This window comes from Curvibacter delicatus NBRC 14919 (assembly GCF_001592265.1).
Lineage (GTDB): Bacteria > Pseudomonadota > Gammaproteobacteria > Burkholderiales > Burkholderiaceae_C > Hylemonella > Hylemonella delicata.
Genome location: NZ_BCWP01000019.1, coordinates 1 through 56,277 on the forward strand (window position 1 = coordinate 1; position 56,277 = coordinate 56,277).

52 protein-coding genes, 2 tRNA genes and 3 rRNA genes are annotated in these 56,277 nt (G+C 61.3%); 43 read left to right on the forward strand and 14 right to left on the reverse strand.

The window, feature by feature from the left end:
- The first annotated feature begins 13 nt into the window (after positions 1–13).
- From rfbF to CDE01S_RS10405, 5 genes are read left to right on the forward strand one after another with little or no spacing between them, the layout of a single operon-like run.
- Positions 14–784 (forward strand): glucose-1-phosphate cytidylyltransferase, encoded by a 771-nt coding sequence (rfbF, locus tag CDE01S_RS10385; RefSeq protein WP_066706748.1) that lies wholly within the window; start codon positions 14–16, stop codon positions 782–784.
- A 5-nt stretch (positions 785–789) separates the two neighbouring features.
- Positions 790–1,866, forward strand: a complete 1,077-nt coding sequence (gene rfbG, locus CDE01S_RS10390; RefSeq protein ID WP_245636153.1) for a CDP-glucose 4,6-dehydratase — start codon at positions 790–792, stop codon at positions 1,864–1,866.
- Positions 1,863–2,423 carry a dTDP-4-dehydrorhamnose 3,5-epimerase family protein gene (locus tag CDE01S_RS10395; protein ID WP_066706756.1) on the forward strand — a complete coding sequence of 187 codons (561 nt, stop codon included), beginning with the start codon at positions 1,863–1,865 and terminating at the stop codon, positions 2,421–2,423. Before rfbG ends, CDE01S_RS10395 begins: the two co-directional genes overlap by 4 nt.
- A complete protein-coding gene (locus CDE01S_RS10400; protein WP_084382833.1) occupies positions 2,420–3,643 on the forward strand; it encodes a class I SAM-dependent methyltransferase in 1,224 nt (407 codons plus the stop codon). Before CDE01S_RS10395 ends, CDE01S_RS10400 begins: the two co-directional genes overlap by 4 nt.
- Positions 3,640–4,755: a DegT/DnrJ/EryC1/StrS family aminotransferase gene (locus tag CDE01S_RS10405; RefSeq protein WP_066706760.1), complete on the forward strand. Its 1,116-nt coding sequence runs from the start codon at positions 3,640–3,642 to the stop codon at positions 4,753–4,755. Before CDE01S_RS10400 ends, CDE01S_RS10405 begins: the two co-directional genes overlap by 4 nt.
- A 38-nt stretch (positions 4,756–4,793) precedes the next feature.
- Here the strand turns inward: CDE01S_RS10405 and CDE01S_RS10410 are convergent, their stop codons facing one another.
- The 6 genes from CDE01S_RS10410 to CDE01S_RS10435 all read right to left on the reverse strand — a co-directional run bounded on the left by CDE01S_RS10410 (position 4,794) and on the right by CDE01S_RS10435 (position 10,132).
- A complete protein-coding gene (locus CDE01S_RS10410; protein ID WP_066706763.1) occupies positions 4,794–5,528 on the reverse strand; it encodes a cephalosporin hydroxylase family protein in 735 nt (244 codons plus the stop codon).
- Positions 5,521–6,240, reverse strand: coding sequence for a WbqC family protein (locus tag CDE01S_RS10415; protein WP_066706766.1), 720 nt, complete (start codon positions 6,238–6,240; stop codon positions 5,521–5,523). Before CDE01S_RS10415 ends, CDE01S_RS10410 begins: the two co-directional genes overlap by 8 nt.
- Positions 6,237–6,752, reverse strand: coding sequence for a GNAT family N-acetyltransferase (locus tag CDE01S_RS10420; RefSeq protein WP_066706768.1), 516 nt, complete (start codon positions 6,750–6,752; stop codon positions 6,237–6,239). Before CDE01S_RS10420 ends, CDE01S_RS10415 begins: the two co-directional genes overlap by 4 nt.
- Positions 6,753–6,761: 9 nt before the next feature.
- On the reverse strand, positions 6,762–7,916 hold the full coding sequence (locus CDE01S_RS10425) for a class I SAM-dependent methyltransferase (protein WP_169802250.1): 1,155 nt from the start codon (positions 7,914–7,916) through the stop codon (positions 6,762–6,764).
- Positions 7,917–7,928: 12 nt separating this feature from the next.
- Positions 7,929–8,777, reverse strand: coding sequence for a phytanoyl-CoA dioxygenase family protein (locus CDE01S_RS10430; RefSeq protein ID WP_066706774.1), 849 nt, complete (start codon positions 8,775–8,777; stop codon positions 7,929–7,931).
- Between the two features lie 155 nt (positions 8,778–8,932).
- A complete protein-coding gene (locus CDE01S_RS10435) occupies positions 8,933–10,132 on the reverse strand; it encodes a flagellin N-terminal helical domain-containing protein (protein WP_066706777.1) in 1,200 nt (399 codons plus the stop codon).
- Positions 10,133–10,434: 302 nt separating this feature from the next.
- Here CDE01S_RS10435 and CDE01S_RS10440 point away from each other — a divergent pair, with 302 nt between their 5' ends.
- From CDE01S_RS10440 to CDE01S_RS10455, 4 genes are all read left to right on the forward strand, one after another.
- Positions 10,435–11,625, forward strand: a complete 1,191-nt coding sequence (locus tag CDE01S_RS10440; RefSeq protein ID WP_066706780.1) for a flagellin N-terminal helical domain-containing protein — start codon at positions 10,435–10,437, stop codon at positions 11,623–11,625.
- 162 nt (positions 11,626–11,787) lie between these two features.
- Complete coding sequence (gene fliD / locus CDE01S_RS10445) at positions 11,788–13,218, forward strand: flagellar filament capping protein FliD (protein ID WP_066706783.1); 1,431 nt, start codon at positions 11,788–11,790, stop codon at positions 13,216–13,218.
- Positions 13,219–13,321: 103 nt separating this feature from the next.
- Entirely contained in the window at positions 13,322–13,711 is a 390-nt protein-coding gene (gene fliS, locus CDE01S_RS10450; protein WP_066706786.1) for a flagellar export chaperone FliS, read from the forward strand.
- Positions 13,712–13,754: 43 nt separating this feature from the next.
- Positions 13,755–14,051: a flagellar protein FliT gene (locus CDE01S_RS10455; RefSeq protein ID WP_066706789.1), complete on the forward strand. Its 297-nt coding sequence runs from the start codon at positions 13,755–13,757 to the stop codon at positions 14,049–14,051.
- 55 nt (positions 14,052–14,106) lie between these two features.
- Here CDE01S_RS10455 and fliE read toward each other — a convergent pair whose 3' ends face one another.
- Positions 14,107–14,424: a flagellar hook-basal body complex protein FliE gene (gene fliE / locus CDE01S_RS10460; RefSeq protein ID WP_066706792.1), complete on the reverse strand. Its 318-nt coding sequence runs from the start codon at positions 14,422–14,424 to the stop codon at positions 14,107–14,109.
- Positions 14,425–14,599: 175 nt separating this feature from the next.
- Here fliE and fliF point away from each other — a divergent pair, with 175 nt between their 5' ends.
- The 13 genes from fliF (at position 14,600) to fliR (ending at position 25,501) form a co-directional block, all read left to right on the forward strand.
- The gene (gene fliF, locus CDE01S_RS10465) at positions 14,600–16,279 is read left to right on the forward strand and encodes a flagellar basal-body MS-ring/collar protein FliF (protein ID WP_066706930.1); all 1,680 of its coding nucleotides are present in this window, start codon (positions 14,600–14,602) and stop codon (positions 16,277–16,279) included.
- A gap of 23 nt (positions 16,280–16,302) precedes the next feature.
- Complete coding sequence (fliG, locus tag CDE01S_RS10470; protein ID WP_066706795.1) at positions 16,303–17,301, forward strand: flagellar motor switch protein FliG; 999 nt, start codon at positions 16,303–16,305, stop codon at positions 17,299–17,301.
- A gap of 5 nt (positions 17,302–17,306) precedes the next feature.
- Positions 17,307–17,996 (forward strand): FliH/SctL family protein, encoded by a 690-nt coding sequence (locus tag CDE01S_RS10475; protein WP_066706798.1) that lies wholly within the window; start codon positions 17,307–17,309, stop codon positions 17,994–17,996.
- A complete protein-coding gene (gene fliI, locus CDE01S_RS10480; RefSeq protein WP_066706801.1) occupies positions 17,986–19,407 on the forward strand; it encodes a flagellar protein export ATPase FliI in 1,422 nt (473 codons plus the stop codon). The genes CDE01S_RS10475 and fliI overlap by 11 nt, the downstream gene beginning before the upstream one ends.
- A gap of 25 nt (positions 19,408–19,432) precedes the next feature.
- Positions 19,433–19,900: a flagellar export protein FliJ gene (fliJ, locus tag CDE01S_RS10485; protein WP_066706808.1), complete on the forward strand. Its 468-nt coding sequence runs from the start codon at positions 19,433–19,435 to the stop codon at positions 19,898–19,900.
- Complete coding sequence (locus CDE01S_RS19030; RefSeq protein ID WP_066706811.1) at positions 19,897–21,153, forward strand: flagellar hook-length control protein FliK; 1,257 nt, start codon at positions 19,897–19,899, stop codon at positions 21,151–21,153. Before fliJ ends, CDE01S_RS19030 begins: the two co-directional genes overlap by 4 nt.
- Before the next feature lie 167 nt (positions 21,154–21,320).
- A complete protein-coding gene (locus CDE01S_RS10495) occupies positions 21,321–21,881 on the forward strand; it encodes a flagellar basal body-associated FliL family protein (protein WP_245636154.1) in 561 nt (186 codons plus the stop codon).
- Positions 21,882–21,902: 21 nt separating this feature from the next.
- Positions 21,903–22,907, forward strand: a complete 1,005-nt coding sequence (gene fliM, locus CDE01S_RS10500) for a flagellar motor switch protein FliM (protein ID WP_066706817.1) — start codon at positions 21,903–21,905, stop codon at positions 22,905–22,907.
- Entirely contained in the window at positions 22,897–23,334 is a 438-nt protein-coding gene (fliN, locus tag CDE01S_RS10505; protein WP_066706819.1) for a flagellar motor switch protein FliN, read from the forward strand. Before fliM ends, fliN begins: the two co-directional genes overlap by 11 nt.
- A gap of 9 nt (positions 23,335–23,343) precedes the next feature.
- On the forward strand, positions 23,344–23,652 hold the full coding sequence (locus CDE01S_RS10510; RefSeq protein ID WP_066706822.1) for a FliO/MopB family protein: 309 nt from the start codon (positions 23,344–23,346) through the stop codon (positions 23,650–23,652).
- Positions 23,653–23,735: 83 nt separating this feature from the next.
- A complete protein-coding gene (gene fliP, locus CDE01S_RS10515) occupies positions 23,736–24,440 on the forward strand; it encodes a flagellar type III secretion system pore protein FliP (protein WP_174525460.1) in 705 nt (234 codons plus the stop codon).
- Between the two features lie 10 nt (positions 24,441–24,450).
- Positions 24,451–24,720: a flagellar biosynthesis protein FliQ gene (gene fliQ / locus CDE01S_RS10520; RefSeq protein WP_066706825.1), complete on the forward strand. Its 270-nt coding sequence runs from the start codon at positions 24,451–24,453 to the stop codon at positions 24,718–24,720.
- A gap of 13 nt (positions 24,721–24,733) precedes the next feature.
- Positions 24,734–25,501, forward strand: a complete 768-nt coding sequence (fliR, locus tag CDE01S_RS10525; protein WP_066706828.1) for a flagellar biosynthetic protein FliR — start codon at positions 24,734–24,736, stop codon at positions 25,499–25,501.
- 7 nt (positions 25,502–25,508) lie between these two features.
- On the opposite strand, the gene CDE01S_RS10530 is transcribed toward fliR, so the two are convergent.
- Both CDE01S_RS10530 and CDE01S_RS10535 read right to left on the reverse strand, forming a co-directional pair.
- Positions 25,509–26,138, reverse strand: coding sequence for a response regulator (locus tag CDE01S_RS10530; RefSeq protein ID WP_066706831.1), 630 nt, complete (start codon positions 26,136–26,138; stop codon positions 25,509–25,511).
- The gene (locus tag CDE01S_RS10535) at positions 26,135–27,244 is read right to left on the reverse strand and encodes a hybrid sensor histidine kinase/response regulator (protein ID WP_066706833.1); all 1,110 of its coding nucleotides are present in this window, start codon (positions 27,242–27,244) and stop codon (positions 26,135–26,137) included. The genes CDE01S_RS10530 and CDE01S_RS10535 overlap by 4 nt, the downstream gene beginning before the upstream one ends.
- Before the next feature lie 199 nt (positions 27,245–27,443).
- On the opposite strand from CDE01S_RS10535, the gene CDE01S_RS10540 reads away from it, so the two are divergent.
- From CDE01S_RS10540 to CDE01S_RS10570, 7 genes are read left to right on the forward strand one after another with little or no spacing between them, the layout of a single operon-like run.
- The gene (locus tag CDE01S_RS10540) at positions 27,444–27,887 is read left to right on the forward strand and encodes a hypothetical protein (protein WP_066706835.1); all 444 of its coding nucleotides are present in this window, start codon (positions 27,444–27,446) and stop codon (positions 27,885–27,887) included.
- 43 nt (positions 27,888–27,930) lie between these two features.
- Positions 27,931–28,293, forward strand: coding sequence for a response regulator (locus tag CDE01S_RS10545; protein ID WP_066706838.1), 363 nt, complete (start codon positions 27,931–27,933; stop codon positions 28,291–28,293).
- A gap of 57 nt (positions 28,294–28,350) precedes the next feature.
- Positions 28,351–30,465: a chemotaxis protein CheW gene (locus CDE01S_RS10550; protein ID WP_066706841.1), complete on the forward strand. Its 2,115-nt coding sequence runs from the start codon at positions 28,351–28,353 to the stop codon at positions 30,463–30,465.
- A 21-nt stretch (positions 30,466–30,486) separates the two neighbouring features.
- On the forward strand, positions 30,487–30,975 hold the full coding sequence (locus CDE01S_RS10555) for a chemotaxis protein CheW (protein WP_066706848.1): 489 nt from the start codon (positions 30,487–30,489) through the stop codon (positions 30,973–30,975).
- 58 nt (positions 30,976–31,033) lie between these two features.
- On the forward strand, positions 31,034–31,897 hold the full coding sequence (locus tag CDE01S_RS10560; protein ID WP_245636158.1) for a CheR family methyltransferase: 864 nt from the start codon (positions 31,034–31,036) through the stop codon (positions 31,895–31,897).
- Positions 31,884–32,561 carry a chemoreceptor glutamine deamidase CheD gene (gene cheD / locus CDE01S_RS10565; protein ID WP_066706850.1) on the forward strand — a complete coding sequence of 226 codons (678 nt, stop codon included), beginning with the start codon at positions 31,884–31,886 and terminating at the stop codon, positions 32,559–32,561. Before CDE01S_RS10560 ends, cheD begins: the two co-directional genes overlap by 14 nt.
- A gap of 10 nt (positions 32,562–32,571) precedes the next feature.
- Positions 32,572–33,654 carry a protein-glutamate methylesterase/protein-glutamine glutaminase gene (locus tag CDE01S_RS10570; RefSeq protein ID WP_066706852.1) on the forward strand — a complete coding sequence of 361 codons (1,083 nt, stop codon included), beginning with the start codon at positions 32,572–32,574 and terminating at the stop codon, positions 33,652–33,654.
- A gap of 29 nt (positions 33,655–33,683) precedes the next feature.
- Here the strand turns inward: CDE01S_RS10570 and CDE01S_RS10575 are convergent, their stop codons facing one another.
- On the reverse strand, positions 33,684–35,573 hold the full coding sequence (locus tag CDE01S_RS10575) for an ATP-binding cassette domain-containing protein (RefSeq protein ID WP_066706854.1): 1,890 nt from the start codon (positions 35,571–35,573) through the stop codon (positions 33,684–33,686).
- Between the two features lie 615 nt (positions 35,574–36,188).
- On the opposite strand from CDE01S_RS10575, the gene CDE01S_RS10580 reads away from it, so the two are divergent.
- The 5 genes from CDE01S_RS10580 (at position 36,189) to rrf (ending at position 41,450) form a co-directional block, all read left to right on the forward strand.
- Positions 36,189–37,723, forward strand: a 16S ribosomal RNA gene (locus CDE01S_RS10580).
- Between the two features lie 97 nt (positions 37,724–37,820).
- Positions 37,821–37,897: transfer RNA gene (locus tag CDE01S_RS10585), tRNA-Ile, on the forward strand.
- 16 nt (positions 37,898–37,913) lie between these two features.
- A tRNA-Ala gene (locus tag CDE01S_RS10590) sits at positions 37,914–37,989 on the forward strand.
- Between the two features lie 357 nt (positions 37,990–38,346).
- A 23S ribosomal RNA gene (locus CDE01S_RS10595) occupies positions 38,347–41,221 on the forward strand.
- Between the two features lie 116 nt (positions 41,222–41,337).
- A 5S ribosomal RNA gene (rrf, locus tag CDE01S_RS10600) occupies positions 41,338–41,450 on the forward strand.
- The 16S, 23S and 5S rRNA genes sit together here with 2 tRNA genes alongside, the layout of an rRNA operon.
- A gap of 66 nt (positions 41,451–41,516) precedes the next feature.
- Here rrf and CDE01S_RS10605 read toward each other — a convergent pair.
- Both CDE01S_RS10605 and CDE01S_RS10610 read right to left on the reverse strand, forming a co-directional pair.
- Complete coding sequence (locus tag CDE01S_RS10605) at positions 41,517–42,440, reverse strand: MBL fold metallo-hydrolase (protein WP_066706857.1); 924 nt, start codon at positions 42,438–42,440, stop codon at positions 41,517–41,519.
- 54 nt (positions 42,441–42,494) lie between these two features.
- Positions 42,495–44,180, reverse strand: coding sequence for an AMP-binding protein (locus CDE01S_RS10610; protein ID WP_066706937.1), 1,686 nt, complete (start codon positions 44,178–44,180; stop codon positions 42,495–42,497).
- Between the two features lie 206 nt (positions 44,181–44,386).
- Here CDE01S_RS10610 and CDE01S_RS10615 point away from each other — a divergent pair, with 206 nt between their 5' ends.
- From CDE01S_RS10615 to CDE01S_RS10655, 9 genes are all read left to right on the forward strand, one after another.
- Positions 44,387–45,055: a GNAT family N-acetyltransferase gene (locus tag CDE01S_RS10615; RefSeq protein WP_245636155.1), complete on the forward strand. Its 669-nt coding sequence runs from the start codon at positions 44,387–44,389 to the stop codon at positions 45,053–45,055.
- Between the two features lie 86 nt (positions 45,056–45,141).
- Positions 45,142–46,017 (forward strand): CorC family transporter, encoded by an 876-nt coding sequence (locus tag CDE01S_RS10620; RefSeq protein ID WP_066706860.1) that lies wholly within the window; start codon positions 45,142–45,144, stop codon positions 46,015–46,017.
- Complete coding sequence (gene lnt, locus CDE01S_RS10625) at positions 46,007–47,536, forward strand: apolipoprotein N-acyltransferase (RefSeq protein WP_066706868.1); 1,530 nt, start codon at positions 46,007–46,009, stop codon at positions 47,534–47,536. The genes CDE01S_RS10620 and lnt overlap by 11 nt, the downstream gene beginning before the upstream one ends.
- Before the next feature lie 248 nt (positions 47,537–47,784).
- The gene (gene glyQ, locus CDE01S_RS10630) at positions 47,785–48,699 is read left to right on the forward strand and encodes a glycine--tRNA ligase subunit alpha (protein ID WP_066706870.1); all 915 of its coding nucleotides are present in this window, start codon (positions 47,785–47,787) and stop codon (positions 48,697–48,699) included.
- Positions 48,700–48,717: 18 nt separating this feature from the next.
- Entirely contained in the window at positions 48,718–50,850 is a 2,133-nt protein-coding gene (glyS, locus tag CDE01S_RS10635) for a glycine--tRNA ligase subunit beta (protein ID WP_066706873.1), read from the forward strand.
- Between the two features lie 19 nt (positions 50,851–50,869).
- Entirely contained in the window at positions 50,870–51,427 is a 558-nt protein-coding gene (gene gmhB / locus CDE01S_RS10640) for a D-glycero-beta-D-manno-heptose 1,7-bisphosphate 7-phosphatase (protein ID WP_066706943.1), read from the forward strand.
- A 15-nt stretch (positions 51,428–51,442) separates the two neighbouring features.
- Positions 51,443–52,174 (forward strand): lysophospholipid acyltransferase family protein, encoded by a 732-nt coding sequence (locus CDE01S_RS10645; RefSeq protein WP_066706876.1) that lies wholly within the window; start codon positions 51,443–51,445, stop codon positions 52,172–52,174.
- A 156-nt stretch (positions 52,175–52,330) separates the two neighbouring features.
- Positions 52,331–53,332 carry a M48 family metallopeptidase gene (locus tag CDE01S_RS10650; protein ID WP_066706878.1) on the forward strand — a complete coding sequence of 334 codons (1,002 nt, stop codon included), beginning with the start codon at positions 52,331–52,333 and terminating at the stop codon, positions 53,330–53,332.
- Between the two features lie 7 nt (positions 53,333–53,339).
- Positions 53,340–54,590, forward strand: coding sequence for an MgtC/SapB family protein (locus tag CDE01S_RS10655; RefSeq protein ID WP_169802251.1), 1,251 nt, complete (start codon positions 53,340–53,342; stop codon positions 54,588–54,590).
- Positions 54,591–54,611: 21 nt separating this feature from the next.
- Here the strand turns inward: CDE01S_RS10655 and CDE01S_RS10660 are convergent, their stop codons facing one another.
- Together CDE01S_RS10660 and CDE01S_RS10665 are read right to left on the reverse strand one after the other, a co-directional pair.
- Complete coding sequence (locus CDE01S_RS10660; protein ID WP_157077104.1) at positions 54,612–55,112, reverse strand: hypothetical protein; 501 nt, start codon at positions 55,110–55,112, stop codon at positions 54,612–54,614.
- A gap of 10 nt (positions 55,113–55,122) precedes the next feature.
- Entirely contained in the window at positions 55,123–56,262 is a 1,140-nt protein-coding gene (locus CDE01S_RS10665; protein WP_439648674.1) for an HPP family protein, read from the reverse strand.
- Between the last annotated feature and the right edge of the window lie 15 nt (positions 56,263–56,277).

Consider the following 56,277-nt stretch of genomic DNA (forward strand, 5'->3'; position numbering starts at 1 on the left):
AGGCGCAGAAGCAATGAAAGCCGTGATTCTGGCGGGTGGTTTGGGCACCCGGATTTCCGAAGAGACCCATCTGAAACCCAAACCGATGGTCGAGATCGGCGGCAAGCCGATCCTGTGGCACATCATGAAGATGTACAGCGCGCACGGCGTGAACGACTTCGTGATCTGCTGCGGCTACCGCGGCTACGTGATCAAGGAATACTTCGCCAACTACTTCCTGCACATGTCGGACATCACTTTCGACATGGGCAACAACCTGATGGAAGTGCACCGCAAGCATGCCGAGCCCTGGCGTGTGACGGTGGTGGACACCGGCGAGAACACCATGACCGGCGGCCGTCTGCGGCGCGTGGCCGAATACGTCGCCCAGGAGGAGGCTTTCTGCTTCACCTATGGCGACGGTGTGGCCGACGTGAACATCGCGGAGGCCATTCGTTTTCACAAGGCGCACGGCAAGCTGGCAACGGTCACGGCCGTGCAGCCGCCGGGCCGTTATGGTGCTCTGCAGATTGCGGGCACCCAGGTGAACGGCTTCACCGAGAAACCGCGCGGCGACGGCGGGCTGATCAATGGCGGCTTCTTCGTGCTGTCGCCGCGTTGCATCGAACGCATCAGCGGCGACCCCACCAGCTGGGAGGGCGAGCCCTTGACCAGTCTGGCCGCGGACGGGCAGCTGATGGCCTATGAACACCAGGGTTTCTGGCAGCCGATGGACACGCTGCGGGAAAAGAACATGCTGGAAGACCTCTGGCAATCGGGCCGTGCGCCCTGGAAGATGTGGTGATGCCGGTGGCCTCCACGTCTTTCCTGCCGGATCTGTCCTTCTGGCGCGGCAAGCGGGTGCTGCTGACCGGTCATACCGGCTTCAAGGGTGCCTGGCTGGCCCTGTGGTTGCAACGGCTGGGCGCGCAGGTGACCGGACTGGCCTTGCCGCCCGCCACCGAGCCCAGCCTGTTCCAGGCGGCCGGCATCGGGGAGCTGGTGGACAGCCAGACGGTAGATCTGCGCGATGCCGCCTTGCTGGCGGAGCGCGTGCGACAGGCAAGACCCGAGGTCGTGCTGCATCTGGCCGCCCAGGCCCTGGTGCGTCAGGGCTATCGCGCGCCGGTCGAGACCTTTGCCACCAACATCATGGGCACGGTGCATCTGCTTGAGGCATTGCGCCAGGTGGATGGCGTGCGCTCGGTGGTGGTGGTGACCACCGACAAGGTGTACCAGAACCGCGAATGGGTCTATCCCTACCGCGAGGGTGATGCACTGGGTGGCCACGACCCTTACAGCGCGAGCAAGGCTGCGGCCGAGCTGGTGACGGCCAGTTATGCCGCCTCCTTTCTGACAGAGCGGCAGGTGGCCGTGGCCACGGCCCGGGCCGGTAATGTCATCGGCGGTGGCGACTGGTCGGCCGACCGCTTGTTGCCCGATGCGGTGCGCGCCTGGCAGGCCGGCCAGCCCTTGGAGATCCGCCGCCCCGATGCCATTCGCCCCTGGCAGCATGTGTTGGAGCCGTTGGCCGCTTACCTGCGCCTGGCCGAGCACCTCTGGCACAAACCGCAGGATGCCGGTGCCTACAACTTCGGCCCCGCGACTGCCGAGGCTGCCACGGTACGTGCCGTGGTGGAGCAGGCGCGCCAGACCTGGGGCAGTGGCGAGGTGATCTGGGGCGATGGCAGCGAGGGGCCGCACGAAGCGGGCTGGCTGGCGCTGGAAGTCGCCAAGGCGCGTCAGGTCCTGGGCGTGCAGTCACGCTGGGGTTTGTCCACGTCCGTTGCCCGCACCATGGCTTGGTACCGCCAGTACCAGGCGGGAGGCGATGCGCGCACCCTGTGCCTGGCCGAGTTGGCCGACTACGAGGCGGCCAGCACATGAGCCGTTTTCTCATCACCGACACGCCGCTGGTCGGTCTCAAGCGGGTGCAGCGGCAAATGCTGCGGGACGAGCGGGGTTTCCTGAGCCGCCTGTTCTGTGCCGATGAGCTGCACGCCGCCGGCTGGTACGGCCCGGTGGCCCAGATCAACCACACCTGTACACGGCAGGCCGGCACGGTGCGCGGCCTGCATTACCAGAAGCCGCCGCATGCCGAGATCAAACTGGTCAGCTGTGTGCGTGGTGCCGTGTGGGATGTGGCGGTCGACCTGCGCCTGGGTTCACCGACCTTTTTGCGTTGGCACGCCGAGCTGTTGTCGGCTGACAATGGCCGTGCCCTGCTGATTCCGCAGGGGTTCGCCCACGGCTTCCAAGCGATGAGCGATGATGCCGAGCTGCTGTATTGCCATTCCAGCGCCTACGTGCCGCAGGCCGAGGCGGGACTGAACCCGCAGGATGCGCGACTGGGCATTGCCTGGCCGCAGCCGGTGCAGGGGTTGTCGCCACGCGATGCCGATCACCCCATGATTGCCGCAGACTTTGAAGGAGTCCGACTGTGAAGTGCCGCCATTGCGGGTCGGAATTGCACCGACCATTCCTCGACCTGGGCAGTGCGCCGCCATCCAACGCCTACCTGACGCCGGCGGCACTGAACGCGCCCGAAGTCTGGTACCCGTTGCGTCTGCTGGTGTGCGACAAGTGCTGGCTGGTGCAGACGGAAGACCATGCCGGCCGGGAAGCGCTGTTCAGCGCCGACTACGCCTATTTCAGCTCCTTCTCCAGCTCCTGGCTGCGTCATGCGCAGGCCTATGTGCAGGCCATGCAGCAGCGCTTCGGCCTGGGGCCGCAAAGTTGCGTGGTCGAGGTGGCCGCCAACGATGGCTACCTCCTGCAGTATGTGCAACAAGCGGGCGTTCCTTGTTATGGCATCGAGCCCACCACCAGCACGGCGCAGGCGGCGCGTGCCAAGGGTATCGAGATCGTTGAGCGCTTTTTTGGCGTCGAGCTGGCGCGCGAGCTGGCGGCGCAGGGCCGGCAGGCCGACCTGATGGCGGCCAACAACGTGCTGGCCCACGTGCCGGACATCAACGACTTCGTGGCCGGTTTTGCCGTCCTGCTCAAGCCGGCCGGCGTGGCCACGTTCGAGTTCCCACACCTGCTGCGCATGGTGCGCGAGTGCCAGTTCGACACCGCCTACCACGAGCACTACTCCTACCTGTCGCTCGGCAGCGTGCAGCGCATCTTTGCCGCCAACGGGCTGCAGGTGATCGATGTGGAGCAGCTGCCGACCCACGGCGGCAGCCTGCGCGTCTACGCCCAGCGCCAGGGTGGCCCGCATGCGCCGTCGCCGGCCGTCGCCGAGCTGCTGGCCACCGAGCAGGCGGCGGGCATGAATGCGCCGGCGTTTTATGCCAATTTCCAGTCGGAAGCCTTGCGAATCAAGCGCGAGCTGCTATCATTTTTATTGCAAGCGCAGCGTGACGGCCTCAAGGTGGCTGCCTATGGCGCAGCCGCCAAAGGCAACACGCTGCTGAATTTCGCCGGGGTGCGCCCCGATCTTCTGCCCTATGTGGTGGACCTGAACCCGGCCAAGCAGTCGCACTGCATGCCGGGCAGCCGCATCCCGATCGTCAACGAAGCGCATCTGAAGGCCGACCGGCCTGATCGCGTGCTGATCCTGCCGTGGAACCTGCGCGAAGAGATCACCACCCAGCTGGCCTACATCCGCGAGTGGGGCGGCCAGTTCGTCACCGCCGTGCCCCGGCTGCAAGTGTCATGAAACCGCGCATCCTCTACACCAAGCCCTCCATCACCGAACGCGAGGTGGTCTACGCCACCGACGCGGCGCAAAACGGCTGGGGCGAGCGCTGCTACGAGTACATCAACCGCTTCGAGCAGCAGTTCGCCACCCATTTGGGCGTGGCGCATGCGATTGCCACCTCCAGCTGCACCGGGGCGCTGCACATGGGCATGGCCGCGCTGGGCATCGGCCCCGGTGACGAGGTCATCATGGCCGACACCAACTGGATCGCCTCGGCTGCCCCCATCGTGCACCTGGGTGCAAAACCGGTTTTTGTCGACATCCGCCCCGACAGCTGGTGCATCGATCCTGCCGCTGCCGAAGCCGCCATCACGCCGCGCACCAAGGCCATCCTGGCGGTTCACATCTACGGCAATCTGTGCGACATGGATGCCTTGCTGGATCTGGGCCGGCGCCATGGCATCCCCGTGATCGAGGACGCGGCCGAGGCCATCGGTTCACAGCACCGGGGGCGGCGTGCCGGCAGCATGGGTGTGTTCGGCAGTTTCTCCTTCCACGGCACCAAGACGCTGACCACCGGCGAGGGTGGCATGTTCGTGACGCAGGACCCGGCGTTGTACGAGCGTGTGCTGACGCTGTCCAACCACGGGCGGGCCCGCGGCCAGACCAAGCAGTTCTGGCCTGACGTGGTCGGCTACAAATACAAGATGTCGAATCTGCAGGCCGCGATCGGCTGCGCACAGGTCGAGCGCATCGATGCGCTGATTGCGCGCAAGCGCGAGATTTTCCAGGCCTATCGGCAAGAGCTGCGGGGGCTGCCCGGCGTGCACCTCAATCCGGAACCGCCCGGCACGGTCAATGGCGCCTGGATGCCGACGGTGGTGTTCGATGCCGAAACCGGCGTGACGCGCGAGGCCTTGCAGCAGGCGTTCGCGGCGGAGAACGTCGATGCGCGGGTGTTTTTCCACCCCCTGTCGAGCCTGCCGATGTTCGACGACTGCCCGCAGAACAGGCTGGCCTGGTCCATTCCCGGGCGCGCCATCAACCTGCCGAGTTACCACGACATGACGGCGCCGGAGATCGAGCGCGTGGCAGCCGTCGTGCGGCAACTCGCGACCCGCGCCAGTTAAGAGGCGTGGTGCCAGCCCGCAGGCGGGCTGGCCGACGCTCAGCGCACGCGCTTCAGATAACCGTCGGGTGCGACAGTGATCAGGATCTTGGCCTCGATCGCCTTGTCGATCTCGAACTGATCGTTCGACTTCAGGAACTCACGTACTGCGGTTTTCGGGTTGTTGCCCTTGCCCCAGGGCCGGTCCTGAATCAGGTCGTCTGGCATGTCTTCCACCAGGGTGTCAAACACCACCAGGTAGTTGTCCTTCGTCACAAAGGGTGCGTAGTGCTTGAGCTCCTGCTGCACATGCTCGTGCGTGTGGTTGGAGTCGAGGATGACCAGCACACTCTTCTTGCCCTTGGCGTGTTGGGCCACCTGGGCCACGGTCTCCGCGGCAATCGAGGAGCCCTGGATCATCTGGATGCGCTTGTGCATCGGGTGGGCTTCGATCTCGGCCCGGTTGTGCGCGCGGATGTCGATGTCGATACCCAGTACATAGCCGTCGAGCTGCATCATTTCCATCAGCGAGGCGTAGTAGATCAGCGAGCCGCCATGGGCAATGCCGGTTTCGATGATCAGGTCCGGCTTGGTGGCCCAGATGATCTCCTGCATGGCCAGCATGTCCTGCGGGAACTGGATGATGGGGCGCCCCATCCAGGAGAAGTTGTAGGCGTATTTGTGGCGCGCGATCTCGCGCACCCAGATGCGCGACAGCGCCTGTACGTCATGGTCGTCCATCAGGCCGCGGATGTTGGCGCGAACCTCTTCCTTGAATTTGTCGATTTCATTCATTTTTCAAAAAGTCCTTCCAGTAACTGGTTCCTGAACAGATGCACTCAATTCCTGCCGGGCCTGTGTTGGCAATCAAGTCCAGCAACGACACATAGGGGGTGAATTCGCCATGCAGTTGCGGGTAGGGCCGTTTCTCGTAGTCCATGTACTCGACCCGGATGCCGGCATCTTCGAACAGCTGGTGGTCCAGGTAGTTGCGCGCGCCGTGACCGGTGATGTAGCGGGTGCCGCCCACCGCCAGAACGATGTCCCGCACCCGCTGGCTGCTGGCGCCGGCGATGCCCAATTGTTCCACTTCGACGAAGCGGCGGCCTGCATCGAGCCCGTAATAGCGGCAGCATGCTTCCATGGAATGCCGGCTCAAGTGGCCGATGGAGGCCTGCGACTGTGCATAGACCGAATCCACCAGCGCCAGCATGTCCTTGCGGTAGGGGGCGGCTGCATACGCCTGCTTGAGCTGGTCCATGTGCTGACGCCGCCAGTCGGTCCGGGTGTCGAGGCGGACCTCGTCAATCGACTGCCCGAGCGAAACCTGCTGCAGCGGCACGGTGAGCCACTTGATGCCTTGTGCCGTCTTGATCTGCACCCGGTTGGTGAAGCTGCCCTTGGAAAACTGCACGTCGCCGTAGTGGACGTAGACATCCGCCAGCCGGATCTGCTCGAACATCCCCACCCAGGGGAAGAACATCGGCTGGGAGATGACGACTTTCATGCTGTCAGCAGTTTTTCCATGATGACGACGTCGGCGTAGCCGCTGGCAGTGCGGAAGTGCTGCAACCAGCGCCCCACTTCGCGGTAGCCGTGGCGCAGGTAGAGGCGGATGGCGCCTTCGTTGCTGGCCAGCACTTCCAGCAGGATCTTGCGCAGACCGAACGTCTCGTGCACATAGTCGGCCAGCAGGTTCAGCGTCTCACCACCGCAGCCGCGGCCCTGGGCCTGCGGGCCGACGCAGATGCCGAGTCGGCCGGTGCCGTGGAACAGGTCCATGTCGAGCAATTGCACATAGCCCAGTGCCTGGTTGCTGGCCCGGTCGGCGATGACGAAGAACACCGCGTCGGCCGTCTGACTGCGGGTGGTGAGCCAGGTTCGCACCTGCTCCAGTGAGCTGCCCTTGGGCTGGGCCATCAGCTGACGCTGTAGCGGCACGTCGTTGCGCAGCGCCTGCAGGGCCGGCAGATCCTCGCTTGCCCAGGCCCGTAGAACCACGTGTTTGCCAGTCAACATCTCAAGGCCTTACAGATAGAAGCAGTTCAGGGAACGGCCGGCGAAGGCGGGAATATCGCCGACGATCTGGTGCGCGTGGGCCGGGTTCAGACCGACCAGCAGTGTGGTGATGTCCGTCGGCAGGTCGGCCGGCGCGATCACCGGTACGCCATGCAACTGGCGCCCTTGCAGGAAGGCGTTCTGGTCGATGATGCAGCGGATCCGCTGCGGCTGGCGCAGCCAGGAGACGATGAAGGCCCCATAGAAGCCGGCGCCATAGAGGGCCACGGGCACATCGGCGGCCAGGGTCTGCTCGAAGGCCTGCACGCGTGCGCCGGCCTGCTGCCAGAAATCGGCGATCTGGCGCGCTGTCTGCGCGATGGCATGCACCTCGGTTTGTGCCGGGGGCTGGGCGGCGGCCGGCTGGGCCAGCTTGCGGGCGATGAAGACCAGCGCGCCGCGGTGTGCGCTGTCGCTGATCTCCTGCACCTCAAAGCCATTGGCACGCAGCAGGTAGGCGAGTGAAGGCGGCGTGAAGTGGTTTACATGGTCGACCACGATCAGGTCCGCCGTGTTGGACAGCACATTGGGAACGATGCCGTAGAAGGTGCCACCGGTCTTGAGCAGGGCGGCAATCTTGCCCAGTGCGTCCTGCGGCTGGGCCATATGTTCCAGTGAGAAGAACGAGGTCACGACGTCGAAGCGGCCCTGCCAGTCGGCGGGCAGTTCGAAGGTCGCCCCCCGCTCAGCGGGAATGAACTTGTCCCAGAAGGGGCGATAGCGGTCGCTGACATCGAACAGGTGCACTTCCAGCCCCGGAATCTGCCGGCTGAGCGTGCGCATCGTGGCACTCTTGGCGCAGCCATAGTCGAGGATTTTCATGCCCGATGCCAGCGTGACCTTGTCGCGCAGGACCCGCACCTGGTGTTCCGTGCGGTAAACCATCTGGCCAGCCACGACTTCGTAGATCTGGTCTTCTTCCTCGCTGTCGACCAGGATGTCGTAGCTGTCGTCGTAGTAGGCGTCGATGTTGTCCATGGCGATGCTCTGCACATGGGCGCAGCTCTGGCAGACATAGACCTGCGTCCGCCCTTCATGTGCCGTGCACAGCGAGGTCAGGGATTTGGCACTGCCCGAGTCGTAAAGCTTGTCGGCGAGCGGGGTGCCGCACAGATTGCAATTCAAGATCATCGTCTCCTAGTCGGCACAGAGTTCCGGATGGATGGTGCGGAAATCGACCCCGGCGGCATACGAGCCGCGCCAGCCGTGGGATTGGCCGGTGGGTTCAAGGAAGTTGAAGTAGCGCAGCTGCATGGTCCAGCGCGAGCGCTGGCTGCGGTTGTGGCCGGATGCATGCAGCACGAGAAAATCGATGACCACCAGGTCGCCGGGCGATGTCAGGGGGCTGACATGGGGATATTTGCGCAACAGCTCATCTTCACCCTTGAGTGTCAGGGAGTAGGCGCCGGTTTTTTGCGGGTTGTTCGGGTCGCGGGTATGGACCGGCATCGCCCCTTCGGCCTGCGAGCCGGGGCAGAACTCCACGGGGCCCATGTCCTCGGTCACCGGCACCAGCGGACTCCAGTAGACCAGACCATCGAGGCTGCGCAGCTGCGCCGGGTATTCCTGGTGCCAGTTGGCCCGGAAACGGTCTTCGTTCGGGTTGTCGATGCGAATGCCATAACCGCCGGCCGCAACGGCCGGGAACGAGCCGGGCCGCAGCTCAGCAAACAACTGGTCGTGCTGCGGGTGCGCTACCAGCCGCACAAAGGCCGGAATCTGCTTGACGGCATCGTAGATCTCAGCGCCATAGGCGCGGTTCAGGGCGATCAGCTGCTGGTAACCGGCATCAAACGTGGCCGGGGAGAAGGCCGGACGGCTGATGGGCAGGCGGTATTTGGCGATCAACAGCCCGATCAGGTCATAGATGGCCTGCTGGATCGGGGCAATATCGCGCTCCAGATCGTAGAAATCGCGCAGGATCAGAACGCCATTGCGTTTGAATTCCGCGACCTGGGGTTCGCTGAGCAAGGGGCCTTGACGCATGATCACTCCGGTCAGGTTGAGCTGGGATGATAGTTGACGGCGGTGATGCGCGGCGACGCAGGCGTGCCGCGGCCAAACACCATCGGGGGCTGAATGTAAAAAGGACGCATTGATGATCCCTCACCAATGCGTCCTCCGGACGGGGGCGGGGCGCTTTAGCCCTTCAGCAGGGCCAGCACGCCTTGCGGCAGTTGGTTGGCCTGCGCCACCATGGCCATGCCAGCCTGCTGCAGGATCTGGGTGCGCGACAGGTTGGCGGTTTCCTTGGCAAAGTCGGCATCAACGATACGACCACGCGAAGCGGACAGGTTCTCGACCTGGATGTCGATGTTGGAGATGGCGCTTTCGAAGCGGCTCTGCATCGCGCCCAGCATGGCACGCGAGGTGTTGATCTGGTCAATCGCCGAGTCGACTTTCTTCAATGCCAGCCAGGCATTGCCCTGGGTGCTGACCGACAGGGTGTCAACGCCGGTGGCGCTGGTTGCGGCCAGCGTCGTGGCGGCCACACCCGTGGTGGCGGTGGTGAAACCAGCCAGGCTGGCCACGGCGGCCGTTCCCGAGGTGTTCATGGCCGAAGAATAGAGTTCAACGGAATAGCTGCCGTCGCTGGCCTTGGTCAGATAAGCGGTCACGCCGGTGTCCGGTGTCTTGCGGTTGATCGCTTCGACCACCTGACCCATGCGTTCGTCGCCGGTGGTGGCGGCATTGATGGCGCCCAGGTCGTACGAGATGCCACCGGTGATCGAGATGCTCAGGGTGCCGGTCGCAATGGCGGTCAGGGTGGTGATGGCCGAGGCGGCAATACCGGTGTTGGTGCTGGCATTGGAGGCGTAGTCGATCTTGGACAGGCCTTGTGCGGTGGCATTGGTCAGGGCACCGACGGACACCGTGTCGCCGGAATTGGCGCCGATCTGGAACACAGCGCCAGCGAAGGAGCCGTCCAGGATCTTCTGGTTGTTGAAGGTGGTCTGTTTGGAGACGCGGTCGATTTCGTCACGCAACTGGGAGACTTCAGCCTGCAGGGCGGTACGGTCGGCCGCACTGTTGGTCGAGTTGCCGGCCTGCACGGCCAGTTCGCGCATACGCTGCAGCATGTCGCCGAGCTTGCCCAAGGCGCCTTCAGCGGTCTGGGCCAGCGAGATGCCGTCGTTGGCATTGCGCGCCGCCACCGTCAGGCCTTTAACCTGGGTGTTCATGCGCTCGGCGATGGCCAAGCCGGCAGCGTCGTCTTTGGCGCTGTTGACGCGCATGCCGGAAGACAGGCGCTGCATGGAGATGGCCAGCGAACTGGCCGACGAGGACAGATTGCGCTGGGCGTTGAGCGACGCAATATTCGTATTAATCGTAGCAGCCATTTCGGAGCTCCTTTACGTAAGAAAGTGGCCAGTGCCGGTTTTTGAAGTCAGCACGACGCGCTGACGGTTTTGGCGGTTTGGGAATTGTGCGGACGGACGCCATGGGGCGTTGCCGGAATAAAAGGGTAAAAAACCCGGCATATCTGCCGATATGACTGGCTTCAAGGCGGTAGGGGTGGCCAGCCTATATGGGTCAAGCCAGACGATTCAGTCCTAAAGTTTCCTGAAAACCGCCCGAAAACACTTGCAACGGGCCTTCAAAAAGGTTCGTCAATTGACACCTTCCTTTCAGGAGTATTGAAATGCCTAGTATCAACACGAACATTCCTTCGTTGAACGCCCAGCGCAATTTGCAGGCGTCCGCCAGCTCGCTGGCCACCTCCATGCAGCGCCTGTCTTCCGGCATGCGCGTCAACAGCGCCAAAGACGACGCTGCCGGTCTGGCCATTGCTGAACGTATGAGCGTCCAGTCCAAGGGTCTGAACGTTGCCGCACGTAACGCCAATGACGGTATCTCGCTGGCCCAGACCGCTGAAGGCGCGCTGGGCAAGGTCGGCGACATGCTGCAGCGTATGCGTGAACTGGCCGTGCAGTCCGCCAACGGCACCAACAGCTCGGCTGACCGTACCGCCCTGCAGGCTGAAGTGAAGCAGCTGGCCGATGAAATCGACCGCGTCGGCAAGACCACCACCTTCAACAACCAGAAGATCCTGGACGGCTCCTTCGCTGGTGCCGTGTTCCAGGTGGGCGCCAACTCCGGCGACAACATCACCGTCGGTTCGCTGACCAACGCCAAGGCCAGCGGCCTGGCTGATATCGACTACGCTTCCAACACCGCCAACGCTGGTATCTCGGCTTCGTCGATCACGACCCTGACCGCCATTGCCACCGGTACGCTGAGCATCTCCGTGTCGGGTGGTTCCAGCTACCAGCTGGGTGCTATCGCTGCCGCTACCACGGGCGACGAGCGTCTGGGCCAAGTGGTGGAAGCCATCAACGCCAAGACGGCTGATACCGGCGTGACCGCTTACCTGACCAAGAACTCCAGCGGCACTTTCGACGTGGAACTCTATTCGTCCACGCTGGATACCTCGGGTGCCGCCGCTTCGGTGAGCCTGGTGGGCTTCACGGCCACCACCACCGGCGTTTCCGCCAGCACGCTGGCTGCAACGACCGCCACCGGCATCGACACGCTGTCGGTCAGCACCCAGGGCAATGCCTGGCTGTCGCTGAAGAAGCTTGACTCGGCGATTGACCAGGTGAATAGCGCTCGCGCTAAGCTGGGCGCTGTCCAGAGTCGTTTCGAGAGCGCTGTCGGCAACATCGGCATCATGGTGGAAAACACCAATGCGTCGCGTGGCCGCATCATGGACGCTGACTTCGCCACGGAAACCTCCAACCTGTCGCGTACCCAGATCCTGCAGCAGGCAGGTACGGCGATGGTGGCGCAGGCCAACCAGCTGCCGCAAGGTGTATTGGCCCTGTTGAGGTAAGCTTTTCTGGCGATTAAACCACCCAGATCTGGCTAGACTGGGATGGTTTTCAAGGCGGCGACGGTTTTGACTGTCGCCGCCCTTGGTCGTTAAGGGGCTGAGCCGGTTCAGCCAGCGGCCAGCATAGGCAAGCGCGTCTGGGCCAGGAGCCAGGAGGAAAGTATGTCCATCTCATCGATCGGTATCGGCAGTGGCATTGATGTTGAAAGCATCATCAGCAAGATGACGGCGCTGGAGCAGCAGCCGTTGAGCAAGCTGATCAGCAAGGCGAGTCAGATCCAGACGCAGGTGTCCGTGGTCGGCCAGATCAAGTCGCAGGTCGCCGCCTTGTCCGCATCGGCGAGCACCCTGGCCAAGGCGAGTTCCTGGACCGGCGTCACGGTCAAGTCCTCCAATGAGAGCGCAGTCACCGGCAGCGTGACGGGTGCTGCGTCAGCCACGGCGTTCAGCGTTGAAGTCCAGCAGATGGCGGCGGCGCAGTCGACCGCATCCAATGCGGTGACCGTGGATTCGGCGATCGGTACCGGCACCCTCAATATCGACATCGGGACCTGGAACTATGCCGGGACACCGGTTTTCACGGCAGGTTCGGCCTCTACCATCAGTGTGACGATTGGCGCAGGCGAGGACACACTTACAAAGATTGCAGCCAAAATCAATGCCGCTTCGGCAGGTGTCACGGCCACGGTTCTGCGGGACGCCTCGGGCGAGCGTTTGTTGATGCGCTCCAACAGCACGGGTGAGGCCACCGGTTTCCGCATCCAGGTGGCGGGGGACAGCGACGGCAACAATACAGACAGTTCCGGCTTGTCCCGCCTGGCTTTTGACCCGGCCAACGGTTCGTTTGGCATGGCGGCGAACGCCTATCAAAAAGGCCTGAACACCAAGGCCACCATCAACGGCATTGCCGTGCAATCGGCCAATAACACGCTGGCTGATGCCGTGCCCGGCCTGACGCTGAATTTTGCGGCGGTCACGACCTCGCCGGTGACCGTGACGTTGGCCAACGATACGGCCACGATCAAGAAAAACATCCAGGATTTCGTGGCCTCCTACAACAGCCTGAGCAAGACCCTGACCGAGGCGACCAAATACGATGAGGCCAGCAAGACGGCCGGAACGATGCAGGGCGACAGCGTGATCGTCGGCTTGCAGAATGCCATGCGCAGGCTGCTGGGCACCTCGAGCACGGGGTCGAGTTTTTCACGCCTGGCGGACATCGGGCTGGATATCCAGCGTGGTGGCCTGATGACGCTGTCCAACAGCAAGCTCGATGCGGCCATGAAGGACCCGGTCAACCTCGCGGCGCTGTTCACGGCCGACAACACGGGAACTGCCACCGACGGATTCGGCCTGAAGATCAAGGCCTTTGCGGATGGCCTTCTCGCGACGGGGGGGACGGTGACGACCAAATCCGATGCTTTGCAGACCGAGCTCAAGAACAACTCAAAAGACCAGGCCAAGGTCGGCGACCGGGTGACCTTGCTGGAGAAGCGGCTGCGGGCCCAGTACAGTGCGTTGGACACCAAGATGGCCGGTTTGACGGCGTTGAACAGCTATATCAGCCAGCAAGTGGCTCAGTGGAACAAGTGATTCCATTGAATAAATGCTGTTCATAAGCTCAGTTCCGGGTTAAGTTTCGCGCTCCGGGTGCCGATACATCTTACATAAGTCAACAAGATTGATGAGTGACACGATGTTTACACCAGTCAGCACCCGGGCAGCCTCTGCCTACAAACGAGTCAGCGTTGAAACCTCTGTGGACGGTGCAAGTCCGCATGAGTTGGTCAACCTTCTGTTTGATGCCTTGCTCCAGTCCATGTCCTTGGCGCGTGCCGCGCTGGAGCGTGGTGATCTGGCGTTGAAAGGCGCGCAGCTCAGTAAGGCAGTTCGCCTGATCGAGGAGGGCCTCAAGGCCGCGCTTGACGACGCTGGCGGCGAGGTGGCGGGAAATCTGCGGACGGTCTACAGCTATGCCGTGCGCTGCCTGACCGAGGCCAACCTCAAGAATGACGTCGACAAGATCGGGGAAGTAATTGGGTTGATTGAGCCGATTGCTGATGCTTGGAAACAAATTGGAAAATAAGACCATGCACGCATCTGCACCTACTGCTGCAAGGGGCGAGGCCATGCCGCAAATGCTGATTGACTATTACCGCGCCATCGAGGACAGCAGTCGCAAGATGCTGGACGCGGCCAAGGCTGAGGATTGGGACCAGGTGGTCCGGTTCGAGGGTGCCTGCGCCGTGCTGATCGAGCAGCTTCGAATCAAGGCGCGCAGCGAGGAGTTGCAGCCCGAGCAACGACGCGAGAAGACCCGCATCATGCAACGCATCCTGCTCAACGATGCCCAGATCCGTTATCTGGCCGAGCCATGGCTGACGCATTTCGAGGAGCGTTTTGCCGGCTCCCGCTTCCTTCACTGATTTGCTATTGAATTGATAGCTGCTGGCGCTTTGTGGGCAAGGGTTTGAATTCGATTTAGACCTGCATGTTCATGATGTCGGTGTAGGCCTGCACCATCCGGTTGCGCACATGCAGCGTGGCCTGGAAGCCGATCTGGGCTTTCTGGATCGCCACCATGGTTTCCTCCAGGCTGACCTTGGGGTTCTCCATCTGCACTTCGCGCTGCAGGCTGGATGCCTGGTTCTGGGCCTGGCTGACCGAGTTCAGTGCGGACTTGAGCGCGCCGGAAAAGCCGCCGTCCGCAGCGCCTGCCACCTGCGTGGAGGCGGTTTTTGAGGCGAGGCCGGGCCGCACCGTCACAGGCATGGTGGTGGGGGAAAGGCGAAGATCCATAATGCAGTCCCGAAGGAAAAAAGGGTTGCAGCGATCCTATCGCCCCGTCGCAGGCGCCATTATTTTGAAATAGCAGGGAAATCCGGGGCTTATCGTCCTAATGTTTTCGGGTCCAGCCCGAATAATCGGTGCCATTGACGATGCAAGGCTGCATCTCACCGCACCGGAAAACATGATGGATACCGTTCCTGCAATTCCCGTTAACCCAACCTTGACCCAGCGACTGGCGGCTTTGGACCAGGGGCAGAAGCTGCGCCTGGTCTTGGGCATTGCCTTGTTCGTCGCCATCGGGATCGCCGGGCTGTTCATGGGCCGTCAAGCTGAGTGGCGGGTGTTGTATGCCAACCTGGCGGACAAGGACGGCGGCGCCATCATTGCCCAGTTGTCGCAACTGAACATTCCCTACAAGCATGCCGACGGCGGCAACGCCATCCTGGTGCCGGCCGACAAGGTGCACGACACCCGTTTGCGCCTGGCTTCCCAGGGCTTGCCCAAGGGGTCGGTGGCGGGTTTCGAGTTGATGGAGGCCAACCGTTTCGGCATGACCCAGTTCCAGGAGCGCCTGACGTTTCAGCGTGGTTTGGAAGGGGAGTTGACGCGTTCGATCCAGGCCTTGTCGTCGGTTCAGAGCGCCCGCGTGCATCTGGCCCTGCCCAATCAGAACGGCTTTTTCCGCGAGCAGCAGAAACCATCGGCTTCGGTGCTGGTCAGCTTGAATGCCGGCCGTTCGCTGGATCGCAATCAACTGGCCGGCATCATCCACCTGGTGGCCTCCAGTGTGCCGGAGATGAAGCCGGAGGCGGTCAGCGTGCTGGATGAGACCGGCAAACTGCTTTCGACGCCGGCCGATGGGCTCAACGGCGTGGCTGGTGGCGCTGACGCGCAACAGCTGCAGTATGTGCAACAGATTGAGCAGATGTACCGCCAGCGGGTGCTGGATATTCTGGAACCCGTCGTGGGCCGGCAGAACGTCAAGGCGCAGGTCACGGCCGAGGTCGACTTTTCCCAGACCGAGCAGACTTCGGAGTCGCACCGCCCCAACCAGACGGCCGAATCCGGCGCCATCCGCAGCCAGCAGCTGGTGGAAAGCACCAACACCGGTGGCAGCGGTGCGCCTTCCGGCGTGCCGGGCGCCACGACCAATCAACCGCCCGGGCCTTCAACCGCCCCGGTGAACGGCCCGGCCCAGACGCTTGCCCCGTCGCCTGCAGGCGCCGCCACCGGCAGCGCGGCCGTCGGCAACAGCAAGCGCGAGTCGATCATCAACTACGAGGTGGACAAGACCATCAAGGTGGTGAAGGCCGGTTCCGGCGTTGTCAAACGCCTGAGTGCGGCGGTGGTGATCAACCATCAGACCCAGACCGATGACAAGGGCAAGACCACAACCCAGCCGCTGACGGAGCAGCAACTGGAGAAGATGACCGCATTGGTCCGTGAGACAATCGGCTTCAACCAGGACCGAGGTGACTCCGTGAACCTCATGAATGCGCCGTTTGCCAAGGAAAAGATCACTTTGCCCGAGGTGCCTTTCTGGAAGCAGCCTGAAACACAGGAGCTGGCACGCAATCTCGCGTGGCCGGTGGGCACCGTGTTGCTGGGGGCCTTGGTGCTGTTCGGCTTGATCCGGCCGGCGCTCAAGTCGGCGACCCGGCCCGCTGCGCCGCGCAAGCAGATTGATGCCGTGCTGGCGGAAGAACCCGAACGGCCGCAGTTGGCAGCGCCCAAGAGGGATGAGACGCCCGTCCCCACGGCCGGCGAAATGGCCCTGGAAGATGCACGCAAGCTGACACGGGAGAACCCGGCGGCTGTGGCCAGTATTGTCAAGAACTGGATTAGTGGCGAGGCTGCGGCCTAACCGCTGAACGCACGAGTAAAGCCATGTCACAAGACGAAGGACTGCAAAACGCTGCCATCCTGCTGATGTCCCTCGGCGAGGAGGAAGCTGCAGAGGTGTTCAAGCATCTGTCGCCCAAAGAGGTGCAGAAGCTGGGCGAGGCCATTGCCAAGACACGCAGCATCACGCGCGAAAAAGTCGATGAGGTGGTCGAGCGGTTCACCAGTGTGGCCGCTGCGCACAGCCTGCTGGTGTCCGATTCGGGTGACTATGTCCGTTCCGTGCTGCGTCGTGCGTTGGGTGATGACAAGGCCGCATTGTTGCTGGACCGCATTCTTCAAGGCGGGGACGTCTCGGGCATTGAAAGCCTGAAGTGGATGGACCCGCTGTCGGTGGCCGAGCTGCTGCGCAACGAGCACCCGCAGATTGTGGCCGCCATCATGGTGCACCTGGACTTTGACCAGGCGGCCGATGTGCTCAAGCACCTGACCGAGCGGCAGCGCAATGAGGTCATGCTGCGCATCGCCACCATGGAAGGTATCCAGCCGACGGCGCTGAAGGACCTGAACGAGGTGTTGTTCAAGGTGCTGGCCGGTGGCGACAAGATCCGCAAGGCTTCGCTGGGTGGCGTCAAGACGGCGGCGGAGATGATCAACCTGATGGGGACGGTCATCGAGGGCACCGTGATCGAGTCCATCCGCAGCCACGATCCCGAGCTGGCCCAGAAGATCATGGACAAGATGTTTGTGTTCGACGACGTCATCAAGCTCGACGACAAGGCGATCCAGATGGTGCTCAAGGAAGTGTCGTCCGATGCCCTCATCGTCGCGCTCAAGGGTGCCCAGCCTGAACTCAAGGAAAAATTCCTCTCCAACATGTCGTCGCGGGCGGCAGAAACGTTGCGTGAAGACCTGGAGTCGCGTGGTCCGATGCGCTTGTCCGAGGTCGAGGCACAGCAGAAGGAAGTTCTCAAGATCGTGCGTCGCCTGGCCGACGAGGGTCAGATTGTCATCGCCGGTGGCGCCGATGACGCCATGGTGTAAACCGTATGTCCAGCAACTACTCACGTTTCATTCCAGGCGAAGAAATTGATGCTGTGGCCCAATGGCGCTTCGGCGCGGTGGATGCGGCTGCCTTGTTGCTTGAAGAGCAGGCGCGGACCCGGTTGCAGGATGAGCAGGCGGAAGCGTTCCGGCAGGAAGGTTATGCCAAGGGGTTTGCCGAGGGGCTGGCCCAGGGCCATGGCCAGGCGATGCTGGAAGCGCAGGAGCAGGTCAATGCGTTCCTGAACAACCAGGGGCAGGACACGGCCCGGCAGCTGGCCGCCTTGGTGGCTTCCGCGCATGCCCAGCTGGATGCGGCTGAACAGGTGGCCGCGCGCGGCATGCTGGAGCTGGCCTGCGAGCTGGCTCGCCAGGTGCTGCGCCATGAAATCTCCACCAACCCGAATGCCCTGTTGCCCGTGATCCGCGAGGCACTGACGCCGCTGATTGCCGACAGCAAGAGCACCGTGCTGAAGCTTCACCCGCTGGACATGGACATGCTGGAGGACGTGCTGCGTGCTGAATATCCCAGCCTGCCGTTGACCTTGCTGGCCGATGCCACCATCACGCGCGGCGGTTGCCAGATCCAGTCCACCGGCACGCAAATCGATGGCACGCTGGAAAAGCGCTGGAGCCGTGCCGTGGGCCAGCTGGGCCTGAACCTGCCATGGGAGGCTGCCGCAGATGAGCAATGATCCCTCCGCCAAGTGGCAGCAGTTTCTGGATGGGGCACGGCAGCGTGTCCAGTCCGGTGGCAGTACGCTGGAAACCGGCGGCACCCTGACGCGCCTGACCGGTCTGGTGCTGGAGGCCTCGGGTATTCGTGTGCCGGTCGGTTCCCAGTGCCTGGTGAACACCGGGATGCAAGAGCCGGTCTTGGCCGAGGTGGTGGGGTTTGCCAATGAGAAGGCCTTTCTCATGCCGGCCGGCGATGTGCAGGGCCTCTCCAGCGGGGCCAGTGTGGTGCCGCTGGCCCCTTATATGCCGGTGCCGCGGCTGGGTGAAGAGGTGGTTCCAAAGGAAGTCCGCTCCGTTCCAGGGCTCTTGCGCCTGCCGCTGGGTGAGGGTTTGTTGGGGCGCGTCGTGGATGCGCATGGCGAGCCGCTGGACCGCATGGGGCCGTTGCTCAACGTTGCGGCCCGTCCACTGGACCGCATGCCGCTCAATGCCATGGACCGTGCGCCGGTTCGTGAGCCTCTGGATACGGGCGTTCGCGCCATCAACGGACTGCTGACGGTGGGCCGAGGTCAACGGATCGGCCTGTTTGCCGGTTCCGGCGTCGGCAAGAGCGTCTTGATGGGCATGATGGCGCGCTACACCCAGGCGGACGTCATCGTGGTCGGCCTGATCGGCGAACGCGGACGCGAGGTCAAGGAATTCATTGAGGACATTCTGGGTGCTGACGGGCGCGAACGTTCGGTGGTGGTGGCGGCGCCGGCAGATGCGCCGCCCTTGCTGCGCTTGCAGGGCGCCAACTACGCCACCGCCGTGGCGGAAGATTTTCGGGACCGGGGCAAGCATGTGCTGCTGCTGATGGATTCGCTGACCCGTTATGCCATGGCGCAACGGGAGATCGCGCTGGCCATTGGCGAGCCGCCAGCGACCAAAGGGTATCCGCCATCGTGTTTTGCCAAGCTGCCGCAGCTGGTGGAGCGAAGTGGCAATGGACTCAATGGGGTGGGCTCCATCACGGCGTTCTACACCGTGCTGACCGAGGGCGACGACCAGCAGGATCCGATCGCCGATGCGGCCCGGGCCATCCTCGACGGCCACATCGTGTTGTCGCGCGCGCTGGCCGAAGCAGGTCACTATCCGGCCATCGACATTGGCCAGTCAGCTTCCCGCGTGATGCACAACGTGGTGTCCCGCGAGCATTTTGACGTGGCGCGGCGTTTCCGCGCCATCAGCTCCCGTTATGAGAAGGGGCGTGATCTGGTGCAGATTGGCGCTTATGTGCAGGGGTCTGATCCGGCGCTGGACGAGGCCATCCGGCTGCACCAGCCCATGGCCGAGTACCTCCAGCAGGAGATGCATGTGGCTGCCCCGTTCGAAGACAGCGTGCAACAGATGGCCGCCACGATCGAGCTGGAGGAGGTTTTCCCATGAGCGCGGTGAAGTGCGGAGGTGACGCATGTCGGCCTTGAGAAGCCTGGTGCTGGCGATTGAGCTGGCGACCGAAAAACGTGACGAAGCGGGGCGCCATCTGATGCAGGCCCAGCGCGCCTATCTGCAGGGGCAGAACCAGCTGGAGCAGTTGGCCAACTATGCGACCGATTCCGAGGCCCGGTGGGTGAGTTCGGCGCAGGTGTCCATGAGTACGGGCATTCTGCAGCACCACTACCAGTTCATGGACCGTCTGCACCATGCCATCGGCCTGCAAGACGGTGTGCTTGCCAATCTGCAACAGCAGGTGGAGGTCGAGAGGAAGCGCGTCCAGGAAGCCGAGATGCGGTTGGCGGTGCTGCAAAAGCTGCTGGCAAAGAAACAGATGGAGCGGGCCATGTTGATGGCGCGCCGGGAGCAGAGACAGACGGACGAATTTGCGGCCATGCAACATGCAAGAGCCATGGCGCAGTTACATAGTGGAGAAATGTCATGAGTGTTGAAAGTTGTACACCTGCCGCGCCCAAGACTGCCGCCCAAGGGGCGCGTGGAGCGCATGGGGCGCACGGCGCCAAAGGCAAGCCGAGTGTCGCTGGCGATGCCGGTGCGCCGGGCGCTGGTGACTTTTCCGCGCTGCTCATGCAATTGGGTGCCGGTGATGAGGATGTGGCCGCGGATGATCTGGTGTCTGCCACGGAAGGCGCTGCGCCGGATGTGGTGGCGGGGCAGGATCTGCTTGCCAAGGAGGGCGCGGCTGTCGACCCTAACCTCCTGTTGGCGCAATCACTGCAATTCCAGAAGAATCAGCCGCCGGTAGATGCGCGTCCGACGGTGCGAGCACCCGAGGGCGAAGCGGGCATGACGGCGGCTGTTTCGGGTGATGCCTTGTCGCAGCAGACGCGGCCAGAGACGCAGGGCGGGGTACCCGCGCCGGCTCCGAAAAGCCAGGATCTCATGCGGCCGGAATTGGGTGAGGCGATCAAGGATGTCGCCGCCAAAGCTTCGGCGGTGAACCGCAGCGCATCGCGCGCAGCCGTCAAGGATGTGACGCCGGTACAGTCTGGCGCAGCCGCCAATACCAGCGTCAGCGCCAGCGGCCAGCTTGCTGCCGAGGCACGCTTGCAGAAGTTGGCCCAGGGAGAACCCCGGGTGGAGTCCAGTTCGGCGGCGGCCCAGCCGGTGGCGGCTGTGGGTACCAGCGAGGTGGGGGTTCGGCGCGCCGAACGCATGGGCGAAAGGGCCGAAAGCGGGCAGAGTGGCAAGGGCGACGGTTCCTGGGGCCATCAGGCCTTGTCGGCGACGTCTGCCCCTGAGCAGTCTTTCACCATGGCTGAACCGACTGCCGTCATGTCCCCTGAGGTGATGGTGGCCGAGCAGGTGAACTACTGGATCGGGCAAGATATCCAGAACGCCGAACTCAAGTTCGATGGCATGGGAGACAGCCCGGTTGAGGTGAGCATTTCATTGCAAGGCAACGAGGCGCGGGTTGAGTTCCGGACCGACCACCTCGAGGCGCGTCAGGTGCTTGAAGGGGCGGTGTCGCACCTGAAGGACCTGCTGGGCAACGAGGGGCTGGTGCTGTCAGGTGTCTCCGTCGGGTCTTCGGGTGCCGATGGCGCGACTTCCCAGGAAAGAAGGCCCCGCCAAGGTGACCGGCAGGCAACCGTCGCCGTGTCGTCAACGCAACCGATGGAGGCAGCCGCACGTCCGGCCCGCTTGTCGGGACGGGCTGTCGACCTGTTCGTCTAGGCTGGGGCAATGCTGCCAGCCGCTTCGAATGTGATGGTTTTTTGCCGTTAATCAGGGTATCGTCCACATGATGCTGGCCCATAATCTGAGCGTTAAAGTGGCGGTTCAGTCCCTCTGCAGGGGGCTACCGATGCCTCCCCCAGGTCTTGCCTTTGAAGGAACTCACTGTGTCTGCGAAACCCGAAGCTGATGAAGCTGTCAAACCACCCAAAAGCAAGAAAATGCTGCTGATCATCTTGGCGGCCGTTCTGCTTCTGGTCCTGGGCGGCGGAGGCGGCTGGTTCTATCTGAGCAAGAAGAATGCGGATCTCGAAGATGAGGAAGAAGAGGTCGCACATGTGGCCCCCAAAGGCCCGCCGACCTATTTGCCGATGGACCACATGGTGGTCAATCTGGCCGATCCGGGTGGCGAAAAGGTAGCCCAGGTGGGCGTGACACTGGAGCTTTCCGACATCAAGGCACCCGAGCGTGTCAAACCGTACCTGCCTGCGATTCGCAGCAGTGTCCTGATGCTGGTTTCTCAGCGTACAGCCGAAGAGCTGTTGCAGCGAGAGGGTAAGGAGAAGCTGGCGGCCGATATCCTGGCCGAAGCGTCTCGCCATTTCGAGGACGAGAGTCCTGCGGGTGGCAAGGGCAAGAAGAACGGGGGCAAGGCCAAGAAGGGCAAGCCGGAAGAAGGCGGAAATCCGGTGCGTGGCGTATTGTTCTCAAGCTTCATTGTGCAGTGACGACGAAACTGGACACGTGTCATGAGTGAATCCTTTCTGTCCCAGGAAGAAGTTGATGCCCTCTTGGAGGGGGTCACAGGCGAGAGTCAGAAGACAGTTGAAGAGACGCCTGAGGCTGGTTCAATTCGGTCCTACAACATCTCCAGCCAGGAGCGGATTGTTCGCGGACGCATGCCGACGATGGAAATCGTCAATGAACGGTTTGCGCGCAATCTGCGGATCGGTTTGTTCAACTTCATCCGCCGCAGCCCGGAGATTTCCGTCGGGCCGGTTCAGGTCCAGCGCTACAGTGCTTTCTTGCGCGAACTGGCGGTGCCGACCAATTTCAATATTGTGGCCATCAGGCCGCTGCGTGGCAGTGGCCTGATTGTTTGCGAGCCGGCCCTGGTGTTCGGTGTGATCGATACGCTGTATGGCGGCATCGGCAAGTTCCAGACACGGATCGAAGGGCGGGATTTCTCGGCAACCGAGCAGCGGGTGATCAACCGGATGGTGGATGTGATCACCCAGGAATACAAGAAGGCCTGGAAGGGGATCTATCCTCTGGAGCTGGATTACCAGCGCAGTGAGATGCAGCCCCAGTTTGCCAATATCGCCACACCCAGTGAGATTGTGATCTCGACCTCGTTCCAGCTGGAAATTGGTGAGATCACAGGTTCCATTCATTTCTGCATGCCTTATGCGACGATGGAGCCGATCCGTGATGTGCTGTACTCGTCGACACAGGGCGACTCGATTGAGGTCGATCGCCGCTGGGTCAATGTTCTGACGCGGGAAATCCAGGCTGCCGAGGTGACCCTGGTGGCGGAGTTGGCTCGTACCGACGCGACCATTGAGCAACTGCTGGCGATGAAACCCGGTGACTTCATCGAGTTGGAGCGGCAGCCAAAAATTCAGGCCAGCGTCGATGGGGTGCCGGTCTTCGAGTGTCAATATGGAACGCACAATTCGAAATATGCCATCCGGATTGACAAGAGCCTGAGGGGCAATGATATGAACTGGTTAGGGGAACGACATGGCGGTTGATGACAAGCCGGAAGATGACGGCATGGCCGACTGGGCCGAAGCGCTGCAGGAACAAAAGACGGCTGATAGTCAGCCAGGCGATGTCGAACCGGGTGGTGTGCTGTCCGGAGGGGAGGCACCCCGTCCCTTTTCCGCCGGGGGCACGGCCGCCGATGGATCCACCAGTGACATCAACATGGTGTTGGATATTCCTGTCCAGCTGTCAGTCGAACTGGGGCGGACCAAGGTGCCGATCAAGCACATTCTCCAGTTGGGCCAAGGCTCGGTCGTGGAGCTGGATGCGCTGGCAGGTGAGCCGATGGACGTGCTGGTCAATGGCTATCTGATCGCCCAGGGCGAAGTGGTGGTGGTCAACGACAAGTTCGGTATCCGGCTGACCGACGTTGTGACGCCGTCGGAGCGTTTGAAGCGCCTCAGCAAGGGGTAAACTGCGCGCATGACGCAGACCATTGTTTCTGTTGCCGTTTTTCTGGTGCTTCTGGCCTTGCTGCCGCTGGGAATCCGGTGGGTACAGCGCCGTGCGCCGGGGGGAGCTTCGATCGCTGGCGCTGCGAAGATCGTCTCGGCCATTGCCGTGGGGCCGCACCAGCGGGTTGTGACCGTCGAGGTCGGCCCCGAGGAGGCTCGCACCTGGTTGGTTCTGGGGGTGACGGCACAGAACATCACCTGCCTTCATGTCGCGGCGCCGGCCCCTGCGGCGGGTCAAGTGAGCCCGGTCGTGGCGAACGCTGTGCCGGCACAATGATGCAAGGGCTGACGGTGCGTCAACATCACGAATACCTGCGGATGCCCTCCATCCGTCGTATGGTCATGGTGGTCGTGGCGTTCATGCTGCCTTCCTTGGTTTGGGCGCAAGGCAATGGGCAGTTGCCATTGCTGGTTGGAAGCGGTGAATCCGGTACGAGTTATTCCGTGCCGATTCAGACGCTGCTCTTTTTCACGGCGCTGTCCTTCCTGCCTGCGATTCTGCTGATGATGACGGGTTTTACCCGCATCGTGATCGTGTTGTCCTTGTTGCGTCAGGCGCTGGGCACACAGTCTGCGCCGCCCAATCAGGTCATTGTGGGCCTGTCCTTGTTTCTGACGTTTTTCGTGATGGGGCCGACCCTGGACCGCGTTTACCAGGACGCTTATGTGCCCTACACCCAGAATGCGATCACGTTCGATGAGGCGCTGGAAAAAGGCGAGGCACCGATTCGTCAATTCATGGTCAAGCAGACGCGCCAGTCCGACTTTGCACTGTTTGCCAAGCTGGCGAAACTGGGGCCGGATGCCAAGGCTCAGACCGCACCGTTGCGTGTGCTGGTGCCGGCGTTTGTGACCAGCGAACTCAAGTCGGCATTCCAGATCGGCTTCATGATTTTCATCCCCTTCCTGGTGATTGATATCGTTGTGGCCAGTGTGTTGATGTCGTTGGGGATGATGATGCTGTCACCCGTGCTGGTGGCCTTGCCGTTCAAGTTGATGTTGTTCGTTCTGGCCGATGGCTGGAACCTGCTGATTGGCTCGTTGGCGGCCAGCTTCGTCACCTGAGGAGCCGGGCATGAATGCGCAAATGGTTCTGACCATCGGACAGGAGGCCCTGCTGATGCTCCTGATGGTATCGGCTCCCGTGCTGGGGGTTGTGCTGGTGGTTGGCTTGCTGGTCAGTCTTTTCCAGGCGATCACCCAGATCCATGAAGCCACCCTCGCGTTTGTGCCCAAGTTGATAGCCGCCATGGCAGTGTTCGCCTGGGCTGGCCCATGGATGCTGAACATGCTGGTGGAATACATCCGTCGCATGATCGAATCCATCCCCGGTATCGTGGCCTGAGCGGGACGCGGCGATGATCTCGCTGACGGAGGCTCAGTTGATGGCGTGGCTCTCGCCCATCCTGTGGCCGTTCCTGCGGATTCTGGCGGTTTTCACGGCTGCCCCCGTTATTTCCTCCCGGGCTTTTCCTGTGCGGGCACGAATTGCCCTTGCTTTCTTGATCGCCCTGGCTGCGCAGGCCAGTCTGCCAGCGCAGCCGGTCATCAGCCTCAATGGGGCCGAGGCTTGGGGGGCGGTGGTGCAGCAAGTCGGCATCGGCTTGGCGATCGGCTTTGTCGTGCGACTGGTATTTGCCGCTTTTGAGCTGGCGGGCGACGTGGTGGGTTTCCAGATGGGCTTGAACTTCGCATCCTTTTTCGACCCCTCACTCAATACCCAGGCCAGCGCGACCGCCAGGTTTTTCGGCTACATGGCCTCCTTGCTGTTCGTGGTGCTCAATGGCCATCTGATGGTGCTGATGGCTGTCGTGCGCAGTTTTGAGGTATTCCCGGTGAACCAGAACTTTCTCGAGGCATTGAGTCTGATGAAACTTTATGGCTTGGGCGGCGAGCTGTTCGCCAGCGGCTTCTGGATCGCCTTGCCGATGCTGGGCATGCTGATGTTCGCCAATCTGGCGCTGGGAATTGTTTCGCGTGTGGCACCGCAGATGAACATCTTCGCGGTCGGTTTTCCCATCACCCTGGGCGTCGGGTTGATCGGCATGGCCGTGACCTTGCCCATGCTGGATCGCCCCTTCACCGCGCTGATGGAGCGTGCGATCGATATCTTTACCGGTCGCTAGCGGGCGGCTAGACCAGCCCGTTGCGGATGGCGTAGACGGTCAGTTCGGCATTGTTCGAGAGTTTGAGCTTTTCCAGGACGCGTGCGCGGTAGACGCTGACGGTTTTGGGGCTCAGCATGAGTTCTTCTGCGATGTCTGACAGGCGTTTGCCGGAGGCAATTTTCAGCAAGGTCTGGAGTTCTCGTTCCGACAAGGAGGCGTGCAATGCCTCATCCGAGGGGGCCGAGAGATTTTCCACCAGCATTTGTGCCACGTCTGGCGTCACATATTTGCGGCCCTGGGCGACGGTGCGAACGGCGGTGACCAGTTCGCCGGGATCGCCCGCCTTGTTCAGATAGCCCTGCGCGCCGGCACGCAGGCAGCGGATGGCGTACTGGTCTTCCGGGAACATGGAGACCACCAGCACCTTGATGGGGGATGAGGCTTCGCGCAGCGAGGCCAGAACCTCCAGCCCGCCGCGGCCGGGCAGGTTCAGATCGAGCACAAGCACGTCGCAAGGGGCCGAGCGCAAAGCTTCGCGCACCTCGGCGTAGCTGCCCGCTTCAGCCACCACCTGGATATCGACGGCTTCTGACAGCATTTCGCGGATGCCGCGTCGCACGACGGCATGATCATCGCAAAGAATGACACGGATCATGAAGTCCCATCCTGTGAATGGCCAGCCGGTGGGTTTGAGAGTGGAATGGTCAAGGTGATGGCAGTTCCTTCGCCGCTGCGGCTGCTCACATCCAGCCAGCCTCCCACGCTGCGTGCCCGTTCCTGCAGTCCCTTGAGGCCGAAGGCCTTGGGCTTTTCGCGCTCGGTGGGCTGAATGCCGCGCCCATTGTCGGCGATTTCCAAAGTCAGAACATCTTCCGCGTCCGAGAGTTCAATCCGCACTTCACTGCACTGAGCGTGCTTGGATATGTTTGTCAGTGCTTCCTGCGCCGTCCTGTACGCCGCCAGCTGCACGGGCTTGCTGAGGTCGATTGTCTTGAGGTTGGCACGAAAGAGGGTCCGGATTCCTGTGCGTGATTCGAATTCCCGGGCCAGCCAGTCGACGGCCGCTTCCAGGCCCTGGTCCAGAATCGCGGGGCGCAAATTGAGCATGATGCGTTGGCTGGCGCCCAAGGCGTGCTGCAGCATGCCCAGCGCCGACTCGATGTGCGCCAGTGCGTCCGGGGTGCCGTAATGCCGGCCAAGCCAGGACAGGTCGAACTTGATGGCGGCCAGTGAGCCGCCGATGTCGTCATGAATCTCGCGTGCGATGGCCGCGCGTTCCTGTTCAATGGTCATCTGCAGATGATCTGCGAAATGGGCCAGGCGCTGTTCAGAGGCCGCCAGTTCGGCATCGGCCCGTTCCTTGGCAAGGTGGGCCTCCTGCACCTCCAAGGCTCGATGGATAACGTGGGGGAGTTTTCCCATGTCATCTTTGAGCAGGTAGTCACTGATGCCAAGTTTGATGGCTTCAACAGCTGCAGATTCGCCGATCGCTCCCGATAAAAGAATAAAGGGTGGTCGTTGGGGGTGTTCCCGGAGGGCTTGCCATGCATCCAGCGCGGTAAAGCCCGGCAGCCGGTAATCAGCCAGGATGACATCGAATCGGTCGGTTTGAAGCGAACTCAGGAACTCGTCAAGTCTTTCCACGCGGCGCATGTCGCATGACAAGCCCGCTTTGACGAGTGTGCGGGCGACCAGGTCGTGATCCAGGACGGAGTCTTCCAGATGCAGGATGCGGATCGGCCGAAGGGGGGCAGGAGGCATAAATTAGGCGCTATGATGAATAAGACCCGAGAGGCCTTTATAAGGCGCCTGGGCTCTGTCGGCTTGCTGAATCATCCAAAAAGGTCGGGAAATCGCCGCAATTAGATGGAATCCTGATAACCTACATCTGGCAAAATTTTATGCTGGGATGAATGGAGCTGTGAATCAAGCAACAACCGGGCAACAGAATGGAATGACAATGCAACCCACGATGACGACGCCAACCGTTCCCGCCGTGCAGTTGCCTGTCATGCTGGTCGCCGAAGTCCAGGATGCGCTGCTGGTCGTGGTGCACGATTTGACACGGCTGGATGGCCTGCTGGCTCACACCATGGAAAACCTGATGGAGCGTTTCACCAGCGCCAGCGCCACATTGGCTGATCCTGCGCTGGTTGACTCTGAGGCGCTTGATGCTGTTCGTGCAGCGCTGCACTCGGCTGTGACGGAATTGCAGTTTCAAGACATGGCATCCCAACTCATCAACCATACTTCCAAAATTCTCCAAGGCTGTGCCTATCGTTTGGCCGCAGAATCCATGGGGCAGGAAGACGGCGAGGCCGTGCCCTTCGTCGAAGAAGTTCCAGAACGGCCGAATCCGGTGACACAGGATGAGATGGACGCCGGTTCCATCGAACTGTTCTGAAAATCATCATTTATCAAGCTAATTCAATCAGTCGGAGCCTCACATGCCTTTGATCCTTGCCGTTGACGACTCGCCTTCCATGCGCAAGATGGTGACATTTACCCTGACGGGGGCTGGCTACCAAGTGGTGGAGGCGGTGGATGGCCAGGACGCGTTTGAGAAAGCCCAAGCCCAACTTTTTGATTTGATCCTGACGGATCAGAACATGCCTCGGCTGGATGGTTTGGGCTTGACCCGTAAATTGCGTGAGCATCCCCAATACAAAACCAAGCCGATCCTGATGCTGACCACCGAGTCCAGTGATTTGATGAAGCAGGCAGGCCGCACTGCAGGTGCAACCGGATGGCTGGTTAAACCGTTTGATCCGGCCCGATTGCTTGATGTCATCCAAAAAGTCATCAAGTGATGCATATTTGATACAATTGATAATACGCTTCGCAAAAGAAGCACAGGAGTTCTAGTCATGGCTGAGGCGCATCAGGAAAGCGGTGGATCGGGCGATTTCGATCTGAGTCAGTTCTACCAAATCTTCTTCGAGGAAGCGGGGGAGAACCTGGATCTGATGGAGCAGATGCTGCTCAACATGGATCTGGAGACGGCGGATGACGAGGAGCTGAACGGCATTTTCCGTTGTGCCCACTCCGTCAAGGGCGGGGCGGCGACTTTCGGCTTCAGTGATGTGGCCGAGTTGACCCATCAGATGGAGTCCCTGCTCGACAAACTGCGACGGCATGAGCTGCAGCCGAACGCCATGATGGTGGACGTGCTGCTCGAATCGGCGGATATTTCGCGAAGCTTGCTGGCGCGCCATCAGGCGGGTGAGACCGGTGAGCCGCCTTCCTCGGCAGATTTGGTGCGTCGTATCAGCGAGTTGGCTTCAGGGGCCACACCTGCGGCGGCCCCTGCGCCTGTGGCGGCGCCGGCGCCAGCGCCGGCACCTGCTGCGCCTGTCGCAGCGGCACCCAAGGCCGAGACGGCCGTCGTCAAGGGGGAGCGCCAGTTGGAGATCCAGATGGGTCCGCTGGAACGGTTGGACCAGGTTGACCCGGTCAAAGACCTGTTTCGCGATATTGCCGGCTTGGGGGAGATCGTCGACCTGCCCAGCGACCGACCCAACTTCCGGGTTTTCAAAGTGGGGACTTCGTCCAGCAATGATGATTTGCTCGACTTGTTCGCTTTCCATGTCGCACGTGAACATGTGCTGATTCGCGATCTGGGCGAAGAGACGAACGCGGCCTCTGAGGCGGTCAGCTGGAGTGACGATCCTCCTCCCGGCGCACCTCTTGCACCGGCGCCGGGATTTGGCTTCTTTGATGGTGCTCCCGGTGCCCCTGCCATTGCCAAAGCCGAAGCGTCCGAAGCCAAAGGGGCCATCAAGCCCGCGGGCAAGGCACCGGCCCAGTTGGCTCAACCCGAGGCTGCCACCATTCGTGTGGCCATCAACAAGGTGGACCAACTGATCAATCTGGTGGGCGAGCTGGTGATCACGCAGGCCATGTTGGCGCAAAACAGCCGTACGCTGGACCCGACCGTCTACCAGCAATTGCTGACGGGTTTGGCGGATCTGGACCGCAATACGCGTGATCTGCAGGAATCGGTGATGTCCATTCGCATGATTCCGATGTCGATCGTGTTCAGCCGTTTCCCGCGCATGTTGCGTGACCTTGCAAGCAAACTGGGCAAGAAGGTGGACTTCGTGACGCAGGGTGAGGCCACCGAGCTGGACAAAGGCCTGGTTGAAAAGATCACCGATCCCCTGACGCACTTGGTCCGCAACAGCTGCGACCACGGGATCGAGATGCCGGAGGATCGGCTTGCGAAGGGCAAGTCAGAGACCGGCACCATCACTCTGTCCGCTGCTCACCAAGGCGGGTCTATCGTGATCGAGGTGCGCGATGACGGCCGAGGCCTGTCGCGCGAGAAGATTCTTCGCAAAGCCCGTGAGCGCGGCATTGAGGTCTCGGATCAGATGTCCGATGCCGATGTCTGGCAACTCATTTTTGCACCGGGCTTCTCGACGGCGGAGGTCGTCACCGACGTGTCTGGCCGTGGCGTCGGCATGGATGTGGTCAAACGAAATATCGCGGCGCTGGGCGGCACGGTTGAAATCGAATCGGCCGAAGGCTATGGCATGCGGGTTTCGGTGCGCCTGCCGTTGACGTTGGCCATCATGGATGGCATGTCCGTGGGGGTCGGTGACGAAGTCTATATCTTGCCGCTGTCCTCTGTGGTTGAGTCGTTCCAGGTCAAGCCTGATGCTGTGAGCACCGTGGGACAAGGCTCGCAGTTGGTCAAGGTGCGCGAGGAATACATGCCGGTGATTGAGCTGGAGAAGGTATTCCAGGTGCCGCGTTTCGATTTCGAAAAGGCATGCGACATCATGGTCGTGGTGGAAGCCGAGGGTAGCCGCGTTGCCTTGCTGGTGGATGAGCTGCTCGGCCAACAGCAGGTGGTGGTGAAAAACCTGGAGACCAATTACCGCAAGGTCCCGAATGTGTCGGGTGCCACGATTCTGGGCGACGGCAAGGTCGCGCTGATTCTTGATACCAGTGCTCTGGTGCGCCGCTCGCGCCACTGAGCTTTGCGAAGGAGAACGTGAATGGATGTGATGGAAAAAACAGATGAAGTGACGTCGGTTGGGGCACGTGAGTACCTGACATTCCGTTTGGACCAGGAAGAGTACGGCATCGACATTCTCAAAGTTCAGGAAATTCGGGGCTACGAGAAACCCACCCGCCTGGCCAATGCGCCGGAGTTCATCAAAGGCGTGGTCAATCTGCGTGGCACGATCGTGCCGATCGTTGACATGCGGCTGAAATTCAATTGTGCGAAGGCCGAGTACAACGATTTCACGGTCGTCATCATCCTGCACTTGCGCAACCGCATCGTCGGCATTGTGGTCGATTCGGTCAGTGATGTGATGGAGTTGCCGGCTGACAGCATCAAGGCCGCCCCGGAGATTGACAGCGTCATCGACAGTTCGGCCGTGATGGGCCTGGGCTCCGTGGGTGAGCGCATGCTGATTCTGTTGGACATCGAAAAGCTCATGTCGGGTCTCGACATGGGCTTGATTGCCGCGGAAGAGTGACCACTGATTTCCTGAGTCCCTCTCTCTGATGCTGATCACGCTACGCATGCCGCGGCCGATGGCAACCGTCAGGAGTGGCGCCGCCGCTTCCGACACCGGTGGCACCGACGCCCAAGGGCGGGAGTTCGCGTGGACGCAAGCGGATTTCGCCCGCGTTCAATCCCTCATCTACCAGCGTGCCGGCATCAGTCTGCATGATGGCAAGCACGCCATGGTGTACAGCCGACTCTCACGCCGTCTGCGTGAGACGGGGCATCAGAGCTTCCGTGATTACCTGGGCTGGCTGGAGTCGCATGACGGCCCGGAATGGCAAGAGTTTGTCAATGCGCTGACAACCAATCTGACATCCTTTTTCCGGGAGCAGCATCATTTCGATATCCTGGCGGAGCATCTGAAATCAAAGCCGGCGAGCACGGCTTGGCGCGTCTGGTGCAATGCGGCCTCCACCGGAGAGGAACCCTACTCCATTGTGATGACGGCCATGGACGCCTTGGGTGGACATGCGAATTTCAAGCTGTGGGCCAGTGACATCGACTCCAAGGTGTTGATGACGGCGGCGCGCGGCGTGTACCGTCTCGACAGCCTAAAAGGCATCGATTCGGGGCGGTTGCAGCGCTTTTTCATGCGCGGCAAGGGCGGCAACGAGGGCATGGTCCGCGTCAAGCCGGAGTTGCAGCGCATGATCGAGTTCCTCAGCGTGAACCTGATTCGCGATGATTGGCCGTTTCGTGAGCCATTCGACATTGTGTTCTGCCGCAATGTCATGATTTACTTCGATGCCGCGACTCAGCGCAGTGTGCTGGAGCGCATCCACCGTGTGATGAAACCCGGTGGCCTGTTGTTCGTGGGGCACTCGGAGAATTTCAACGAATCGCGCGACCTGTTCGTTCTGCGCGGGAAAACGGTATATGAGCGTCGCTAGCGCTTCAAGCTCAAGTGTTGCGGCAAGAGTTCTGGCCAGTGGTCGGGTATCGCGCATCGACCAGCTGAAGGCGCAGCCGCGCAAGCCGGGTGAGGCCTCCTTTTTCTATGCGGGCCATCATTTCCAGTACGACGCCGTGAAGGTGCTGCCGGGCGAGTACTTTGTTTCCAGCGAAGACTTGGTCATCATGACCGTGCTGGGCTCCTGCATCGCCGCCTGCATCTGGGACAACAAGATGCGCATCGGGGGAATGAACCATTTCATGCTGCCGGATGGTGATGGCGCCGATGGCTCGGGTCGTTATGGTTCCTACGCGATGGAATTGCTGATCAACGAAATGATCAAGCTCGGTGCGCGGCGCGAGACCATGCAGGCCAAGGTGTTCGGGGGTGGTGCGGTGATGGCGGGTTTCACCACCATGAATGTGGGTGAGCGCAACACCAAATTTGTGCTGGACTACCTGGCAACCGAGCGTATTCCGGTGGTCTCGCAGGATGTGCTGGATATCCACCCACGCAAGGTGTGCTTCTTCCCGGTGACGGGAAAGGTACTGGTCAAGCGGCTGGCGCACTCGCATCCCGAATCGCTGGTTGTCGAAGAGCGTAGGGGCAATGCTGCGCTGGTCGCGAAATCCACTGCGGGTGGTTCTGTCGATCTGTTCTAGGGGAATCTGTTTGAAGAAGATTCGAGTTGTGGTGGTGGATGATTCGGCGCTGGTGCGCAGCCTGCTGGCAGAAATCATCAATCGCCAGAAAGATATGGAGTGCATTGGCACGGCGAACGATCCCTTGATCGCGCGCGAAATGATCCGCGAACTCAATCCGGATGTGCTGACGCTGGATGTCGAGATGCCGCGCATGGATGGCATTGATTTCCTCGGGCGTCTGATGCGTCTGCGGCCCATGCCGGTGGTCATGATCTCCACGCTGACCGAGCGCGGGGCCGAAGTCACCATGCGTGCACTGGAGCTGGGGGCCGTTGACTTTGTCGCCAAGCCGCGTATCGGCTTGGCCGAAGGCATCAAGGACCTGTCCGATCAGATCGTCGAGAAGATCCGGGTGGCTGCAGCGGCGCATATCCGTCGGCTGCCAACTCCCGCGGCCGGCGCCGCGGCAGAAGGTACGTCGGCGCCCCGCCCTGAGGTCAAGCTGCTGGGGCGGCTGTCCACCGAGAAGCTGATCTGCATCGGGTCCTCCACCGGCGGCACCGAGGCCATCAAGGAGATTCTGACGCGCATGCCGGCGGATTCACCCGGCATCGTGATCACGCAGCACATGCCGCCAGGTTTTACCACCAGTTTTGCGGCCCGCCTTAACAGCCTGTGCCAGATTACCGTCCAGGAAGCCGTGCATGGCGAACGGATTCTGCCGGGGCATGCCTACATTGCCCCGGGTGGCAAGCAGTTCCGGATTGACCGCAGCGGCGCCAACTATGTGGCGGTCGTGGAAGATGGTGAGCCGGTCAACCGGCACAAGCCTTCCGTCGAGGTGTTGTTCAAGTCCTGTGCGCAAGTGGTCGGGCGTAATGCGTTCGGCATCATGCTGACGGGCATGGGCAATGACGGCGCCAAGGCCATGCGCGAGATGAAAGATGCCGGCAGCTACAACTATGTGCAGGACGAGGCCAGTTGCGTCGTGTTCGGCATGCCGCGCGAAGCGATTGCACACGGAGCGGCAGACGAGGTGCTGCCTTTGACGTCGATTGCGCCCGCCCTTTTGTCCCGCCTGAGCAACACGACCGACCGGTACCGGGTCTGATGCCCGAGGCCGGTGTTGCGCCAGCCGCTTTATTTGACGGACAACTCTTCCCAGCGTGTCAGCGCGGCCATCAATTCGTTTTCGATGGCCGCATCGCGGGCATGTAGTGCGGTGGCTCGTTGCGGGTCACGGGCGTAGAGGCTGCCGTCTGCCAGTTCAGCCTGCAGCTGCGCTTGCTCTACCTCCAGCGCATCAATCAAATCAGGCAATGCTTCCAACTCCCGCTGCTCCTTGTAGCTGAGCTTGGTTCGGGGCGTCGGACGTGGTGGTGCCGGTTTTTCAGAGTCTTTTTGGGCTATAGGCCTTGCTGTCAAGGCGGAAGATGCTCCTGAATTTGTAGCGCCGAGCCATGCTTCACGCCGCTTCGACTGCGTCAGCCAGTCCTGCACGCCGCCCTCATACTCACGCCAGTTGCCATCGCCTTCAAAAGCAATGGTGCTGGTAACAACATTGTCGAGGAAGGTGCGATCGTGACTGACCAGAAACACCGTGCCCTCATAGTTCTGCAGAAGATCCTCCAGCAGTTCCAGCGTGTCGATGTCGAGATCGTTGGTGGGTTCATCCAGCACCAGCACATTGGCGGGCCGGGCGAACAACCGCGCTAGCAACAAGCGGTTGCGCTCGCCACCCGAAAGGGAGCGTACCGGCGAATTGGCGCGCGCCGGCGAGAACAAGAAGTCGCCCAGATAGCTTTTGACGTGCTGACGCTTGGTGCCAATTTCAATCCATTCGCTGCCGGGGCTGATGAAATCCTCCAGCGTGGCGTCAAGGTCCAGTGCATTGCGCATCTGGTCGAAATAGGCCACTTGCAGGTTGGCGCCTTGGCGCACCTGCCCGCTATCGGGTTGCAGCTCGCCCAGGATCAGTTTGAGCAGGGTGGTCTTGCCGGCGCCATTCGGGCCAAGCAAGCCCACTTTATCGCCGCGCAAGATGGTGGCGCTGAAATTCCGGACGATGACTTTGTCGTCAAACGCCTTGTTGACATCCGTCAGCTCGGCGACCAGCTTGCCGCTGGATGCGCCTGTCGCCACCTCCATCTTGACGCGGCCGACGGCCTCGTGGCGGGCGGCACGACGCTCGCGCAATTGCTCCAGCCTGTTGATGCGGCTTTGGCTGCGCGTACGGCGCGCTTCTACGCCTTTGCGGACCCAGACCTCCTCTTGTGCCAATAGTTTGTCTGCCTTGGCGTTGATGACGGCCTCTTGCGCCAGTTGTTCGTCCTTCTGTATCAGGTACTGGGCAAAATTACCCGGGTAGGAGCTGAGGTGGCCACGATCCAGTTCCACGATGCGGGTGGCTACATGATCCAGAAAGGTGCGGTCGTGTGTGATGGTGACTACGCTGCCCTTGAACTCCAGCAGCAGCTTTTCCAGCCATTCAATGGCGTCGAGATCAAGGTGGTTGGTCGGCTCGTCCAGCAGCAGCACTTCAGGCTGCGCCACCAGCGCTTGCGCCAGCGCAACGCGCTTGCGGGTGCCGCCTGAAAGCGTTCCGACCACGGCATCCTTATCCAGGCGCAGGCGTTGCAACGAGGCCTCGACGCGCTGCTGCCAGTTCCAGCCATCCCGTGCCTCGATTTCGTCCTGGAGGGCGTCAAGGTCGCCCACGCCTTGAGAATACGCGTCGATCAAGGCAATCGTTCGCGCCAAGCCTGCGCTCACCGCTTCAAAGACGGTGGCGTTGGGGTCAAGATTCGGCTCTTGGGCCACATAGGCCAGCCGTAGGTTCTGCTGCAGCTGCAAGGTGCCATCATCCGGTTTCTCAAGCCCCCCTAGGATCTTGAGAAGCGAGGATTTTCCCGTGCCATTGCGGCCAATCAGCCCAACGCGTTCGCCGGCCTCCAGAGAAAAGTCAGTGTGGTCGAGCAGAGGCACATGGCCAAAAGCCAGTTGTGCGTTCAGTAGGGTGATAAGTGCCATAAGGGCGGAATTATCCTTGCTTGAGGTGGCGAGAGGCCGCGCGGATGCCCTTCAGCAAGGCGGCTCACGGTGGACGCGGCTGCAAGGCGTGCAAGAGACTTCCTGGCTGCTGTGGCCCCATTCCAATGGTTGGTGCCTAACTTCAAATGAGGCCCGCAGGGGCGGCGTCCCCATGCGATGCGTGACATGAGGGGCGCCCCCATCTTCACGGAGAAAAGAAATTCTTTGCCAGGGAAAAAAAGCGTGTTATAGTTGCGGGCTTCGCTGCTGAGATTCATTTGGAATGATCGATGCAACGAAGCGGCGCTAAGACTGGGTTGATTGCGATGTTGAGAGCAAATGTTCGAAACAAAAAATAAATCGCAATGTTGACTGAGTCGAAAAAATAGTGCTATAATTCAAGGCTTCGCTGATCACAGCAAAGCAAGCGTAAAGCGAATAAGTTTTACGATGGTTCCTTAAAAATATACAGCCGATAAGCGTGGGCGTTTGAAGGTGATTGCCAAGTTCTTCGGAACTAAGTCGCAAGACTTTAAACGCTCATGAGAATAGAAGTGAAGTTCACTTCAATTCCGTTTTTATGAGTTGCTCGAAAGAGCGAAAAAATTCAAGATCGAACTATAGAGTTTGATCCTGGCTCAGATTGAACGCTGGCGGCATGCCTTACACATGCAAGTCGAACGGCAGCACGGGAGTAATCCTGGTGGCGAGTGGCGAACGGGTGAGTAATATATCGGAACGTGCCCAGTCGTGGGGGATAACGTAGCGAAAGCTACGCTAATACCGCATACGATCTATGGATGAAAGCGGGGGATCGCAAGACCTCGCGCGATTGGAGCGGCCGATATCAGATTAGGTAGTTGGTGGGGTAAAGGCTCACCAAGCCGACGATCTGTAGCTGGTCTGAGAGGACGACCAGCCACACTGGGACTGAGACACGGCCCAGACTCCTACGGGAGGCAGCAGTGGGGAATTTTGGACAATGGGCGCAAGCCTGATCCAGCAATGCCGCGTGCAGGATGAAGGCCTTCGGGTTGTAAACTGCTTTTGTACGGAGCGAAAAGGCTCTCTCTAATACAGGGGGCTCATGACGGTACCGTAAGAATAAGCACCGGCTAACTACGTGCCAGCAGCCGCGGTAATACGTAGGGTGCAAGCGTTAATCGGAATTACTGGGCGTAAAGCGTGCGCAGGCGGTTATGTAAGACAGATGTGAAATCCCCGGGCTCAACCTGGGAACTGCATTTGTGACTGCATAGCTAGAGTACGGCAGAGGGGGATGGAATTCCGCGTGTAGCAGTGAAATGCGTAGATATGCGGAGGAACACCGATGGCGAAGGCAATCCCCTGGGCCTGTACTGACGCTCATGCACGAAAGCGTGGGGAGCAAACAGGATTAGATACCCTGGTAGTCCACGCCCTAAACGATGTCAACTGGTTGTTGGGTCTTCACTGACTCAGTAACGAAGCTAACGCGTGAAGTTGACCGCCTGGGGAGTACGGCCGCAAGGTTGAAACTCAAAGGAATTGACGGGGACCCGCACAAGCGGTGGATGATGTGGTTTAATTCGATGCAACGCGAAAAACCTTACCCACCTTTGACATGTACGGAAGTTACCAGAGATGGTTTCGTGCTCGAAAGAGAACCGTAACACAGGTGCTGCATGGCTGTCGTCAGCTCGTGTCGTGAGATGTTGGGTTAAGTCCCGCAACGAGCGCAACCCTTGTCATTAGTTGCTACATTTAGTTGGGCACTCTAATGAGACTGCCGGTGACAAACCGGAGGAAGGTGGGGATGACGTCAAGTCCTCATGGCCCTTATAGGTGGGGCTACACACGTCATACAATGGCTGGTACAAAGGGTTGCCAACCCGCGAGGGGGAGCTAATCCCATAAAGCCAGTCGTAGTCCGGATCGCAGTCTGCAACTCGACTGCGTGAAGTCGGAATCGCTAGTAATCGTGGATCAGAATGTCACGGTGAATACGTTCCCGGGTCTTGTACACACCGCCCGTCACACCATGGGAGCGGGTTCTGCCAGAAGTAGTTAGCCTAACCGCAAGGAGGGCGATTACCACGGCAGGGTTCGTGACTGGGGTGAAGTCGTAACAAGGTAGCCGTATCGGAAGGTGCGGCTGGATCACCTCCTTTCTGGAAACTGCAATCTAATTTGAACGCTCACACTTATCGGTTGTTGGAAGGTTGTCGCCAACGGCTAGGGCTTAGTCCTGGTTAAAGCGACCGGCTTGGGTCTGTAGCTCAGTTGGTTAGAGCACCGTCTTGATAAGGCGGGGGTCGTTGGTTCGAGACCAACCAGACCCACCATCCCGTCCATCAAACTGGGGGATTAGCTCAGCTGGGAGAGCACCTGCTTTGCAAGCAGGGGGTCGTCGGTTCGATCCCGTCATCCTCCACCATCAAATCTCAACATCAAAGCTGCTTTGAAAAAGGCTGCTTTGATGTTGGTTGATATAGATCGATCAACAACGAGTCGCAAGACTCACGGCTGTTCTTTAACAATTTATAGAGTCGAATCAGCGTTGTCAGAGGAAACTGCACATTCGTAAAGGTTTAGTGCAGACCGTGCCTCTGATGACAATTTTTTGATTGCGTCAAAACGAAATTCAAACTTTGTTTGTATTTCAAGTAATGACGAATCGTTCTCTGGTAGCAATACCAAAGAATCATTCACATTACGGCATAACGCGCCAGGTGAAAGACCTGGCAAGTCCTTGAAACGCTTTGAGGTCTCGCAAGAGAGATCAAAGTTATAGGGTCAAGTGACTAAGAGCATGTGGTGGATGCCTTGGCAATGATAGGCGACGAAGGACGTGATAGCCTGCGATAAGCTTCGGGGAGCTGGCAAATTAGCTTTGATCCGGAGATTTCCGAATGGGGAAACCCACCGAAAGGTATCGCATACTGAATACATAGGTATGCGAGGCGAACCGGGTGAACTGAAACATCTCAGTAGCTCGAGGAAAAGACATCAACCGAGATTCCGAAAGTAGTGGCGAGCGAAATCGGAGAAGCCTGTTAGTGATAGCACGACTCTTAGCAAAACAGTCTGGAAAGGCTGGCCATAGCAGGTGATAGCCCTGTATGCGAAAAGAGACGTGTGGTACTGAGCTAACGAAAAGTAGGGCGGGACACGTGTAATCCTGTCTGAATATGGGGGGACCATCCTCCAAGGCTAAATACTCATCATTGACCGATAGTGAACTAGTACCGTGAGGGAAAGGCGAAAAGAACCCCGGGAGGGGAGTGAAATAGATCCTGAAACCGCATGCTTACAAAAAGTAGGAGCCCGCAAGGGTGACTGCGTACCTTTTGTATAATGGGTCAGCGACTTACATTCAGTGGCAAGGTTAACCGAATAGGGAAGCCGTAGAGAAATCGAGTCCGAATAGGGCGTTCAGTCGCTGGGTGTAGACCCGAAACCAAGTGATCTATCCATGGCCAGGATGAAGGTGCCGTAACAGGTACTGGAGGTCCGAACCGACTAGTGTTGCAAAACTAGCGGATGAGCTGTGGATAGGGGTGAAAGGCTAAACAAACTTGGAAATAGCTGGTTCTCTCCGAAAACTATTTAGGTAGTGCCTCAAGTATTACCGTCGGGGGTAGAGCACTGTTTTGGCTAGGGGGTCATGGCGACTTACCAAACCAAGGCAAACTCCGAATACCGACGAGTACAGCTTGGGAGACAGAGCACCGGGTGCTAACGTCCGGACTCAAGAGGGAAACAACCCAGACCGCCAGCTAAGGTCCCTAAAATTGGCTAAGTGGGAAACGAAGTGGGAAGGCTAAAACAGTCAGGATGTTGGCTTAGAAGCAGCCATCATTTAAAGAAAGCGTAATAGCTCACTGATCGAGTCGTCCTGCGCGGAAGATGTAACGGGGCTAAGCCAGTTACCGAAGCTGCGGATTTGCAATTTATTGCAAGTGGTAGGAGAGCGTTCTGTAAGCCTGTGAAGGTGCGTTGTAAAGCGTGCTGGAGGTATCAGAAGTGCGAATGCTGACATGAGTAGCGTTAAAGGGGGTGAAAAGCCCCCTCGCCGTAAGCGCAAGGTTTTCTACGCAACGTTCATCGGCGTAGAGTGAGTCGGCCCCTAAGGCGAGGCAGAGATGCGTAGCTGATGGGAAACAGGTCAATATTCCTGTACCGATGTGTAGTGCGATGTGGGGACGGAGAAGGTTAGCTCAGCCAACTGTTGGATATGTTGGTTCAAGCCTGTAGTCGTGCCTGGTAGGCAAATCCGCCGGGCTTAGATGAGGGGTGATAACGAGGCAGCTTGCTGCCGAAGTGAGTGATACCCTGCTTCCAGGAAAAGCCACTAAGCTTCAGCTACACACGACCGTACCGCAAACCGACACTGGTGCGCGAGATGAGTATTCTAAGGCGCTTGAGAGAACTCAGGAGAAGGAACTCGGCAAATTGACACCGTAACTTCGGAAGAAGGTGTGCCTTTAGTAGGTGAACCATTTACTTGGGGAGCCCAATGAGGTTGCAAAAAATCGGTGGCTGCGACTGTTTATTAAAAACACAGCACTCTGCAAACACGAAAGTGGACGTATAGGGTGTGACGCCTGCCCGGTGCTGGAAGATTAAATGATGGGGTGCAAGCTCTTGATTGAAGTCCCAGTAAACGGCGGCCGTAACTATAACGGTCCTAAGGTAGCGAAATTCCTTGTCGGGTAAGTTCCGACCTGCACGAATGGCGTAACGATGGCCACACTGTCTCCTCCTGAGACTCAGCGAAGTTGAAATGTTTGTGATGATGCAATCTCCCCGCGGAAAGACGGAAAGACCCCATGAACCTTTACTGTAGCTTTGTATTGGACTTTGAACAGATCTGTGTAGGATAGGTGGGAGGCTTTGAAGCGGTGCCGCTAGGTATCGTGGAGCCAACGTTGAAATACCACCCTGGTGTGTTTGAGGTTCTAACCTGGGTCCCTTATCGGGATCGGGGACAGTGCATGGTAGGCAGTTTGACTGGGGCGGTCTCCTCCCAAAGCGTAACGGAGGAGTTCGAAGGTACGCTAGTTACGGTCGGACATCGTGACGATAGTGCAATGGCATAAGCGTGCTTAACTGCGAGACTGACAAGTCGAGCAGATGCGAAAGCAGGACATAGTGATCCGGTGGTTCTGTATGGAAGGGCCATCGCTCAACGGATAAAAGGTACTCTGGGGATAACAGGCTGATACCGCCCAAGAGTTCATATCGACGGCGGTGTTTGGCACCTCGATGTCGGCTCATCTCATCCTGGGGCTGTAGTCGGTCCCAAGGGTATGGCTGTTCGCCATTTAAAGAGGTACGTGAGCTGGGTTTAAAACGTCGTGAGACAGTTTGGTCCCTATCTTCCGTGGGCGCTGCAGATTTGAGGAAGCCTGCTCCTAGTACGAGAGGACCGGAGTGGACACACCTCTGGTGTATCGGTTGTCACGCCAGTGGCATTGCCGAGTAGCTATGTGTGGAAGAGATAACCGCTGAAAGCATCTAAGCGGGAAACTCGTTTCAAGATGAGATCTGCCGGGGCCTTGAGCCCCCTAAAGAGTCGTTCAAGACCAGGACGTTGATAGGTCAGGTGTGGAAGCGTAGTAATGCGTTAAGCTAACTGATACTAATTGCTCGTGCGGCTTGACCCTATAACTTTGATTCAAGCAATCAAGGTTGTTATGCCAAGTGACGCATTCAAAAATACAAAGCTGATTGGCTCTATAAATTGGTCGTCTTGACCCAGTCAAGATGGCAACAAGTTATGCCTGATGACCATAGCGAGGTGGTCCCACTCCTTCCCATCCCGAACAGGACAGTGAAACGCCTCAGCGCCGATGATAGTGCGGATTCCCGTGTGAAAGTAGGACATCGTCAGGCTCTTACAGCAAAAACGCCCCATCATTCGATGGGGCGTTTTTTTTGCCTGGACGAAAGTGGTTTTGTTTATTGGTTGAACAGGGTCTGGTTGTCGATGCGTGCCGCGCCGACACGGACCAGCTCCTGCAGAAGCTCTTCGATCCACAGCCTGAAGTCCTGCGTCTTGAAATGCGCGCGATGCAGGATGGAGAAATACGAGGTCTGTCCAATCCAACGCTGGAAGTCGTCGAGCGCCACCTGTTGCAGCTCCAGCAATTTGAACTTCATGAGAACCTTGGCGGCATGGCGTGCATGCCGGCGTGGATCAGCGATGAATTGCCTGAGCCGTTGACGTGCCACATCCAGCGCGGTATCCACCTGATGGAAGACGCTGCCATGGCCAGGGATGACGGTGCGGGGTTGCAGCGACTCAATCAGGTCCAGTGTGGCTGCCACTTCATCAAACGCATCTTCTCCCTCAATTTCAGGAAAGACGACGCCGAAGCCGTTCTCCCAGAGCGCATCGGCGGAAATCAGCATTCGGTGCTCCGGCTCAAAAAGAATCACCGAATGCGGGTCATGGCCGGGAGCCGCATGGACCTGCCAGTCGCGCAGGCCTAGGCGCAGGCTGCTGCCCGGTGCAAGCACGCCATCAAAGCGGAACGGTGAGCATGACTGTCCCGTCGGACCATAACTCAAGGCCTCGGCATCCCACTGCCGTACCTGTTCGGCATGGCCGGGGGGAATGAGCGTACGCAAGGCCGGGTAGTGACCTTGAAGACCGGCGTTACCACCACAATGGTCGCTATGAAGGTGGGTGTTCACCAACACATCAAGCGACCGAGTTCCGAGGGCTGACGCAATCAGAGCCAGCGTCTGGGGGGCATGGCTCACGTACCCGCTGTCAACCAAGGCGGCGCCCGTATCGGAGCAGAGCAGAATGTTGTTGGACGACAGCCAGCCGCGTTCGAAAACGCGGACGTCGTCTGGCACAAGGGCGTGAGCAGGCATCACGTCAGAGTGTAGGACGGCTGGCGATCGGACGTGATTACAGATGGTGAATACCTACTTTCCTGCGCGCAATTCACGGCGCAGGATCTTGCCAACATTGGATTTGGGCAGTTCGTCGCGGAACTCGATGTATTTAGGGTGTTTGTAGCCGGTCAGATTCTGGGCGCAATACTTGGCGACATCCTCTTCGCTCAGGGTCGGGTCACTGCGCACGACATACACCTTGATGGCTTCACCCTGTTTGGCATCGGGGACGCCGATGACCGCGCACTCGAGCACACCATCGCACAACGAAATGACGTTTTCCAGTTCGCTGGGGAAGACGTTGAAACCACTGACCAGTATCATGTCTTTCTTGCGGTCGACGATCTTGGTGTAGCCCTGTGCGTCCATGATGCCGATGTCGCCGGTGCGCATGAAACCATCGGCCGTGAAGGCATTGGCCGTCTCGGTTGGCTGGCGGTAATAGCCCGTCATCACGTTAGGACCGCGAATGCAGATCTCGCCGGAGTCACCCACAGGGAGGGAGTTGCCGGCGTCATCCTTGATCGCGATTTCGACCCCAGGCAAGGGCAGACCAATGCTGCCGCTGAAGCGGTCGGTCGTCACCGGGTTGTTCGTGCCAATGGCGCAGGTCTCGCTCATGCCCCAGCCCTCCACCATCGCGCAGCCGGTGACTTCGCGCCAGTGTTTGGCCGTTCCTTCGGAGGCTGCCATGCCGCCGGCCTGCGAGATGCAAAGGTGAGAGAAGTCGACTGTGCGGAGTTGCGGGTGCTGGAGCAAGGCGTTGAAGAGGGTGTTGACAGCGGGCAGCATGTGGAACGGCCGGCGCTTCAGGGTGTCAATGAACTTGCCGATGTCGCGCGGGTTGGGAATCAGCGTCATGTGCGAGCCCCAGCGGATGGCCAGGAAACACAGCGTGAGCGCGAAGATGTGGTACAGCGGCAACGCGGCGATGCTGTTGGTCGAGCGGACATCCCCGACGCGTTGGAGGGCCGGCGTGAACCAGGCTTCGGCCTGCAGGATGGCCGCCACGATGTTGCGATGGGTGAGCACGGCGCCTTTGCTCAGACCGGTGGTGCCGCCGGTGTACTGCAGGAAAGCGACCGAGTCCAGCGAACTGGCGGCAGGCTTGAGCGTCAGGTGCGACCCTTCCGCCAAGGCCTTGCGAAAGGACGTGACAGTACGCCCTTCGGACAGCGGCAGGCGGAAGGCGGGCACCATCTTGGCGAGATGCCGAACGGCAAACGTGATCCAGCGGCCGTACCAGGGGCCGAGCAGGTCGCCCATGGCCGCAATCACGACATGCTTCACATGCGTGTTGTCGATCACTTCTTCCAGCGTGTGGGCAAAGTTCTCCAGTACCACGATGGCCGTGGCGCCGGAATCCCGCAACTGGTGTTCCAGTTCGCGCGCGGTGTACAAGGGGTTGACGTTGACGCAGGTGTAGCCGGCACGCAGGATGGCCGCCATGGTGACGGCAAACTGCGGGATATTGGGCAGCATGATGGCGACACGCGCATCGGGTTCGAGTCCCAGCCGTTGCAGCCAAGCGCCGAGCGCAGCGGACAACTCGTCCAACTGGCGGTAGGACATCCAGCGCTCCATGCAGACGGAAAACGGGCGGTCGGCATTTTTCCGGAATGACTCTTCAAGCAACTGGCTGAGAGAGCTGTATTGGCTGGGGTCGACGTCGTGGGGGACCCCCGCGGGGTAATGTTCAAGCCAGAATTTATCCATCAGGTACTCCATATGCGGCTATTTGAGCGCAGCTGGCGGCGGTCGACCACCGGGCTTGTCCTAGGTTGCGGGCAGAAACTGTCACGCAGGCGTCAACCGTGCGCGGGACGATGCCCATCTTGGCGATTTGCGCAAATGCCCTTACATTCACCCCTATGGCTGACCCGCTGGAACCTCCTTCTTCCTCGATAAAACAACGCAATCAATTGGATTTGCCTTTTCGCGAGGAGAACAGTTCACGTCTGGCGCCCTGGGTCGCCAGCATCCGCAAGCTGGGCCCCGGGCATCGCGAGCGGATCGCCAAGCATCTGTTGGCCCTTGAAGGACACGATCGTTACCTGCGCTTTGGTTATGCCGCCACCGACGAGCAGATCCGCCGCTACGTCGAGGGCCTGGACTTCGAGCGCGATGACATCTTCGGCATCTACAACCGCCGGCTGGAGCTCATCGCCATGGCGCACCTGGCGCATTCGGTCGACCGCAATTTCGATGCGTGTGGTGAATTTGGCGTGTCGGTGTCGAAATCGGCGCGCGGGCGCGGCTACGGCGGCAAGCTGTTCGACCGGGCCGTGATGCATGCGCGCAACGAAGGCGTGCACCTGATGTTCATCCACGCCCTGACCGAAAACACGGCCATGCTGAAGATTGCACGCAAGGCCGGCGCCACCGTGGAGCGGGATGGCTCGGAGAGCGAAGCCTACCTGCGGCTACCGCCGGCCACCTTTGACAGCCGCGTTACCGAGCTGCTGGAGGAGCAGATTGCCCAGACCGACTACCGCTTGAAACGCCAGGCCAAGCAGTTCTGGGATTTCCTGGCCAGCTTGCAGGAAGTCCGGCGCGGCGTGCGCGATGCGCGCCACAAGACCTCGTCCTGAGCGCGGTGCCGCGCTGTCATGGGGCGGTCTTGCCGATCCGCTATCCTTAGGGGGTCGCAACTACCGCATGTCCTGCACATTCCTCTGTGTCAGACCCACATCCTGCGCGGCTTCCTGACAAGGAAGACAAGCGCACCTTTCTGCAGAAGCTGGTCGAGTTCATCCATCCCGGGCCGGACTCCACCGCCGAGCTGATCGAAACCCTGGCCGAGGCGGAAGGCAACAACGTCATCGGCGCCGAGTCCCGCGTCATGCTGGAAGGCGTGATCCGCATGGCCGACATGACGGCCGGCGATGTCATGGTGCCGGCCACGCGCATGGACCTGATCGACATCGATGCGCCCTACGACGAGTTGCTGCGCGTGGTCATCAGCACGGCGCACTCGCGTTTTCCTGTTTTCGAAGGCGACCACGAGAACATCATCGGCATTCTCATGGCGAAGGATCTGCTCAAGCTGCAGCGCGCGCCGGAGTTCAACATCCGGGCCCTGCTGCGGCCGGCGGCCTTTGTGCCGGAAAGCAAGGGCCTGAATGATCTGCTGCGCGAATTCCGCGGCAACCGCAATCACCTCGCCATGGTTGTCGACGAGTTCGGCCGTACCGCCGGCCTCATCACCATCGAGGATGTGCTGGAGCAGATCGTGGGTGAGATCGAAGACGAATTCGACATTGCCGGGGACGAAGGTGACATCTTTGGCCTGGCCGATCGTACCTACCGTGTCAGTGGCGACACGCCGGTCGAGCGCGTGAACGACGCCTTCAACGTCACGCTGACAGGGGGTGACCCGGACGCCGCGTTCGACACCATTGGCGGGCTGATCGCGCACGAGATGGGCCACGTGCCCAAACGCGGCGAGCAGCATGTGATGGCCGGCCTGCAGTTTGTCGTGCTCCATACCAAGGGTGGTGCCGTGAAGTGGTTCAAGGTGTCGCCCGCCCCCGAGACCGGTCTTGAAGGCTGAAGGCCGCAGCCCTCTGGTCTGGTCCCTGTGTCTGAGCCTGCTGGCCGGTCTGGCGCAGGCTGTGTCCATTGCCACCCCCTGGACCGGTCAGCCGCTGTGGTGGCTGCAATGGCTTTCGCTGGGCGTGCTGGCCTGGCAACTGGCGCGCGGTGTGCCTTGGCGGCGTGCTGCCCTGCTGGGTGGGCTGTTCGCCTGTGCCTGGCTGAGTGGCACCTTCTGGTGGATGTTCATTTCCATGCACACCTACGGCGGCTTGCCGGCTGCGCTGGCCGCGCTGGCGGTGCTGGCCCTGGCCGCGGTGCTGGCGTTGTACTACGCTGCTGCCTGTGCCTTGTTTGTGCGTCTGGCTCCCGTCCATCATGCGCAACGCGCTATGCTTTTTGCAGCGCTGTGGCTGCTGGCCGAGCTTGCGCGCGGTCGCTGGTTCACCGGCTTCGGCTGGGGCGGCGGCGGTTACGCCCATGTGGACGGCCCCCTGGCCGGCTATGCGCCCTGGCTGGGGGTCTATGGCATCAGCGCGGTCGCGGCCTGGTTGGCCATGACGCTGTCGCAGATCCGGACCTGCGGGGCATGGCAGCGGGGCGCGGTGCTGCTCGTGCTGGTTCTGCCTTGGGCCTACCAGATGGGCGGCCCCGTGACCTCCACCTCTGCGGGGCGGCTGCAGGTGGCGCTGCTGCAAGGCGACATTCCACAGGACGAGAAATTCCAGCCCGGCAGCGGTGTGCCCACCGCCCTGCGCTGGTACGGCGAGCAACTGGGGGCCAGCCGCGCACCGCTGGTGGTGGCGCCCGAAACGGCCCTGCCGCTGCTGCCGCAGCAACTGCCGGACGGCTATTGGGACGCGCTCACGAAACGCTTTGCCAGCGGCGAGCAGGCCGCGCTCATCGGCATGCCCTGGGGCAGTTTCAGCGCGGGCTACACCAATGCGGCCGTCGGCTTCAAGCCGGGCCAGTCCAGCCCGTGGCGCTATGACAAGCACCACCTGGTGCCGTTCGGCGAGTTCATCCCGACCGGCTTCAAATGGTTCACCGCCATGATGAACATCCCCTTGGGCGACTTCTCCCGTGGCAGCCTCGGCCAGCCTTCCTTTGAATGGCAGGGCCAGCGTCTGGCGCCCAACATCTGCTACGAAGACCTGTTCGGCGAAGAACTCGGCGCGCGTTTTGCCGACCCGGCTGCCGCGCCGACGGTGTTCGTCAACCTGAGCAACATCGCCTGGTTCGGCAACACGGTGGCCATCGACCAGCACCTGCATATCTCGCGCATGCGCACGCTGGAGTTCGCGCGCCCCTTTGTGCGCGCCACCAACACCGGGGCAACGGCCATCATCGACCACCAGGGCCGCGTGACGGCTATGCTGCCGCGCCATACCCGCGGTGTACTCAGTGGTGAAATCGAGGGCCGCCAGGGCCTCACACCCTATGCCTGGTGGGTGTCGCGCTTCGGCCTGTGGCCCTTGTGGGGGATGGCGCTGCTTGTGCCGGGGTTGGTGTTGCGTCGGGTGCTATCAAAAGAATAGCTGCCGGCGCATGTCTGACAAGGTCTGAAGCCCTTATTTCCTTGAAATCCCCGTTGAGGGCCGTGCCTCCGTTGACGCGTGCCCTGTGTCAGAAGCGAAACGCCAATGGCGCCGGTGTCCGATCCGGCACCCGCCGTCAGGAAGCCCCGTAAAATCAAGGGTTTACGCGGGAAATCCGCTTTACCAGCAACCGGTCGCGCGCCTCCGGCAAGCCAGTCTTGTTGTCTCGTGCGATCCAGCTCACAGCCATGTTGACCTTCCAACAAATCATTCTGAAATTGCAGTCCTACTGGGATGCCCAGGGCTGCGCCCTGTTGCAGCCCTATGACATGGAGGTCGGCGCCGGCACCTCGCACACCGCGACCTTCCTGCGCGCCATCGGCCCCGAGCCGTGGAAGGCTGCCTACGTGCAGCCCAGCCGCCGCCCGAAGGACGGCCGCTACGGCGAGAACCCGAACCGCCTGCAGCACTACTACCAGTTCCAGGTGGTCCTGAAGCCGGCCCCCAGCAACATCTTGGAGCTGTACCTCGGCTCGCTGGAAGCACTGGGCTTCGACCTGAAGAAGAACGACATCCGTTTCGTGGAAGACGACTGGGAAAACCCGACGCTGGGCGCCTGGGGCCTGGGCTGGGAAGTCTGGCTCAACGGCATGGAGGTGACGCAGTTCACCTACTTCCAGCAAGTGGGCGGCATCGACTGCAAGCCGATCACCGGCGAGATCACCTACGGTCTGGAGCGCCTGGCCATGTACCTGCAGGGCGTGGACAACGTCTACAACCTCAAGTGGACCGACACCATGAGCTACGGTGATGTCTACCTGCAGAACGAAAAAGAGCAGTCGGCCTACAACTTCGAGCACAGCGATGCCGACTTCCTGTTCACTGCCTTCAGCGCGCACGAGAAGCAGGCCAAGTACCTGATGGAGCAGCAGCTCGCGCTGCCGGCCTATGAGCAGGTGCTCAAAGCCGCGCACACCTTCAACCTGCTGGATGCCCGTGGTGCGATTTCCGTTACCGAGCGTGCCGCCTACATCGGCCGCATCCGCAACCTGGCGCGCGCCGTGGCGCAGAGCTACTACGAGAGCCGTGAGCGTCTGGGCTTCCCCATGGCGCCGCGCGAGTGGGTGGAGCAGATGACACCCTTGACGAAGAAGGCAGCCTGAAGGCCGGGAAAGAACACGATGACCACCAAGAATCTTCTCGTTGAACTGTTTGTCGAAGAGCTGCCGCCGAAGGCACTCAAGAAGCTGGGCGATGCCTTTGCCGGCACGCTGGCCGATCAACTCAAGGCGCTGGGCCTGGCCGGTGCCGACTCCGTCGTCACCGCCTACGCCTCGCCGCGCCGTCTGGCCGCGCACGTCACGCACGTCTGGCTCAAGGCCGCCGACAAGGCGGTGCAGCAAAAGCTCATGCCGGTGACGGTGGGGCTGGATGCGAGTGGCAACGCCACGCCCGCGCTGCTGAAAAAACTACAGGCCCTCGGTGCAGACGTCTCCAACCCGGCCGCCGCCGTGGCTGCCCTCAAGCGCGCGCCCGACGGCAAGGCCGAAGCGCTGTTCTACGACAGCCTGGTCACCGGCGCTACGCTCGACACCGGCCTGCAAAAAGCGCTGGAAGAGGCCATTGCCAAGCTGCCGATTCCGAAGGTCATGAGCTACCAGCTCGAGACCGATTGCGAACTGCCGGGCTGGAGCAGCGTCAACTTCGTGCGCCCTGCGCACGGTCTGGTGGCGCTGCATGGCAGCACCGTGGTGCCGGTCAAGGCGCTGGGCCTCACCGCCGGCAACAGCACGCAAGGCCACCGCTTCGAGGCCAAGGTCGCTAAGGTTGTCATCAAGGACGCCGACAGTTATGCCGCCACGCTGCAGCAGGATGGTGCGGTGATCGCCTCCTTCGCCGAGCGCCGTGCCGAGATCGCGCGCCAACTGGCGGCTGCCGCGGCCCAGGTCGGCAACGGGGTCCGCCCGATTGAAGACGATGCGCTGCTCGATGAAGTGACCGCGCTGGTCGAGCGCCCCAATGTGCTGGTGTGTGAGTTCGAGAAGCAGTTCCTCGACGTGCCGCAGGAATGCCTGATCCTCACGATGAAGGCCAACCAGAAGTACTTCCCGTTGCTGGATGCAACCGGCAAGCTGACCCACCAGTTCCTGGTGGTCAGCAACATCAGCCCGAGCGATGCCAGCGCGGTGATTGGCGGCAACGAACGCGTGGTGCGCCCGCGCCTGGCGGACGCCAAGTTCTTCTTCGACCAGGACCGCAAGAAGACGCTCGAATCGCGCGTCGAGGGACTGGGCAAGGTGGTTTATCACAACAAGCTGGGCACGCAAGGTGAGCGTGTGGAGCGTGTGCGCGCGATTGCGCGCGCCATCGCGCAGCAACTGGGCGGGGAAGCGCTGGCCAAGGCCGCCGATACTGCGGCCCGTCTGGCCAAAACTGACCTGCTGACTGACATGGTGGGCGAATTCCCCGAGCTGCAAGGCATCATGGGCGGGTATTACGCCCGTCATGACGGGCTGGGTGATGAGGTGGCGAATGCCATCGAAGACCACTACAAACCGCGTTTTGCCGGCGACGATCTGCCGCGCAACAACGTGGGGCTGGTGGTGGCGCTGGCCGACAAACTGGAAACGCTGGTCGGCATGTTTGGCATCGGCAACCTGCCGACCGGCGACAAGGACCCGTTCGCGCTGCGCCGCCATGCTCTGGGCGTGATCCGGATGCTGGCCGAGAAGGATTTGCCGCTCGACCTCAACGCCCTGCTCGCTGGTGCCGTGCCGGCTTTTGGCGACAAGATCAACGATGCCACGCCGGCCCTGGCCGAATTCATCTACGACCGCCTGGCCGGTTCCCTGCGCGAGCAGGGCTACAGCGCGCAGGAAGTCGAAGCCGTGCTGGCGCTGCAGCCGCAGCGTCTGGGCGATGTGACCAAGCGTCTGGCCGCCGTGCGCGCCTTTGCCGCGCTGCCGGAAGCCGCTGCACTGGCGGCCGCCAACAAGCGCATCAGCAACATCCTGAAGAAGGCCGGCGACGTCGATGCCCATGTCAGCGACGTGCTGCTCAAGGAGCAGGCTGAGAAGGACTTGTACGCCGCGCTCAAGAGCGTGGTGCCGCAAGCCAACGCCCAGTTCGAGGCCGGCGACTACACTGCATCCCTGCAGACGCTGGCTGCACTGCGCGCGCCGGTCGACGCCTTCTTTGACGACGTGATGGTCAACGCCGAAGAGCTGGACCTGCGCCTGAACCGCCAGGGCCTGCTGAAAAGCCTGCACGACGCCATGAACCGCGTGGCCGACCTGTCCCGCTTGGCGGCCTGACGTGCACACGGCGCAGACGATGAAGCTCGTCATCCTCGATCGCGACGGCACCATCAACGAAGACAGCCTCGAGTACATCAAGTCCGAGGCCGAGTGGAAGCCGCTGCCTGGTGCGCTGGAGGCGATTGCCCGTCTGAACCACGCCGGCTGGCATGTGGTGGTGGCCTCCAACCAGTCGGGGCTGGGGCGCGGCCTGTTTGACGTGGCGGCACTCAACGCCATGCACGCCAAGATGCACAAGCTGCTGGCCACCGCCGGCGGCCGCATCGAGGCCATCTTCTACTGCCCGCATGCACCCGACCAGGCCTGCCGCTGCCGCAAGCCGCAGCCAGGCCTGTTCGAACAGATCGGCGAGCGCTATGGCATTGACCTCAAGGGTGTGCCCACGGTGGGCGATACGGCGCGTGACCTGATCGCCGGCGCCAGTGTCGGCTGCGAGCCGCACCTGGTGCTGACCGGCAAGGGCGAGGCCCTGCGCGGCCAGCCGCTGCCCGACAACTTCCCGCCCGGCACGCGCGTGCACGAGAACCTGCTGGCCTTTGCCGACCATCTGGTGCGACGCGACAGCGTTGCCTGAAGAAACACCACACCCATGCCTTTGATTCGTTCCATTCTTCATGCGCTGTGGATGCTGGTCACGGTGATTCCGTGGGGCATCATCATGGTGGTGGCCTCCATCCGCGTGCGCGGCAACCCGCTGTACTGGATGGCCGTGCGCTGGCTGGGGTGGGCCATCGACGGTGCGCGCGTCATCCTCGGCATCCAGGTGCGCGTGAGCGGCATGGAGAACCTGCCGGTCGGCGAGACCAGCCCGGCCATCCTGCTGGTCAAGCACCAGTCCACCTTTGAAACCTTCTACATGCCGACGCTGATGCCGCACCCGCTGGCCTATGTGTTCAAGAAGGAGCTGCTGTACGTACCCTTCTTCGGCTGGGCCATGGGGCGGTTGGACATGATCCACATCGATCGTTCGCAGGGCTCCAAAGCTTTTGCCAAGGTGGTGGCGCAAGGCAAGGAACTGCTGGCGCGTGGCGTCTGGATCATCATGTTCCCCGAGGGCACGCGCATTGCGCGCGGCCAAACCGGCACCTACAAGACTGGCGGCACCCGGCTGGCGGTGGCCACCGGCGCACCGGTGATTCCGGTGGCCGTGACCTCGGCCAAGTGCTGGCCGCGCAAGGCCTTCATCAAGCGGCCGGGTGTGGTGGACGTCTCTATTGGCAAACCCATTCCCAGCGAGGGACGCGACCCGGCCGAGCTCATGCGCGAAGTCGAAACCTGGATCGAGGCGGAGATGCGTCGGCTCGACCCTGAAGCTTATTGATGGCATACCCCCAGGCTCCGGGCACTGCGTGTCCCTTCGCCCACCCCCTTGCAGGGGGCAACGCCAGTGGCCCGGCAGAGCCGGTTCCACGGCGTTCCTGGGTTGTTGGGTTAGCTTGTGACGCTGGGATATGCAGTTTTCGGTAGAGTCGTGGCTATGAGGTTCCTGCAGCTTGCCCTCGATCTGTTCGACAGCGCACCGGCGCCAGCGGTTGCCGTGCCGCAGGATTCCAAGCCAAATCAGCCTCTGTTGCCCGTCCTGTCTGTGCAAGCAGCTCCTGAATTGATAGCAAATGATCCGGCTGAACCGGTCGTGCCGGCGGCGCCGATTGCCAGCGTCATGACGCCGGCGCGTTTTGCGCACCCACGCGCCAACCGCGAGAGCCGCCTGTGCGAGGCGGTGGTGGCCTACGAGTTCAAGCGCGGCAAGCGCCGCACCATCGGCATGGCGGTCGGGGCCGACGGCCTGGTGGTCAGTGCGCCGCGCTGGGTGCCGCTGTACGAGGTGGAAGCCGCGCTGCAGGAAAAAGCCAGCTGGATCGTGCGCAAGCTCGACGAGGCGCGTGAACGCCAGCAGCGGCTGGAGTCGGCCCGCATCCAGTGGCAGGACGGCGTCACCTTTCCCTTTCTGGGCGAGCAGGTCATCGTGGTGCTGGACCCGCGCCATGCGTTCACCACCGTCGGGGGCAACCTCAAGTCGGCCGGGGTGGAGGTGGTGCTGCGTACCGACGCCGAGGCGCCCAACCTGACACTGGCCGGCGTGCCGCGCCTGACGCTGCACATCGGGCTGCCGCAGACGGCAACGCACGCTCAGATCCGCGATGCGGTGCAGGCCTGGCTGATGCGACAGGCGCACAGCATCTTCACGGCGCGACTGAACCACTACGCGCCGCAACTGCAGGTGCAATGGCGCAAACTGTCGCTCAGCAGTGCCGGCACCCGTTGGGGCAGCGCGCGCAGCGACGGCGCCATCCGCTTGAACTGGCGCCTGATCCATTTCCAGCAGTCGGTGATCGACTACGTGGTGGCGCATGAGCTGAGCCACCTGCGCGTGATGGACCACAGTCCGCGGTTCTGGGACACGGTGCGCTCCGTCATGCCGGATTACGAGACCCTGCGCAGCCAGCTCAAGGACGACGCCGTTCCGCGCTGGCACTGACATGAACATGGACTTCAACATCGATTCCCTGGGCAGTCTGGCGCTGGCCTTGGGGCTGGGGCTGTTGATCGGCGTTGATCGCGAGCGCCACAAAGGCCACGGGCCCACGCGTCATTTCGCCGGCATCCGCACCTTCTCCCTGGTGGCGCTGGTGGGGGCGGGGGCCCAACTGCTGGACCAGCCCTGGCTCACGGTTGTCACGGCCGCGCTGGTGGCCTCGCTGGCGGTGGTCTCGCACCTCAAGGATCGCTCCAAGGACCCTGGCGTTACCACGGAGATGGCGCTGTTCCTCACCTTTCTGCTGGGGGTCCTGACGGTGGAGCACCAGGCCGAGGCGGCCGCCGGTGGCGTGGTGGTGGCCGGCCTGTTGGCTGCACGCGAACCGCTGCAGCGCTTTTCCACGCGCACACTGTCGGAGCAGGAGTTGCGCGATGCGCTGGTGCTGGCTGGTTCGGCACTCATCATCCTGCCGCTGACACCCGACCAGCCGCTGACCTGGCTGGCGGGCGTGAACCCGCGCACGGTGTGGCTGCTGGTGGTGATGATCATGGCGGTGCAGGCCGTGGGGCATGTGGCGCTGCGCCTGTTCGGTGCCCGGCTCGGCATGCCGCTGTCGGGGCTGGTGGCGGGTTTTGTCTCCAGCACTGCCACCATTGCGGCCATGGGCGCGCGCGCGAGCAAGCACCCCGAACTGCGCAGCGCCTGCGTGGCCGGTGCCTGGTTCTCCACCGTCTCCACGGCCTTGCAGGTGATGCTGATTGCGCTGGTGCTCAATCCGGCGTCCCTGGGTGTTCTCGCGCCGGCCATGGGCAGCGCGCTGGTGATGGCACTGGTGCTGGGCCTGGTCGCCTTCCGCCGTATTGGGACCCCGGTGCAGGACAGCGATGTGAAGGGGCGTGCCTTTCATCTGGGGCAGTCCATCGGTCTGGCGCTGTTGCTGTCGGGTGTGACGGCGGTGGTGACCTGGGTGCAGGCGGCCTTCGGGACCTTGGCCACTTTTGCGGCCACCGCCCTGGCCGGTTTTGCCGACATGCACTCGGTGTCGGCCGCGGCCATCACTTTGGCGGCGCATGGCGGCACCGATACGGCCACCATGCTCACGGCGGTGTTGCTGGCCTTCTCCACCAACAGCGTGAGCAAGATCGTGGCCGCCTACGCCGCCGGCGGCGTGCGCTTCGGCTCCGTCGTGTCCATGGGTCTGCTGCTGGTGGCGCTGGCTGCCTGGCTGCCATGGGGCTGGACGCGCTGGCTGGCCTGACGTTGTGTGAACAGTCCGTGCTTATGCCTGCACGGTGATCGACGCGAAATGCAGGTGCTGCATGAATTCGCGCAGGATCAGCAAGGTGGCAGCAAACGCGGTATCGGTCGGCATGTCATCCTGCGAAGCGGGGCGGCCCAGACTGCGCGCCGTCAGCCGCTGAAAGACCTGCTCCATGGCATCCAATGGCAATTCAATCTGCGCGGCCGGTGCGAGCCCGGCCAGCCGCGCGATCTCGCGAATGGCGGCGTCCGACGTGACCAGACGCGAGCCCGGCACGATCTGCGGACGTACGCGCATCACCTCGTCCTCAACGGTTGCAATGGCGTTTTCCAGCTCGTAAGGCGAGGGCGGCGCGTGCTTGAAGAACTGCTGCGCGGTCTTCTGTGCGCCGATGTCCAGCGCCAGCGGGGTGGCCTGGGTGCTGCCCTGGCGCTGGAGCACCGTGGTCTGCTCCGCACCAATGTGCAGCACCGTCAACGAGGCGGCGGGGGTGGTTCCGGATGGCAGAGTGTGCTCCATGGCCCTGACCTCAAGCCGCCGTGGCCGGATTGCCGATGCCGGTCTTGAAGAGCGCGGCGACCAGGTCGGACTGCGTGATCATGCCGATCACACGCTGCTGCGCATCAATCACCGGCATGTGGTGCAGACCGCCGTCGGAGAAGAGCCCGACCAGATCGACCATGGGCTGCTCCGGCCGTGCCACACGCACCTTGCTGGTCATGATGTCCTCCACATAACGTGCCGTGCTCATGGCCGGCACCATGCGCGACGTCGGGGCGCTGTGGCCGATGAAGAAGTCGTGCAGCGACACAATGCCCACCAGCGTGCCATCCTCCAGCGTGACCGGCAGGGCCTTGACCTTGTGCTTGGCCAGACGGCCCCAGGCCGCGTCCAGCGAGTCACGCGGCCCGATGTGCACTACATCATGCGACATGATGTCGCGACAGGACACATCGCCCCATTTGCGGCGGCTGGCATGCAGTTGGGCCCGGGTCAGGATTTCCTCCAGGTCGTCCTTGCTGATGTCCAGTAATTCATGTTGTCCGGACAGTGCCGCATCCAGGTCGTCCTGTGTGAAGCCCAGGCGTGCACTCGGCAACGGGTCGGTCGTGCGGTGGGGGTGCGCTTGCGGGGGCGGCTGGTGCGGGTAGCGGCGCTGCATGAGGTTGTTGAACAGCAGGGCCAGCAGCAACATGAGGCAGGAGTTGGCGGCGACTGGCCAGAGGGCAAAGCCATAACCCAGCTGGTTCACGGCGGGCCCACCCAGCACCGCCGTCAGTGCCACCGCGCCGCCCGGCGGATGCAGGCAGCGCAGAGCAAACATGGCGCTGATGGCCAGGGCGCCGGCGAGGCCCGCGGCCAGGCCGTTCGGGCCCAGCCACAGGGCGCAACTCACACCAATGAGTGCCGACACCAGATTGCCGCCCACGATGGACCAGGGCTGGGCCAATGGACTGGCCGGCACGGCAAACAGCAGCACGGCAGAGGCACCCATGGGCGCAATGAACCAGGGGTTGGCACTGCCCAGGACCTGGTGGCTCAGCCATTCGGTGCCGAGCAGGCCGAGCCCGGCGCCGATACAAGCCAACCAGATTTCTCGCCGCCCAACGGTCAAAGGCGCAGGCAAAAAGGAACGAAGCCAGGAAAGAACGACAGGCACGTGGCGCACTCCAGAGCGGTGCCG

Bases quoted from the DNA above. Each gene is read 5' to 3' on its own strand.
- rfbF (WP_066706748.1), top strand. From the start codon at position 14: ATGAAAGCCGTGATTCTGGCGGGTGGTTTGGGCACCCGGATTTCCGAA.
- CDE01S_RS10395 (WP_066706756.1), top strand. From the start codon at position 1,863: ATGAGCCGTTTTCTCATCACCGACACGCCGCTGGTCGGTCTCAAGCGG.
- CDE01S_RS10405 (WP_066706760.1), top strand. From the start codon at position 3,640: ATGAAACCGCGCATCCTCTACACCAAGCCCTCCATCACCGAACGCGAG.
- CDE01S_RS10410 (WP_066706763.1), bottom strand. From the start codon at position 5,528: ATGAATGAAATCGACAAATTCAAGGAAGAGGTTCGCGCCAACATCCGC.
- CDE01S_RS10415 (WP_066706766.1), bottom strand. From the start codon at position 6,240: ATGAAAGTCGTCATCTCCCAGCCGATGTTCTTCCCCTGGGTGGGGATG.
- CDE01S_RS10420 (WP_066706768.1), bottom strand. From the start codon at position 6,752: ATGTTGACTGGCAAACACGTGGTTCTACGGGCCTGGGCAAGCGAGGAT.
- CDE01S_RS10430 (WP_066706774.1), bottom strand. From the start codon at position 8,777: ATGCGTCAAGGCCCCTTGCTCAGCGAACCCCAGGTCGCGGAATTCAAA.
- CDE01S_RS10435 (WP_066706777.1), bottom strand. From the start codon at position 10,132: ATGGCTGCTACGATTAATACGAATATTGCGTCGCTCAACGCCCAGCGC.
- CDE01S_RS10440 (WP_066706780.1), top strand. From the start codon at position 10,435: ATGCCTAGTATCAACACGAACATTCCTTCGTTGAACGCCCAGCGCAAT.
- fliD (WP_066706783.1), top strand. From the start codon at position 11,788: ATGTCCATCTCATCGATCGGTATCGGCAGTGGCATTGATGTTGAAAGC.
- fliS (WP_066706786.1), top strand. From the start codon at position 13,322: ATGTTTACACCAGTCAGCACCCGGGCAGCCTCTGCCTACAAACGAGTC.
- CDE01S_RS10455 (WP_066706789.1), top strand. From the start codon at position 13,755: ATGCCGCAAATGCTGATTGACTATTACCGCGCCATCGAGGACAGCAGT.
- fliE (WP_066706792.1), bottom strand. From the start codon at position 14,424: ATGGATCTTCGCCTTTCCCCCACCACCATGCCTGTGACGGTGCGGCCC.
- fliF (WP_066706930.1), top strand. From the start codon at position 14,600: ATGGATACCGTTCCTGCAATTCCCGTTAACCCAACCTTGACCCAGCGA.
- fliG (WP_066706795.1), top strand. From the start codon at position 16,303: ATGTCACAAGACGAAGGACTGCAAAACGCTGCCATCCTGCTGATGTCC.
- CDE01S_RS10475 (WP_066706798.1), top strand. From the start codon at position 17,307: ATGTCCAGCAACTACTCACGTTTCATTCCAGGCGAAGAAATTGATGCT.
- fliI (WP_066706801.1), top strand. From the start codon at position 17,986: ATGAGCAATGATCCCTCCGCCAAGTGGCAGCAGTTTCTGGATGGGGCA.
- fliJ (WP_066706808.1), top strand. From the start codon at position 19,433: ATGTCGGCCTTGAGAAGCCTGGTGCTGGCGATTGAGCTGGCGACCGAA.
- CDE01S_RS19030 (WP_066706811.1), top strand. From the start codon at position 19,897: ATGAGTGTTGAAAGTTGTACACCTGCCGCGCCCAAGACTGCCGCCCAA.
- fliM (WP_066706817.1), top strand. From the start codon at position 21,903: ATGAGTGAATCCTTTCTGTCCCAGGAAGAAGTTGATGCCCTCTTGGAG.
- fliN (WP_066706819.1), top strand. From the start codon at position 22,897: ATGGCGGTTGATGACAAGCCGGAAGATGACGGCATGGCCGACTGGGCC.
- CDE01S_RS10510 (WP_066706822.1), top strand. From the start codon at position 23,344: ATGACGCAGACCATTGTTTCTGTTGCCGTTTTTCTGGTGCTTCTGGCC.
- fliP (WP_174525460.1), top strand. From the start codon at position 23,736: ATGCTGCCTTCCTTGGTTTGGGCGCAAGGCAATGGGCAGTTGCCATTG.
- fliQ (WP_066706825.1), top strand. From the start codon at position 24,451: ATGAATGCGCAAATGGTTCTGACCATCGGACAGGAGGCCCTGCTGATG.
- fliR (WP_066706828.1), top strand. From the start codon at position 24,734: ATGATCTCGCTGACGGAGGCTCAGTTGATGGCGTGGCTCTCGCCCATC.
- CDE01S_RS10530 (WP_066706831.1), bottom strand. From the start codon at position 26,138: ATGATCCGTGTCATTCTTTGCGATGATCATGCCGTCGTGCGACGCGGC.
- CDE01S_RS10535 (WP_066706833.1), bottom strand. From the start codon at position 27,244: ATGCCTCCTGCCCCCCTTCGGCCGATCCGCATCCTGCATCTGGAAGAC.
- CDE01S_RS10540 (WP_066706835.1), top strand. From the start codon at position 27,444: ATGCAACCCACGATGACGACGCCAACCGTTCCCGCCGTGCAGTTGCCT.
- CDE01S_RS10545 (WP_066706838.1), top strand. From the start codon at position 27,931: ATGCCTTTGATCCTTGCCGTTGACGACTCGCCTTCCATGCGCAAGATG.
- CDE01S_RS10550 (WP_066706841.1), top strand. From the start codon at position 28,351: ATGGCTGAGGCGCATCAGGAAAGCGGTGGATCGGGCGATTTCGATCTG.
- CDE01S_RS10555 (WP_066706848.1), top strand. From the start codon at position 30,487: ATGGATGTGATGGAAAAAACAGATGAAGTGACGTCGGTTGGGGCACGT.
- CDE01S_RS10560 (WP_245636158.1), top strand. From the start codon at position 31,034: ATGGCAACCGTCAGGAGTGGCGCCGCCGCTTCCGACACCGGTGGCACC.
- cheD (WP_066706850.1), top strand. From the start codon at position 31,884: ATGAGCGTCGCTAGCGCTTCAAGCTCAAGTGTTGCGGCAAGAGTTCTG.
- CDE01S_RS10575 (WP_066706854.1), bottom strand. From the start codon at position 35,573: ATGGCACTTATCACCCTACTGAACGCACAACTGGCTTTTGGCCATGTG.
- CDE01S_RS10605 (WP_066706857.1), bottom strand. From the start codon at position 42,440: ATGCCTGCTCACGCCCTTGTGCCAGACGACGTCCGCGTTTTCGAACGC.
- CDE01S_RS10610 (WP_066706937.1), bottom strand. From the start codon at position 44,180: ATGGATAAATTCTGGCTTGAACATTACCCCGCGGGGGTCCCCCACGAC.
- glyQ (WP_066706870.1), top strand. From the start codon at position 47,785: ATGTTGACCTTCCAACAAATCATTCTGAAATTGCAGTCCTACTGGGAT.
- glyS (WP_066706873.1), top strand. From the start codon at position 48,718: ATGACCACCAAGAATCTTCTCGTTGAACTGTTTGTCGAAGAGCTGCCG.
- gmhB (WP_066706943.1), top strand. From the start codon at position 50,870: ATGAAGCTCGTCATCCTCGATCGCGACGGCACCATCAACGAAGACAGC.
- CDE01S_RS10645 (WP_066706876.1), top strand. From the start codon at position 51,443: ATGCCTTTGATTCGTTCCATTCTTCATGCGCTGTGGATGCTGGTCACG.
- CDE01S_RS10650 (WP_066706878.1), top strand. From the start codon at position 52,331: ATGAGGTTCCTGCAGCTTGCCCTCGATCTGTTCGACAGCGCACCGGCG.
- CDE01S_RS10655 (WP_169802251.1), top strand. From the start codon at position 53,340: ATGGACTTCAACATCGATTCCCTGGGCAGTCTGGCGCTGGCCTTGGGG.
- CDE01S_RS10660 (WP_157077104.1), bottom strand. From the start codon at position 55,112: ATGGAGCACACTCTGCCATCCGGAACCACCCCCGCCGCCTCGTTGACG.